Origin of the sequence: Staphylococcus sp. 11007852 (assembly GCF_011394325.1) — a bacterium.
Lineage (GTDB): Bacteria > Bacillota > Bacilli > Staphylococcales > Staphylococcaceae > Staphylococcus > Staphylococcus agnetis.
In genome coordinates this window covers 57,672-115,342 of the sequence record NZ_JAANBJ010000039.1, presented here as the reverse complement: position 1 = coordinate 115,342, position 57,671 = coordinate 57,672, and the positions used below count along the sequence as shown (strand labels likewise).

At 37.9% G+C, this 57,671-nt stretch carries 45 protein-coding genes and 2 pseudogenes (2 of these 47 cut by a window edge); 14 read left to right on the top strand and 33 right to left on the bottom strand.

Going from position 1 to position 57,671, the window contains the following annotated elements:
- The 12 genes from G8Y85_RS11510 to G8Y85_RS11455 all read right to left on the bottom strand — a co-directional run.
- Positions 1 to 1,761, bottom strand: partial view of a BglG family transcription antiterminator gene (locus G8Y85_RS11510; RefSeq protein WP_165805869.1) — the 5' portion only. Its footprint begins 192 nt before the window's first position; only the first 1,761 of its 1,953 coding nucleotides appear in the window; its start codon is at positions 1,759 to 1,761; the stop codon falls past the left edge of the window.
- Positions 1,762 to 1,908: 147 nt separating this feature from the next.
- Entirely contained in the window at positions 1,909 to 3,288 is a 1,380-nt protein-coding gene (locus tag G8Y85_RS11505) for a YjiH family protein (protein WP_037565736.1), read from the bottom strand.
- Between the two features lie 427 nt (positions 3,289 to 3,715).
- The gene (locus tag G8Y85_RS11500) at positions 3,716 to 5,719 is read right to left on the bottom strand and encodes a cation:proton antiporter (protein WP_060551975.1); all 2,004 of its coding nucleotides are present in this window, start codon (positions 5,717 to 5,719) and stop codon (positions 3,716 to 3,718) included.
- A gap of 51 nt (positions 5,720 to 5,770) precedes the next feature.
- Positions 5,771 to 6,235 carry a peptide-methionine (S)-S-oxide reductase gene (locus G8Y85_RS11495; RefSeq protein WP_165805868.1) on the bottom strand — a complete coding sequence of 155 codons (465 nt, stop codon included), beginning with the start codon at positions 6,233 to 6,235 and terminating at the stop codon, positions 5,771 to 5,773.
- 887 nt (positions 6,236 to 7,122) lie between these two features.
- Positions 7,123 to 8,037: a D-ribose ABC transporter substrate-binding protein gene (locus G8Y85_RS11490; protein WP_107401036.1), complete on the bottom strand. Its 915-nt coding sequence runs from the start codon at positions 8,035 to 8,037 to the stop codon at positions 7,123 to 7,125.
- 19 nt (positions 8,038 to 8,056) lie between these two features.
- Positions 8,057 to 8,995, bottom strand: a complete 939-nt coding sequence (locus tag G8Y85_RS11485) for an ABC transporter permease subunit (RefSeq protein ID WP_165805867.1) — start codon at positions 8,993 to 8,995, stop codon at positions 8,057 to 8,059.
- Positions 8,976 to 10,472: a sugar ABC transporter ATP-binding protein gene (locus G8Y85_RS11480; RefSeq protein ID WP_165805866.1), complete on the bottom strand. Its 1,497-nt coding sequence runs from the start codon at positions 10,470 to 10,472 to the stop codon at positions 8,976 to 8,978. The genes G8Y85_RS11485 and G8Y85_RS11480 overlap by 20 nt, the downstream gene beginning before the upstream one ends.
- 12 nt (positions 10,473 to 10,484) lie before the next feature.
- Positions 10,485 to 10,874: a D-ribose pyranase gene (gene rbsD / locus G8Y85_RS11475; RefSeq protein ID WP_165805905.1), complete on the bottom strand. Its 390-nt coding sequence runs from the start codon at positions 10,872 to 10,874 to the stop codon at positions 10,485 to 10,487.
- Positions 10,867 to 11,748 carry a ribokinase gene (gene rbsK, locus G8Y85_RS11470; protein WP_107401038.1) on the bottom strand — a complete coding sequence of 294 codons (882 nt, stop codon included), beginning with the start codon at positions 11,746 to 11,748 and terminating at the stop codon, positions 10,867 to 10,869. Before rbsK ends, rbsD begins: the two co-directional genes overlap by 8 nt.
- Positions 11,745 to 12,716, bottom strand: a complete 972-nt coding sequence (locus G8Y85_RS11465; RefSeq protein WP_165805865.1) for a LacI family DNA-binding transcriptional regulator — start codon at positions 12,714 to 12,716, stop codon at positions 11,745 to 11,747. Before G8Y85_RS11465 ends, rbsK begins: the two co-directional genes overlap by 4 nt.
- A 136-nt stretch (positions 12,717 to 12,852) precedes the next feature.
- Positions 12,853 to 14,196 (bottom strand): persulfide dioxygenase-sulfurtransferase CstB, encoded by a 1,344-nt coding sequence (cstB, locus tag G8Y85_RS11460; RefSeq protein ID WP_165805864.1) that lies wholly within the window; start codon positions 14,194 to 14,196, stop codon positions 12,853 to 12,855.
- A gap of 11 nt (positions 14,197 to 14,207) precedes the next feature.
- The gene (locus G8Y85_RS11455; protein ID WP_165805863.1) at positions 14,208 to 15,275 is read right to left on the bottom strand and encodes a DsrE/DsrF/DrsH-like family protein; all 1,068 of its coding nucleotides are present in this window, start codon (positions 15,273 to 15,275) and stop codon (positions 14,208 to 14,210) included.
- A gap of 141 nt (positions 15,276 to 15,416) precedes the next feature.
- Here G8Y85_RS11455 and cstR point away from each other — a divergent pair, with 141 nt between their 5' ends.
- Positions 15,417 to 15,677: a persulfide-sensing transcriptional repressor CstR gene (cstR, locus tag G8Y85_RS11450; RefSeq protein WP_165805862.1), complete on the top strand. Its 261-nt coding sequence runs from the start codon at positions 15,417 to 15,419 to the stop codon at positions 15,675 to 15,677.
- A gap of 14 nt (positions 15,678 to 15,691) precedes the next feature.
- The gene (locus G8Y85_RS11445; RefSeq protein ID WP_165805904.1) at positions 15,692 to 16,432 is read left to right on the top strand and encodes a sulfite exporter TauE/SafE family protein; all 741 of its coding nucleotides are present in this window, start codon (positions 15,692 to 15,694) and stop codon (positions 16,430 to 16,432) included.
- 92 nt (positions 16,433 to 16,524) lie between these two features.
- Here G8Y85_RS11445 and merA read toward each other — a convergent pair whose 3' ends face one another.
- From merA to G8Y85_RS11420, 5 genes are all read right to left on the bottom strand, one after another.
- Positions 16,525 to 17,838 (bottom strand): hypothiocyanous acid reductase MerA, encoded by a 1,314-nt coding sequence (merA, locus tag G8Y85_RS11440; RefSeq protein WP_165805861.1) that lies wholly within the window; start codon positions 17,836 to 17,838, stop codon positions 16,525 to 16,527.
- Complete coding sequence (gene hypR, locus G8Y85_RS11435; protein WP_107370641.1) at positions 17,835 to 18,263, bottom strand: redox-sensitive transcriptional regulator HypR; 429 nt, start codon at positions 18,261 to 18,263, stop codon at positions 17,835 to 17,837. The genes merA and hypR overlap by 4 nt, the downstream gene beginning before the upstream one ends.
- Positions 18,264 to 18,761: 498 nt before the next feature.
- A complete protein-coding gene (locus G8Y85_RS11430; RefSeq protein WP_165805860.1) occupies positions 18,762 to 19,220 on the bottom strand; it encodes an AAA family ATPase in 459 nt (152 codons plus the stop codon).
- Between the two features lie 10 nt (positions 19,221 to 19,230).
- Entirely contained in the window at positions 19,231 to 19,896 is a 666-nt protein-coding gene (locus G8Y85_RS11425; protein ID WP_107401045.1) for an ABC transporter ATP-binding protein, read from the bottom strand.
- An 11-nt stretch (positions 19,897 to 19,907) separates the two neighbouring features.
- A complete protein-coding gene (locus tag G8Y85_RS11420) occupies positions 19,908 to 20,957 on the bottom strand; it encodes an ABC transporter permease (protein WP_165805859.1) in 1,050 nt (349 codons plus the stop codon).
- Between the two features lie 202 nt (positions 20,958 to 21,159).
- On the opposite strand from G8Y85_RS11420, the gene fadX reads away from it, so the two are divergent.
- From fadX to G8Y85_RS11395, 5 genes are all read left to right on the top strand, one after another.
- Positions 21,160 to 22,734: a fatty acid degradation protein FadX gene (gene fadX, locus G8Y85_RS11415; RefSeq protein WP_165805858.1), complete on the top strand. Its 1,575-nt coding sequence runs from the start codon at positions 21,160 to 21,162 to the stop codon at positions 22,732 to 22,734.
- A 75-nt stretch (positions 22,735 to 22,809) separates the two neighbouring features.
- The gene (fadD, locus tag G8Y85_RS11410) at positions 22,810 to 24,315 is read left to right on the top strand and encodes a long-chain-fatty-acid--CoA ligase FadD (protein WP_107401048.1); all 1,506 of its coding nucleotides are present in this window, start codon (positions 22,810 to 22,812) and stop codon (positions 24,313 to 24,315) included.
- Positions 24,316 to 24,374: 59 nt separating this feature from the next.
- Positions 24,375 to 25,583: an acyl-CoA dehydrogenase FadE gene (gene fadE, locus G8Y85_RS11405; protein WP_107370974.1), complete on the top strand. Its 1,209-nt coding sequence runs from the start codon at positions 24,375 to 24,377 to the stop codon at positions 25,581 to 25,583.
- Between the two features lie 27 nt (positions 25,584 to 25,610).
- A complete protein-coding gene (fadB, locus tag G8Y85_RS11400; RefSeq protein ID WP_165805857.1) occupies positions 25,611 to 27,872 on the top strand; it encodes a 3-hydroxyacyl-CoA dehydrogenase/crotonase FadB in 2,262 nt (753 codons plus the stop codon).
- Between the two features lie 22 nt (positions 27,873 to 27,894).
- Positions 27,895 to 29,079 (top strand): thiolase family protein, encoded by a 1,185-nt coding sequence (locus G8Y85_RS11395; RefSeq protein ID WP_107370973.1) that lies wholly within the window; start codon positions 27,895 to 27,897, stop codon positions 29,077 to 29,079.
- A gap of 57 nt (positions 29,080 to 29,136) precedes the next feature.
- On the opposite strand, the gene G8Y85_RS11390 is transcribed toward G8Y85_RS11395, so the two are convergent.
- From G8Y85_RS11390 to G8Y85_RS12560, 9 genes and pseudogenes are all read right to left on the bottom strand, one after another.
- Entirely contained in the window at positions 29,137 to 30,027 is an 891-nt protein-coding gene (locus G8Y85_RS11390; protein WP_107370972.1) for a PhzF family phenazine biosynthesis protein, read from the bottom strand.
- 267 nt (positions 30,028 to 30,294) lie between these two features.
- Positions 30,295 to 31,635: an accessory Sec system glycosylation chaperone GtfB gene (gtfB, locus tag G8Y85_RS11385; RefSeq protein ID WP_165805856.1), complete on the bottom strand. Its 1,341-nt coding sequence runs from the start codon at positions 31,633 to 31,635 to the stop codon at positions 30,295 to 30,297.
- Positions 31,628 to 33,136 carry an accessory Sec system glycosyltransferase GtfA gene (gtfA, locus tag G8Y85_RS11380; protein WP_165805855.1) on the bottom strand — a complete coding sequence of 503 codons (1,509 nt, stop codon included), beginning with the start codon at positions 33,134 to 33,136 and terminating at the stop codon, positions 31,628 to 31,630. Before gtfA ends, gtfB begins: the two co-directional genes overlap by 8 nt.
- Before the next feature lie 15 nt (positions 33,137 to 33,151).
- Positions 33,152 to 35,542, bottom strand: a complete 2,391-nt coding sequence (gene secA2 / locus G8Y85_RS11375; protein WP_165805854.1) for an accessory Sec system translocase SecA2 — start codon at positions 35,540 to 35,542, stop codon at positions 33,152 to 33,154.
- A complete protein-coding gene (gene asp3 / locus G8Y85_RS11370; RefSeq protein ID WP_165805853.1) occupies positions 35,532 to 36,437 on the bottom strand; it encodes an accessory Sec system protein Asp3 in 906 nt (301 codons plus the stop codon). The genes secA2 and asp3 overlap by 11 nt, the downstream gene beginning before the upstream one ends.
- Positions 36,424 to 37,986 carry an accessory Sec system protein Asp2 gene (gene asp2, locus G8Y85_RS11365; RefSeq protein ID WP_165805852.1) on the bottom strand — a complete coding sequence of 521 codons (1,563 nt, stop codon included), beginning with the start codon at positions 37,984 to 37,986 and terminating at the stop codon, positions 36,424 to 36,426. Before asp2 ends, asp3 begins: the two co-directional genes overlap by 14 nt.
- On the bottom strand, positions 37,976 to 39,532 hold the full coding sequence (gene asp1 / locus G8Y85_RS11360; RefSeq protein ID WP_060552002.1) for an accessory Sec system protein Asp1: 1,557 nt from the start codon (positions 39,530 to 39,532) through the stop codon (positions 37,976 to 37,978). The genes asp2 and asp1 overlap by 11 nt, the downstream gene beginning before the upstream one ends.
- A 10-nt stretch (positions 39,533 to 39,542) precedes the next feature.
- Positions 39,543 to 40,766, bottom strand: a complete 1,224-nt coding sequence (secY2, locus tag G8Y85_RS11355; protein WP_342448002.1) for an accessory Sec system protein translocase subunit SecY2 — start codon at positions 40,764 to 40,766, stop codon at positions 39,543 to 39,545.
- Between the two features lie 112 nt (positions 40,767 to 40,878).
- A pseudogene (locus G8Y85_RS12560) lies at positions 40,879 to 43,593 on the bottom strand (LPXTG cell wall anchor domain-containing protein); the annotation flags it as partial.
- A gap of 2,017 nt (positions 43,594 to 45,610) precedes the next feature.
- On the opposite strand from G8Y85_RS12560, the gene G8Y85_RS12555 reads away from it, so the two are divergent.
- Complete coding sequence (locus G8Y85_RS12555) at positions 45,611 to 45,796, top strand: hypothetical protein (protein WP_198649098.1); 186 nt, start codon at positions 45,611 to 45,613, stop codon at positions 45,794 to 45,796.
- An 82-nt stretch (positions 45,797 to 45,878) separates the two neighbouring features.
- Here the strand turns inward: G8Y85_RS12555 and G8Y85_RS12550 are convergent, their stop codons facing one another.
- Together G8Y85_RS12550 and G8Y85_RS12545 are read right to left on the bottom strand one after the other, a co-directional pair.
- Positions 45,879 to 46,070 (bottom strand): hypothetical protein, encoded by a 192-nt coding sequence (locus tag G8Y85_RS12550; RefSeq protein ID WP_341686078.1) that lies wholly within the window; start codon positions 46,068 to 46,070, stop codon positions 45,879 to 45,881.
- 208 nt (positions 46,071 to 46,278) lie between these two features.
- Positions 46,279 to 46,413: pseudogene (locus G8Y85_RS12545) on the bottom strand (KxYKxGKxW signal peptide domain-containing protein); the annotation flags it as partial.
- 920 nt (positions 46,414 to 47,333) lie between these two features.
- Between G8Y85_RS12545 and G8Y85_RS11345 the strand changes: the two are divergent.
- Positions 47,334 to 48,926 carry an L-lactate permease gene (locus tag G8Y85_RS11345; RefSeq protein WP_107368963.1) on the top strand — a complete coding sequence of 531 codons (1,593 nt, stop codon included), beginning with the start codon at positions 47,334 to 47,336 and terminating at the stop codon, positions 48,924 to 48,926.
- A 35-nt stretch (positions 48,927 to 48,961) separates the two neighbouring features.
- Here G8Y85_RS11345 and G8Y85_RS11340 read toward each other — a convergent pair whose 3' ends face one another.
- From G8Y85_RS11340 to bioD, 4 genes are read right to left on the bottom strand one after another with little or no spacing between them, the layout of a single operon-like run.
- Positions 48,962 to 49,642 (bottom strand): 6-carboxyhexanoate--CoA ligase, encoded by a 681-nt coding sequence (locus G8Y85_RS11340; RefSeq protein WP_060552007.1) that lies wholly within the window; start codon positions 49,640 to 49,642, stop codon positions 48,962 to 48,964.
- Complete coding sequence (locus tag G8Y85_RS11335; protein ID WP_060552008.1) at positions 49,635 to 50,747, bottom strand: aminotransferase class I/II-fold pyridoxal phosphate-dependent enzyme; 1,113 nt, start codon at positions 50,745 to 50,747, stop codon at positions 49,635 to 49,637. Before G8Y85_RS11335 ends, G8Y85_RS11340 begins: the two co-directional genes overlap by 8 nt.
- Positions 50,748 to 50,749: 2 nt before the next feature.
- Positions 50,750 to 52,099, bottom strand: coding sequence for an adenosylmethionine--8-amino-7-oxononanoate transaminase (gene bioA / locus G8Y85_RS11330; RefSeq protein ID WP_165805851.1), 1,350 nt, complete (start codon positions 52,097 to 52,099; stop codon positions 50,750 to 50,752).
- Positions 52,074 to 52,766, bottom strand: coding sequence for a dethiobiotin synthase (gene bioD / locus G8Y85_RS11325; protein ID WP_165805901.1), 693 nt, complete (start codon positions 52,764 to 52,766; stop codon positions 52,074 to 52,076). The genes bioA and bioD overlap by 26 nt, the downstream gene beginning before the upstream one ends.
- Positions 52,767 to 52,979: 213 nt before the next feature.
- Between bioD and G8Y85_RS11320 the strand changes: the two genes are divergently transcribed.
- From G8Y85_RS11320 to G8Y85_RS11305, 5 genes are all read left to right on the top strand, one after another.
- A complete protein-coding gene (locus G8Y85_RS11320; protein WP_060552026.1) occupies positions 52,980 to 53,420 on the top strand; it encodes a LytTR family DNA-binding domain-containing protein in 441 nt (146 codons plus the stop codon).
- On the top strand, positions 53,417 to 53,875 hold the full coding sequence (locus G8Y85_RS11315; RefSeq protein ID WP_107371383.1) for a DUF3021 domain-containing protein: 459 nt from the start codon (positions 53,417 to 53,419) through the stop codon (positions 53,873 to 53,875). The genes G8Y85_RS11320 and G8Y85_RS11315 overlap by 4 nt, the downstream gene beginning before the upstream one ends.
- A gap of 252 nt (positions 53,876 to 54,127) precedes the next feature.
- Complete coding sequence (locus G8Y85_RS12470) at positions 54,128 to 54,556, top strand: glycoside hydrolase family 3 N-terminal domain-containing protein (RefSeq protein ID WP_342448005.1); 429 nt, start codon at positions 54,128 to 54,130, stop codon at positions 54,554 to 54,556.
- Between the two features lie 101 nt (positions 54,557 to 54,657).
- Positions 54,658 to 55,653, top strand: a complete 996-nt coding sequence (locus tag G8Y85_RS11310) for a glycoside hydrolase family 3 N-terminal domain-containing protein (protein WP_282593889.1) — start codon at positions 54,658 to 54,660, stop codon at positions 55,651 to 55,653.
- 209 nt (positions 55,654 to 55,862) lie between these two features.
- Positions 55,863 to 57,185 (top strand): Nramp family divalent metal transporter, encoded by a 1,323-nt coding sequence (locus tag G8Y85_RS11305; RefSeq protein WP_165805850.1) that lies wholly within the window; start codon positions 55,863 to 55,865, stop codon positions 57,183 to 57,185.
- An 81-nt stretch (positions 57,186 to 57,266) separates the two neighbouring features.
- Here the strand turns inward: G8Y85_RS11305 and G8Y85_RS11300 are convergent, their stop codons facing one another.
- A protein-coding gene (locus tag G8Y85_RS11300) for a hypothetical protein (protein ID WP_107368969.1) crosses the window boundary here: on the bottom strand, positions 57,267 to 57,671 show its 3' portion. 597 nt of this gene lie beyond the right edge of the window; only the last 405 of its 1,002 coding nucleotides appear in the window; its start codon lies off the right edge, out of view; it ends in the stop codon at positions 57,267 to 57,269.

Here is a 57,671-nt window from a genome sequence, read left to right as displayed (position 1 = left end):
TTTAAATGAAATGCCTTTTTCAAAATGAATCAAACTCATGCCTACCCCATGTACATGTGACGTGCTTCCATGTATTAAAGCGATATGTGGACTAATGACCATGTAAGGGCCTAACGTCTGCAGTTTATTCATAATTTCCTGTTTGTAGTCATGACTAACGACACCATCCCGTTCTAATGGACGCACACTTTCAGTAATCGCTTGTTGACATGACATAGATTGGTTAATTTTAAACACCCGTGTATGTAAAACATCTGATAAAGATAATCCACGCACTTCAGGTTGAACCAATGTTGCGGCTCGTCTCTCATTGACGATGGCATTCAAAGCATCGAGGTCCCCACGTGTTAATAATGGAGAAATAGTGACGGTTTCAATCGTTTGATACGGTGTCGGTACTGTTGAAATCACTAAATCTACATTCATATCACTTAACTCATCTTCACTGATGTCATAGATGGAATACGCATCTATAATGTCGAATTCCGGATAAACATGAGATAACTTCACATTGAGTAATTGTGATGTTCCGACACCCGATCCACATACGACGACAACTTTCAATTTGTGATGGCGTTGTGTCATCAATCGTTCAAAACTAGAGGCAAAATGTAACGTGATATAACTGATTTCATGGGCATGAAATTGCAGTTGATAGGCCTCTTCAAGAATATTGATATTTTTCACAATCACCTCATACAATTCTTGATATTCATGAATAATATTGTCATGTAACGGATTCGCTTGATAAATATGATTTTGCAGTCGATACAAAGCAGGTGACAAATGAATACTGAGCCCTTGAATGAGTTTGCCATCCGTAAAAAATGCCACTCCCATTTCAGCGCCAATATGTTCGACAAACTTTTCAATCGTCTGATGCATATAAGCTTCATTGACACGTGTTGAACTTAAAGTTGCACGCTTAGAGCTCAATAAATGGAGCACCATGACATCTCTTTCAGAATCAGGAAAAACTATGTTAAAATGTGATTCAATTTCTAATTTAATTGCTGATGCTACTGCGTAGGAAACGTCATCCTTCTTAACTACATACGTCGTAGTAGGTTCAGGTAAAGGGTTATTTTGTTTCATACGCCTTACCGCAATTAAAAGATGTAAAATCAAACCTTCAATCGCCGTTTGAACCAATGGATAGTGTTCACGTTTCAGCACCTTGATGACACTTTCACGAATTTGTTTCAAATCTGATGTCGCATTCAATTGTGCAATCATCACATCATTCATATTGTCATAATACGCATGTAACAATTGCGCATACGCTTGACGATAATGGGCTTCATTGCCTTCAACAACGTATCCTTTGTTGTTGATATACGTCAGTGTGAGATAATGATGACTGTACCATTTTGAAACAGCTTTAATATCCGATAGTATCGTGCGTCGGCTCACATTTAATTCTTCCGCTAATTGCTTTGTACTCATAGGACTTTCATGTTCTAAAAGCATTAACTTTAACAAGGTTTGCCGTTCATCTTTTGAAAAGTGAAAATGATGACCCTGCCCATCTGTTTGAATCCATTCATGAGAAGCATCAGTTTCTTTCATTGCTTTAATGCCCATGGTTTTATGCCTAACAATATGATAGCCACCTGTTTCCGCCATTGACTCGATATACTCAATATCGTATTGAATGGTTCTCTCAGAAAGGTGAAATGTTTTTGCGAGTGTGTGGATTGTCATAAATTGAGATGCTTCAAGGAGCAATGTCAAAATTTGTTGTTGTCGATTACTTAACACATCCATGCCTCCTATATTGTTATTGTAAGCGGTTTCTATCTTTAATGGATATGCAATCTATTGCTCATTAGAATCCGCAAAACTTCACATCTAAAGAATGTTAAAAAAGGCATTGAAACCCATTCGTTTCAATACCTTTCGATAAATTTAAAATGTAAATAATAAGTGACCCATGAGTGCGATGATTGGTAATGCAATGACGGTACGCATTAAGAAAATCGCAAACAGTTTCGTTAAGCTCACTGGAATTTTTGAGCCTAAGATCACGCCACCGACTTCTGATAAGTAAATCAACTGACTAACACTTAATGCACCCACAACAAAGCGTGTTAAGTCATCTTTAACACCTTCAATGAGTAATGACGGTAAAAACATATCCGCAAAACCAATGAGTACTGTTTCAGAGGCTTCTTTTGCTGATGGCACTTGCAACAACTCAAATAACGGTAAAAATGGCAATCCTAATACGCGAAATATTGGCGTATATGTAGCTAAAATTGTAGCGATAGTCCCAATCGTCATAACAACTGGTAAGACAGCAAGCCACATATCAACGACTGTTTTCGTACCATCTTTGAAAAATTGTTTTACTCCAGGTGCTTTCATACCTTGAACTGTTGCTTGTTCAAAGCCATAAGCGACCGGATTTTTATTGCCTAAATTGTCTTCTCTTAACGTTTCATGTTTCAAATTGTTTTTAAACGTATCTGGTACACGGTTCAAAGGCCAGAGACGCGGTAAAATGATGGCACAAGCCAAGCACGCTAAAATGACAGTCAGATAAAAGTAATAAAAGTGCTCAGATAAATGAATCGTTTCAGCAATGACAATGACAAATGTGATCGATACAACACTAAACATCGTCGCAATGGTCGTTGCTTCTCGACGCGTGTAATACCCTTGATTATACTGCTCACTGGCAATCATCACACCAATCGTCCCATCGCCTAAAAACGACGCTAAGTTAATAACTGTTGAGCGTCCAGGTAGCTTAAATAATGGACGCATAATAGGTCTAAAAATGGGTCCAAAAAATTCTAGCAGGCCGTAAGACATTAAAAACGGTAAAAATAATCCTGCAAAGAAGAAAATCGTTACAAGTGTTGGCAGTAAACTACTGAAAACAAGATCACCTGTGTCTGCAGAATAAATGACTTCTGAGCCAACTTTTAAATAAATGAGCCATGCGAAAACAACTGCTAATAACCGTACAATCACCCATAAAGGACCTACGCTAAATGTTTTCGCCATTTGACGTTCTGGATTCAACCTATTTTTGTATAAAGTACTACATAAAATCGTTAATATTCCTGATAATGTAATGATTCCTAAAATAATAAAAGGCATCGCATCACCAATGATTGTTTTCATTGTGCTTGCTAGCCAAGCAATCGGTAATGTAGTTTCAGACTCTCCCTTATCATTTGTGACGCCGATCGGTAATAAAAATAAAAATATACCTATTAAAGACATGATTATAAATTTCAAGCGACCACGAACGATATCTTTCTTCTGATATGTCGTCATAATGTACTCCCCTTTACATTTGAAATCCCTTTCATCAATTGTGCCATAAAATAATAGTTAAAGGGGATTTTTTTTGCACAATACTCCAAAACTATAGCATTGCACACGTTTATATTTATTTCTTTATGTGTATAAGTATCATTCACGCGCAAAGTAACTCCTAACGTTTACGTATAAATATGCATTAAAACGCTTATTTTCACTTTTCTATTTTACATGAAATAGGCCTCAAATGCACCATTTTGAATAAATTGAAAATATGTAATTTTTTACTTTCATTCAATTTGGATGATGATGCAATGTAGATAAGAGTTGATCGTTTAAATACTTCGAAACATCGATAAAAGCCTTCGATATTCATCCGTAAAATGAATATCGAAGGCTTACATTGTCCTTTTGACATTGACACATTCCAATTATTTGAGATCTATTTATCCGCTAAAATCTCATTGTAACTAATTTCTTCACGTAGTCTTACCGCAATATCATGTTCAGTAATCTCGCCGTTTAATACCATTTCATCTAATACTTCTCTTTGAGTATAGACTGCATATAATTTCATACGACGCATCTGCTCATTCGCTTGACGTTCTTTGGGTTTTAAACGTGATTGACGATGGATACGTGTAAAATATGAAGTATTAATCATTCCTATTTCAAGCATATTGTGACTATTACGTTCTTTTGATAAACGTTCTGATACGCGACGATATACTTGATCTAAAGTTTTATCAAGCGCTGGAATATCAATGTTTTTCTTTAATTTTCCTGTGCGCGCGCGATAACGTAACACCATCATTTTAATTGTCATTTTAACTTTATCAATAAAGTCTGCTTCTTTAAATTGTTGAGAATTATCGACAATAATTCGATATTGTGATAATCCTTGTTTGTCAATTTTCCCTTCATCTACAAGTGCACTTAACGTCTCTTGTTCTACTTCTCTAGCTATTTCACTTAACCTACGGAATTCACGTGCATCTTTACGATGACTTTGGTTTCTAAGTAAAAACATGTATTCACTATAGTATTCTTGAACAACGGGTCCAAATGATTTTAATGTACACGCCTCAGGTGTCATTTTCATCCGATGAATGACTTCAGCTAAAATTTTAATTTTCGCATCAATATACGTGAGCCCACGATTGGGTTCGATTACTGCTGATTGCGTAATGAATGGTAAAACGACTTGAGCAATAATTAAACTCATTAACACCATCATCGTGGCGATAAAAATAAGATCATTCCGAAAATCGAATAATTGTTGTTGGCTTAAATATACAGGTAACGTTAACGCTAGAGAAACTGAAATCGTACCATGTATACCACACATCGTCATAATAAACGCATAATGCAAACGATTCATCGGTTCGGGTTGTGTCATATTTCCAAATGAAAAACGCGTATTTTGAGGATAGTAAAATGTATTAAAAAACGCATACACCCATAGAAAACGACAGACATATATTGCAATTGCAATCATAACTGTTACGCCTAATAAAAAGAGTAATTTCTCAGGTTCATTTTGAATAATTTCGACAATCACGCTCGGAACGATATAGCCTAAAATCACAAACACAAATCCGTTTAAGGCATAGCTTACCGTGCTCCAAATTTGGCCGTAGCTCATTTGGATTTCTGGTTGCGCACGTACGAGACGTTCACGTTCAAAACCATGAATAAGTCCTGCAATCACGACTGCAATAATACCTGACGCGTGCACTAATTCAGCGACAATATACACGACAAAAGGGGTTAATAATTGTATATAAATCAGCGTGTTATTATCTTTCAGCCCTTTAGTTTGTAAAATAATACGCAACCGTACTACGAGAATTCCGATGATTAACCCTATAATTAAACCTAATAGCGTCGATACCACAAATTTTTCTATTGCTTCTACTGCTGAAAATGTATGTACGATGAGTGCCGTGATTGCGATTTTGTAAGAAATAATCCCAGCTGCGTCATTCAATAACGATTCGCCTTCTAAAATTGTCATGGCCCCTTTAGGAAGCAGCTTCCCTTTCGTCATTGCTTTAACTGCGACGGCATCGGTAGGGCACAGTATAGCAGCAATTGCGAAAGCTGCTGCCATTGGTAAATCAGGCCACACCCAGTGTAAGAAAAAGCCGGCACCAATGACTGTCACGAAAACAAGCGCCATCGCCATTAATGTAATGGGTTTAATATATTGCAGTAACTTTTCACGATGAATATTCGACCCTTCAACGAATAATAAGGGCGCGATTACTGCAAGCATAAACACCTCTGAACTAAATTCAAAATGGATAGTAATCGGCACTAAAAAGAGAAACGCACCGAAAAGAATTTGTATGAAAGCTACGGGCACTTTAGGTATCTTTACACTCACAATAGAACTTAAAATTACTGCGACAATAAAAAAGATATACGCTTCTAACAACTGCATTGTGCATCACCCCTATAAAATATTTTAAGCTGTGTTTTATGCCAACACTTTTTATGATTTGAATAAATGTTTAGGAATGTGACAGTAATCATTTGGAAAGTGATCTAGACGATCTTGATGTTCAGGTGCGCTTGGTACATAGCGCGAAAGTGCACATACTTCGACTTTAATTTTAGGCGCATCCGCTCGTTCTGCAATGAACTGACGTGCCTTTTGAAGATGTGTTTCACACGTACTATAAACTCCTGTACGATATTTCGGTCCTACGTCATCTCCTTGCCGATTGATCGCATACGGATCAATCACATCAAATAGCGCTGTCATAAGTGCTTCAACTGAAGTTCGCTTCGGGTCAAATTCGGTTTTCACACACTCGACATATCCATCATAAGGCCCTTCTAATGACTCAGTAGCACCATTTGCACGTCCTGCTTCAGTATTAATGACGCCAGGCAATGTTTTCACAAATGCTTGTACGCCCCACAAACATCCCCCAGCAAGATAAATGGTTTCCATATGCATCTCCTTTAACATGTGTTAATTTTATTATACATAACAATCCAACCCCACTACATTTCTCTAAACAAAATTATTTTATCCATATATGAATTATTTCGAATACCCAACGTTTTAACCTTTAATTTCTTCTTCACAAAACGTTCAAATTTCTCTAGAATCACCGCCATAAACCCATATAAAACAACGTTTCAAGATTATTTTTAGGTTAACCTAACTTTTTATTTTACATGCTCGAAAAATTATGTTATCTTAAAAGTGTTCAAGATGATACCCTTACATTTTGAACACATTTCCCTTCAAAAGTATGAGCTGTGTTTTTTCTGGCATTACATCCTCCAAAAATGCATCGTAATTCAGAAATTACTCACACACGCTCGTCGTCCAAATCTGAAGACCTTAGAGGTAGGTTGGGTCCCCTACATAACATCCACCTCACCCGTATAAGGTCAACCTAATAGGGTGGTTATTGCGACAAAAAGCGATACACACATATGGTTCTCCTAAAAATGCGGTATGTTACATACGGTGTAACAGCCGATACGTTCAACCTATTTTAAAACCCTCAATAATATCCCTGACGTCTGGTCACGTCAGGGATTTGTTGTGTGCATGCGTTGAGATGGGACATAACACCTCTGATAATTAAAAATAAGCCAACAAAATTCAATAATACATGAACTTTATTGGCTAATATCTATCCATATAAATAAATTTAATTTTTAGTGATGGACCATGTAATGAATTGTGATTGATCCCTTAGCCGAGACTTCTGAGGCATTATGCCGCAACCTAAAATCCATTTTGAGGTAAGACGCCTAGAAAAGCGAAGCGTTTGGGACAATCATAAATTGAAACGATTGATGTTCCCCCTCATAACGCATTGATTATTTTTGTGTTTTTAACTTTAAAGGTATTTTGATTTCTTTGTCTACTTTTTTGCCATCCATTAATTTAAGAATGGTTTGTACAGCTTCTTTACCCATGAGATGGGGTTGTTGTGCAACAGTAGCTTCTAATTTATGGTTTTGAATGGCTTTCATCGCATCTTCATTACCATCAAATCCTACAACAACTATATCCTTATCCCCAATCGCTTCAATAGCACCTAAAGCCATTTCATCATTATGTGCGAAAATCGCTTTAATATCAGGATGTGCTTGAATCATATTTTGAGTGACGTTCAAACCTTCCGCTCGATCAAATTTCGCACTTTGTTTCGACACGATATTTAATTCTTTATCAGCTATGTCATGGAATCCTTTACCACGTTCACGTGTCGCACTGGCACCAGGTACACCTTCTAATTCTGCCACTTTAGCATGTTTACCTACTTTATCCACGATGTATTGACCGCCCATTTTACCTCCTTCGACATTATCAGAGGCAATAAATGACGCGACATCGCCCTTATCTACGGAACGGTCTAATGTAATAACAGGTATGCCTTCATGATTAGCAGATTCCACTGCACTTGAAATGGCACTTGAATCTGCAGGATTGACGATTAAGTAATCCACCTGTTGTTGCACAAGGTCTTCGATATCGTTCGTTTGTTTAGCAGAGTCATCACGTGCATCTACTACTTTTACGTTCATTCCTTGTTGTTTGGCTTCTTTTTCAATATTGTCTTTTATCGTCACAAAGAATGGATTGTTTAATGTTGAAATACTCACACCAATTGTAATTTCGGATTTTTTCTTCGACGTTTTGCCACTATTATCTTTTTTTACCGGAGATTCTAATGAACATCCTGCCAATACTATCATACAAGCTACGATAAATATGACTATTTTTTTCATTTCTGACGCCCACTTTCTGTTATTTTTTACGATCGATTAATACCGCAATTAAAATGACGACACCTTTAACAACTTGTTGATAGAAGGAAGAGACACCTAGTAAATTCAAACCATTATTTAAAACGCCAATGATAAGTACACCTATCAGTGTTCCGACTATACGTCCTTTTCCACCTGTTAAAGACGTCCCCCCTAACACAACTGCTGCAATCGCATCTAATTCGTATGCAGTACCTGCAGTTGGTTGAGCTGAATTCAAACGTGAAGTTAAAATCGCACCTGCTAATGCAGACATTAATCCTGAAATACCATAAATTAAAATTTTCACTCGATTGACTTTAATACCTGAAATTTTAGAAGCAATTTCATTACCACCAATCGCATACGTATGACGTCCGAAAATTGTTTTATGTAATAAAATAAATAACACGATGAAAACGATAGTCATCGTTACAGCAGGGACAGGTACCCCGAAAAAATACCCTTTTCCAAACAATTGAAATAAATAATTATCCCCGAAATTTGTAATTGGATTACCATCCGTCACGACAAGCGTTAATCCTCTAAATATCGTCATTGTTGCCAATGTAGCAATAAACGGTGCCATATTGCCTTTTGTCACAAACAGACCGTTCACAACACCTAAAATAAAACCAATCAGTACACCAAGTATTATCGCTATAATTGGATCGACACCACTTGTTATCATCAATGCGATACACGCTGAAGAGAGCGCTAAAATAGAACCTACGGATAAATCAATGCCCCCTGTTAAAATAACAAACGTCATCCCAAATGCAATTAACCCATTTATAGAGATTTGTCTAAGTAAGTTCAGTAAATTGGATAAATCTAAAAATGCAGGATTGAGTACACTAATCATGATAATGAGTAAAATGAGTCCTAAAAAAGGAATCAATTTTTCAAGTAACGTCGTTTTAGCGGTTAACTGTTTCATCTAATTTTCCTCCTGTCGCAAGTGTCATAATGTTTTCTTCTGTAATACGTTCACCTGTTAAGTCACCTTGGATATGGCCTTCATGAACAACCATCACTCGGTCACTCATTCCGATAATTTCGGGTAATTCGGATGAAATCATAATAATAGAGACACCCCGTTCAGTGAGCTCATTCATAAGTTGATAAATTTCTCTTTTTGCACCAACGTCAATCCCACGTGTCGGTTCATCAAAGATAATGATACGTGGCGCTGTACCTATCCATTTTGCTAACACAACTTTTTGTTGATTGCCTCCTGATAACGTCGATGCTGGCCGTTGATGTGAAGTTTTAATATTTAAGCGCTTGCGCATAGAATCAACAAAATGATTCGCATCTTTATCTTTTACAAAGCCGTATTTTGAAAAGCTTTTTAAAGAAGGTAATACCATATTGTCACGAATCGAAAAATCTAAAATGAGCCCTTCATCTTTACGGTTTTCGGTAATCAGTGCAAGACCATGTTTCATCGCATCTTCTGGAGAGTGAATCTCAACACTTTTTCCCGCTATTTCTACATGGCGACTGCCTTTATCCACACCAAAAAGACTGCGCATCATTTCTGTGCGTCCTGCACCCATTAAGCCACTCACACCTAAAATTTCACCTTTCCGCAAATGGAATGAAACATCTTTAATCTGATGCTTTTCGTTAGAAAGATGTGCCACTTTTAAAATGATGTCTTCAGGTTGATACTGACGCTTTGGATATTGTTCATCTAATTCTCTACCTACCATCGCTTTCACAATATCGTTGTAAGCGGTTTCTTCAACAGGTTTAAAAAATACGGTTTTCCCGTCGCGCATTACCGTAATATCATCCGCAATTTCAAATATTTCAGCCATACGATGTGAAATATAGACAAACGCTACGCCTTGCGCTTTTAAACGGCGTATCATATTAAAAAGTTGAGAAATCTCTTTATCGGTTAATGTCGCCGTTGGTTCGTCCATCACAATGACTTTCGCATCTGTCATAAGAGCTTTAGCGATTTCGATCATTTGTTGTTCGCCTATAGAACAATGTTTAGCTACTTTATGTAAAGGGATATTGAAATGTAATTGTTCAAAAATAGCTAACGCTTGACGTGCCATGTCGGCAGTTTTGAGTACGCCAAATTTATTTTTAATTTCTTTACCGATAAACATATTTTCTAACACTGTTAATTCTGGCCAAATATTCAATTCTTGATGTATAAATGTAACCCCTTCTTGTTCCGCTTCTTTCGGATTTTTGAACGCTTTTGATTGTCCAAAAAATTGTATATCCCCTTCGTCTTTTTGATGCATACCGACTAATATTTTCATCAAGGTGGATTTACCCGCACCATTTTCACCCATCAAGGCATGCACGGTTCCTGTTTCCAATGTGAAATCGACACCTTGTAACACTTTATTTTCTCCAAATGCTTTATGGATTTGACGCATTGTAATCATGTCGCATTCCTCCTAAAATAAAACCGCACTTTGTAAAATAATATTGGCATAGGGTGTGGCTTCACCCGTACGTATAATTGCTTTAACGTGATGCGATTGTAATTTCAATTCATCATGGGACACACTATTCAGATTTGGAATGTCATCGTTCAAATCATCAAATAATATGGCATTGTGGGTTTTCATTTCTTCCGCAACGATAGCTGTTTCAATCGCCATATGTTTTGACACTTCTGTGTAAACATCCCGAAATGAAGGTTGCCCAAATGTCAATGCGAGGTCAATGCGCTTAACATCATCAGGAATCGGCAAACCACAATCTGCAATCAAAATTTGATCTGTATGCCCCAATTGGCTTAACACTATTGAAATGTCACTGTTTAAAGTTCCGGTTTTATACATTAAATTCACCTTCAATCTCCTGCCAAGTTGGCATACCTCCTTGAGCGCCCATTCCAGTTACTGAAAAGCTTGCCGCAAGATTCGCAAGTTCAATGGCTTTATCTAAAGCAAATCCTTTTTGCAACCCTACCGCGAGCGCACCGTTAAAAGTGTCTCCCGCGCCAGTAGTATCTTTAACGTCTCGCTTAAATCCTTTTACCGTCACATGGTTTTCTCCGTTAAAATAACGCGCGCCTTTATCACCAATTGTGACGATGAGTTTATTTGGATAACGTTCTAATGCTTCATCAAGATCTTCTTTAAATAAGGCAGCACTTTCCGTTTCATTAGGTGTAAGATAATCTGCATTTTCAATAACCGCCTCATCGATGTCACGATATGGCGCAGGATTTAATATAGAAATTACTCCATGTTGTTTACAATACGCGAGTACCCTTGCCACCGTGTCAGCTGGAATTTCTTGTTGAAGTAATACAATGTCACCTTCTTCAAGTTGTGCTAATTGGTCTTTAATGTTCCTAAACGTCACTTCGTTGTTTGCGGAAGGGACCACAATAATACTATTATCATTGTCTGCTAACGTAATATGTGCGGTTCCTGTAGCCATATGCGGTACGATATTCAAATGAGTCACATCCACTTGATTACGTTTGAAATTCTCAACAATCTCTTGACCAAAATCATCATCGCCGATACGCCCAATCATATGGACATTTTCGCCGAGTCGTGCTGCAGCTACAGCTTGATTGGCTCCTTTACCCCCAGTTGTTCTAAAAAACGATTCCCCGAGAACGGTTTCACCTTTTTTAGGCACCACTCTTGTTGATACGACTAAATCTATTGATACACTGCCAATGACATAAATATTTTTCATTTTTGAGACCTCCTCGTTGATTGTCTGTGAATGACTGTCACGTCTAACTTTGAAGCTAATTTTGACGTGCGCCCTTCTAATTGATCAATTAATTGTTCTGCGGCTCGTTGTCCAAGTTCATAAGCAGGTTGACGTACGGTTGTTAAACTTGGCAAAAACATCTCTGCAAAAGGAATATCATCATAACCAATGACTTGAACATCATCCGGCACTACTTTCCCGAGACTGTGCAACCATTTCATCACTTTAAACGCCATGACATCGTTACTACAAATGACACTATCAATACGGCGATCACGAATGTAGTATTCAAATTTTTCCACATCTAATACTGCTTCATCTTCCGTTTCAACATGCACATTTGCCTGTTGTAATACGTCTTGTGCTGCTGTAAAACGGGCACAAAAAGACGTAAATGTTAAATCTTGATGTAATAGTAAAACGTTAGAAGCGTGACCGCGTAATATCGTGTTCGCTTGTAAGGTGCCGCCTTTCGTGTGATCTGCCTCAATACATGTGTCACCTTCAGTCACACGATCAATGAGAATATATGGAGTTTGGAATGCCTGTAACGTTTGAAACGCCTTAGCGGTTGAAAGTTGAGAAGCAATCATGCCACTACATTGATTCATTTGAAACATCGATAAATAGTTTAATTCTTTCGTTTCATCCATAGCACCGTTACCAATCATAATGTAATAGCCCCGTTCCATCGCCTTATCCTCAACCCCTCGCGCTACGATTGTAAAAAAAGGATTGCTCATATCAGGCAACAATAACCCAAGCACTTTTGATTTTTTCATATTTAATGTGCGTGCAACTTCATTAGGTTGATAGTTCAATTTTTTGATTGCCGCATCAATTTTGTCACGTGTTTCTCGCTTAACATAACCATTGCCATTAATCGCTCGTGATACGGTCGCAACAGACACTTTCGCGTGCTGTGCGACTTCTTTAATTGTCGCCAAATGATCACCTCATCAATGTGTAAACGTTTACATATAAATTAGCACGCTTTTACATATTTATCAAATTTATATTTTTTCAATAAAAAATAAGGCCAAAACGATAGTCTTGACCTTAAATAAAAAGTACATTACATCTTTATACGTTATTTTTGATTGTTTCAGGCATGGCTTTATAACCTTCACGAACGTTGATAATGTGTTGAAAGCCTTTTTGTTCTAAAATTCCAACCGCAATGGAACTTCTGACACCAGATTGACAATGTACATAAAGCGGTGCTGATTTGTCAAAGTCTATTACGGTTTCCAACAATTGACCGTGCGGAATATGCAACGCACGTTTTAAATGTCCGGCTGCCCATTCTTTGTCATTCCGTACATCAATGACATGGGTTTCCTCACCAGACATGTCACCACTATGAATTGATGTAGTCACCATTTCAAATGTAGGCGCTTTATAACTTTTAACGCGATCAAATCCAATAAGCTGTAATGTTTGAATGGCTTGTTTAATGGTTTCATAGTCTCCAATCAGCTGAATTTCTTGATCGTAATTCAAGTACCAACCGATTTGATTAATAAAGTGTTTATTATACGGCACATTGATTGACCCTAACGTATGTCCGCCATGATATGCTTCTTTCGATCGTAAATCGAATGCTGGTGTGTTCTTATCATTTTCAAGATATACGCGATAAGGTTGAAATGCTTGTGTGCCCCATTGATTGATACGTTTCATTTCAGCAAAGTGTTTCGGCGGCGCCGGTTGATCTGTTGTCAGCGTCTCTATGAATGCTGTCTTATCTTCAGCTTGAAACGCCCAATTGTTGATTTTTTCATAGCCTAAAGTTGACATTGGAATAGCACCTAACGCTTTACCACATGGACTGCCCGCACCGTGCCCCGGCCAAATTTGAATATAATCTGGATATGCTTTAATCATTTGAATCGACTCATACATCTGATTAGCGCCTTTTTCGGTAGACCCTGCGATTTGCACGGCTTTTTCAAGTAAGTCTGGTCGCCCAACATCGCCAACAAATATAAAATCGCCACTGAAGAGACCCATAGGTACGGTTGCGCCGCCACCAAAATCTGTCAACAAGAAACTGATACTCTCTGGGGTATGTCCAGGTGTATGCAATACTTTTAATTCAATATTACCTACATGAATTGTATCTTGATGACCTACAAATACTGTCTGTTCCGGCATATTGCGATAACCAAGACTTTCTTCACCTTCCTTGGACACATAAATGATCGCGTCTAATCGATTGGCCACTTCACGAATACCAGAAGCATAATCCGCATGAATGTGTGTTTCTGCTGCTTTCGTAATTTTGAAACCTTCTTGTTCCGCAAGTGCAACATACTGTGACAAATCCCGAATCGGATCAATAATCATTGCTTCGCCAGTACGTTGACATCCTATTAGGTAAGATGCTTGAGATAAGTACTCATTGTAAAATTGCTTGAAAAACATCTTTCCGCCTCCTAAATAAATAGATTATGTCGTGCCTGTTCCGTATCGCCGATATACGCACCTACACCGCCATAAGTCACTTCTTCTCTTAATTCTTCTTTTGAAATGCCCATCACATCCATACTCATCGTACATGCGATTAATTTCACACCTTGTTCGATTGCTTGATCGATTAATGCAGGTAACGTTTCAATATTTTTCTTTTTCATGACATAGCGCATCATGACATTACCTAATCCCAACATATTCATTTTAGAAATTGGCATATACTCAGGTTGACTTGGTAACATCTTATCAAACATTTTCGCAATACCTGTTTTCTTTACCGGAGTTTGATTCACTTTTTTAAGCGCGTTGAGTCCCCAAAATGTAAAGAAAATACTAACGTCACGGCCTGCAGCTTTCGCGCCATTTGCGATAATGAGTGCTGCAAGTGCTTTGTCTAACTCACCGCTAAATAACACAATCGTTGTACCATCGCCTTCATGCGTCACGTTCATAGTTTTGTCTTTAGTTTTTTCAATCACTGCATGAATATGATCAGCTTTTTCTTCTAAAGCGATTAAGGTAAATCCTCTTTGTTTTACCCAACTTTGAATATCTTGTTTAAACCCGAGGTCTGTAACCGTCACTTCAAGTTGTGTACCTTCTGGCATTTGCATCATTTCTTTATTGATTTCAACGATAGGTCCTGGGCATTGCAGTCCACTATAATCACGCTTCACGCGCTCAGATTTTAATGCATTTTGTGGCGTCGTCACGTCTGATTTCGACGGGTCTTGTTCTGCTTCTAGTGCTAAATAGCCTCCATCTAAGTTCACGACCTCATACCCTTTAGTCGTTAATACTTCAGCTGCATTATGACTACGGCGGCCACTACGACAATAAATATAATACGTACGATCGTTTGGTAAATCGAACGTTTCGATTTGTTGTACCGGGTGCAACAACGCCCCTTGTACATGTCCGAGTTCATACTCTTCCGCTGTTCTTACATCTATAAGTTGGTGGTTTTTCGCCAATGTTTCAAGTTCATTTCGTGTCCAATCAGTAATATGTTGTGTTTTAAAGTTCGGCATTTTATTCCTCCTCCACAATACCTTTAGGGGTATGATAAAACAGAACGATACAAAAGTCAAATACCATATAGGGTATTTGACAAACTTCACTTTCCCCTTTATCCTTGAGTTATTAAAAATCAATTGGGGAGGCTAACGATTTTGATTTATGATAAAAAATTAGTCAATCGCATTAAGCGTGTACAGGGGCAATTAAATGGTGTCATTAAAATGATGGAAGAAGAAAAAGATTGTAAAGATGTCGTGACACAATTGAGCGCATCAAAAGGCTCTATTCAACGCTTAATTAGCATTATTATTAGTGAAAATTTAATTGAATGTGTTAAACAAGCTGAAGATCAAGATGAGGATGCGCAACAATTGATTCAAGAAGCTGTAGAATTGTTAGTGAAGGCGAAATAATGATGTGGACTGAAATGTTATTACTATTTGTGATCGGTATCTTTGGTGGCTTTATTTCTGGCTTAGTAGGTATTGGTGGTGCCATTATTATTTATCCTGCGTTATTACTTATTCCACCTCTTTTGGGCTATCCAGTGATGACAGCTTATGTCGCTTCTGGATTAACGTCCGCACAAGTCTTTTTTAGTACGTTAAGTGGGGCATTTTCTGCGCGTAAAAAAGATGCGTTTTCATTGCAACTTGTCCTTTATATGGGCGGTGGGATGTTGATTGGAAGTAGCTTAGGTGCGATTGTTGCACATTTAATCAATGCTGATTTTGTGACATATGTGTATATTGGTGTTGCGATACTTGCACTTGTTTTACTCTTTTTTAAAGTAACACCGCGTCATGAGACACCGAGATTTCATCGACTTTTACTCGTTTTAATCGGAGGAAGTGTGGGGATTGTGTCAGGTATTGTCGGTGCTGGTGGTGCTTTTATCATTACACCGATACTTTTAGCTGTATTTAAATTACCGATGAATACCGTTGTCGCAAATAGCATCGTCATCGCATTCATCTCATCAATAGGTACGTTCGTGACCAAAGCCTTTCAAGGCTATATTCCTCTAAATTTGGCATGTGCGATAGTACTTGGAAGTATTATTTTTGCACCTATAGGATTACATGTCGGACGCCATATCCCTAGTACTGTTCAAAAAGGTATTATAAGCTTATTGATTATACTCGCCATTACACAACTTATTTTTTAAATACAGTAAGATAACTAAACAACCTACCACAATCACTTTAAACATGAATGTGGTAGGTTGTCTATTATACGCGCATGTGATGAATATCAATTTTAAATTTTAAATAAGTCATTAAAAGATTCTGCCATGGTCGGATGCGTGTACATCATATCACGCAGTACATCATAGGTTGTCCCTTGTTTCATCGCTAAGTGAATGAGATTAATCAATTCCTCAGATTGTGCACCGTACAGCGACGCTCCTAATATGAGGTTCGTATTGGCATCAATAACCACTTTAAATAATCCTCGTGGGTCAGCATTAATTTTATGACGTGGTATTTGTTTTACCGGAAGTTGCCCTTCTTTAATCGTATAACCTTGTTTTTGTGCAGCGGTTGCAGTTAAGCCTACACGTGATAACGGCGGATCGATGAATACTGTATAAGGTATCTCACCACGATTCTCAGTTGTACGTTGTCTTGTCCCAAATACATGATCATGTACGATACGAAAATCATCTAGAGAGACGTACGTAAACTGTGGTCCGCCTTTGACATCACCCACTGCATAAATATGAGGCACAGCCGTTTGAAGGTGCGCATTCACTTTAATTTCACCTTTGTCACCAAGTGCGATGCCTACGTTTTCTAAGCCGATATCTGTATTCGGTGTTCGACCTGTTGCAAGTAATATCGCATCTGCGAGAAATGCGCCATTAGAAGTTTCAATAACCGCTTCTTGTACAGTGTCACTTATTTTTTCAACCTCTACGCTTGTCACAATACGCACACCTTTGCTTTCTAAATCTTGAGTCACTTCTTTAACGATAGCGTCATCTTCATTGCTGAGCACATGCGTATGACGCTCAAGAACAGTCACTTCTGTACCAAAACTTGCGAAAAGGGAAGCAAATTCTAAGGCAATATAACCACCACCAATGATGACTAAGCGTTGCGGTTGAGAAGAAAGTGCCAACACTCCCGTAGAATCATAAACAAATTGAGATGTCTTGAGGCCTTCAATCTCAGGTATCACAGGTGTTGCACCGGTATTAATAATTATCACGTCCCCATGTATGGTTGTTTCCGCAGTCATACCTTCGATACGTACCTCATGTTCTGATTGAAATGTTGCTTTTCCATCATACACATCGATATGAGGATCATCTGCAAGATTAAGATAATTTTTTTGATTTAACGCTTGTACCACTTCCGCTTTACGTGTCATCGCTTCTGTAAATGGCAACGTCTTACTCGCTTGGATTAAGGTTTTAGATGGGATACAGCCAATATTGATACATGTACCGCCATACATTTTAGTGGATTGTTCAATCACTGCGACTTTTTTGCCTTTACTTGCCGCCGTTTTAGCAAATGTTTTTCCAGCTTTACCAAATCCAATTACGACAAAATCATATGTTTTCATAGTGTGGACTCCTTTAATATTTTTTCTAAAATTGTTCGTATTGTTTGTCCTTCATAAACTGCCTTTGACCGTGCAAATTCCGCATCATAATAAGTAGTCATGAGGCCCCCTATTTCTCTTGAAATAAGACATGCATTTTCGGACGCTCCAGTTAATAAACGTTGATCAGTCATGTGTTGTGGGACGAACATGTCATACAAAGATGTTAATGACGCATCCGCTGTGTGTTGATTGGCTTGATAGCCACCTTGCTTTCCACGATGCGTATCAATCAGCCCTGCTTCAATTAATTGCGTTGTCACTCGGCGAATTTGTACAGGATGAATACAGACAGACTCCGACAACGCCTTACTGCTCCATCGTTCACCCTTATGTTTCACTAAAAAACACATCACATGAATGGCAATATTAAATTCAAGGTTCATCTTATCACCTCTTAATGTAACTATTACAATTACATTTAAACACATATCTATTCATTACACCACTTAAACGCTTTATAACGCTAAAAATTCGGGTTGAACATCGCATCCTTTTAACTTAAAAAGCCGACAAAATCCAATTACATGAACTTTGTCGGCTATTCTATAAATTAATAAATGGATAAACATTGTTTTGATTCATCACTACCCCATACTTCTAAGACATTATGCCCAAACGGAAAATCCATAATGCTCGGGGGATATTAAAAATGTTCACTTATGCAACATTATTGGCAGTGCGGAATAGATTACCGATACGCTATGTTATCTTTCTAAAACTTACGCTATTAACCACTTGTTCACAAACGTTCATAGATGACTTGAAAACGTAACCCATTACTTTCTTAACAACTCCATGTTCTAGAGGCGAGGGCAAGAGGCCGCTATAATGCGACGTTAAGAATGATTTAGGATGGCTATGATGTATGGTGGGTTCTCATTTTACACAATCATCCAGCGACAATGATTTTTATATTTTTCATGAATGTCATGCATGTGAGGGATACTTTTGTTAGGAAAGTCCCAAATGTGTTTAATAAAACTTGGTTCTAGTATATCAGGATTTGCGCCGGGGCCTTTCTCTCGAAATTTGTCAGTCACAAAACGGTATATCACACGCATGATACACTTCCATTTAGGCGCCCGTAACCAAATCACCAAGTCCGCCCGTTGAATGCGCATTTCAAGTGTATCTTTGTAGTTTCCGTCAATAATCCATGTGTCCTTGAAAATGACGTGATTTAAGCGTGTTCGAAGTGCTTCTTCAGACGTCGTTTGATTACCTTCCCAAAATAACGCATCCATATGATAAAGTGGTAAACCTGTATGTTGCGCAATGCGATAGGCAAGTGTCGATTTTCCTGTTCCTGGAGATCCCATAATCACAATACGTTGTACCATTTTCGTCACCTCATCTTTGTTCTGATAAAATACCGTCCTCCATATGAAAAACACGGTCACAATAGTCTGTCAGTCGTTCATCATGTGTCACAATGATACATATTTTGTCACGTTCTGTCGTGAGCTTTTGTAAGATTTGAATGACTTCTAACGCATTTTCAGTATCAAGTGCAGCCGTTGGTTCATCAGCTAATATAATGGCAGGATTCGTGTACAACGCTTTTGCGATAGCGACCCGTTGTTTTTGCCCTCCTGAAATTTCACTTGGTAATTTATTTTCAAGTTCCGTTAATCCCAGTTGATGCATAAGTGCCTGATACGCCTCTAAATGCATCACATCTTTTTTGGATTTTTTAAGTAATTGAAATTGTTGTTTGACTGTAAGAAATGGGACTAAATTCGTGGATTGTAGCACAAATCCCACTTCATTCATACGTACTTTGGATAACTGTTTTTGGTTCATATTTGTAATATTTTTATTGTTAATAAAAATTTCACCATGTGTGGGCGTTTGAAGCGCACCTGCCATCGTTAAAAAGGTACTTTTACCAGAACCTGAGGGGCCTACAATCGCAATCAATTCCCCTTTTTGAAATTGAAGCGTCGTCGATTTGACCGCTTCTATCATTTGACTGCCATCTTTAAATGATTTTGTTACGTTTTTAAATACCAACATATGTACACCTCCTATGCGATTGCCTTAAGTGGATCAATTTTTCGAATGCTTAATACCGAGAAAACACTGCCCAACAATGAGACGCCAATGAGTACTATCGCAAAAATGGCAAGCGTGATGGCGTCGAATTTCACTGGTACTGCTGTTGGTAGAAATACCCCAGTAAGCATCGTTAAACCTAATCCGATCAGTGCACCTATACTTGCTAAAATAAAGGTTTGAGCAATGACCATTTTAGCGAGATAACTATTCGTAAACCCTTGTGCTTTTAAAACACCAAATAGATGCGTTTTTTGCAAAGTCATGACATATAGGAAGATGCCTACTACAGTTGCTGAAATTGCGAATAAAAAGACAATCATAAAGTTTAAAGTCATATTTTGAGCTTGATAGCCTGGTAAATTTTCTATAAATGAATTTATTTTTATAACTTCTAACTTCGAGTCTAATTTGACTTGTTGCCAATTTGGATCTTTCACCACGATGGCATTCGTGACCTCTTTGGTTAACATTGGATTAATTTTGGCTATAGTCGCATCATTCGCAAACAATACGGGTGAAGCGTTAAATTTAGCACTTTCGCTAATACCTACCACCTTTAACGTTTCATCGGATTGTGCTAAATCAATGGTATCGCCTACTTTGAATCCTTTTTCTTTCAATGACGCATCAATTACCACCTCATTCTCTTTTTGAAACGACTTACCATCAATGATGCGTGGAATTAAAAATGATTGTGGCGCCACACCAAACAGCAAAGCATTTTCTTCCGTTCGCCCATTCGATGCGATGACAGCGGTTTGTTTTAACGTTGCTTTCTCTTTAAAATCATTGGGTACGTCTGATGTTTTAAATTTTGACTGTTGAATCGTTTGATTCGCATTGTCGTTCATAATGATGGCATCCGCATGCCATTTATCAATGCCTTCTCGGTTCATATTCATTAAACCGTTCGCAAGACCTGACAATAAAAACAACAAATAACTCACCATAATCAGTACACCCACAATAAGACTGAATTTGAGTTTATTACGTTTGATTTCATTCCAAGCTAAAAACATACCTTTCCCCCTCCACGTGTGTCTTCACAAGCATACCATTAAGCGCTATAAGTTGCACACGATACATATTCTTTATTGATGTTATATTTTAAAATTACCCAATTTATAAATGCGTGATATTTTTACAATTTTGTGACATATGTTATATTTCATGTAAGGGTTTACATGAAATGCAGTGAAACTGATTAAAAGGAGTGATGCCATGAAGCATATTGATGAATCCGAAGTAAAAACTATAGTACAAGATGGCGATGTCATTGGACTAGCTGCATTAACAGTGTCAAACCTACCTGCCGAAGTGTTACAACTTCTTTTAAATCAATATGATGATACACAGTCACCTAAAGACCTTACTTTCATATTAGCGAATGATATTAGCAGTGGTGGTTTAACGGTGGAACTTGATGATTTTGTTGAACGTGGCATGATCAAATGCGTCATGATGAGCATCATGACTGCTTCCAAAAAGACGGTCAACGCCATTAAATCAAATGCAATCGAGGCTTACTTTTTACCACAAGGCGTCATTGCGACGCATTACCGACAATCCAATTCGATAACACCAGGTGTGTTTACAAAAATTGGATTACACACAGGTGTTGATCCACTCTATCAAGGGGGTAAAGCGAACGCGCGTACCACTAAAGATATCGTTTCACGCGTCACGCTTTTTGATGAGACGTATCTACATTACAATTTCCCATCCGTTGATGTGGCGATTTTGAGAGGCACCTATGCGGATGCTAAAGGCAATATTTACATGACACACGAAGCACATCTTGGCGAAAGTTACGGTGTCGCTTTAAATGCGAAAGCACATGGTGGCAAGGTCATTGTACAAGTGAAAGCAATCGTTGATATTTGTCAACAGAACCCAAACGATGTATTTATTCCAGGAACACTCGTTGACTACGTTTATATTTCTGAAAATTCACGCAATCACCAACAATTAATTCAAACGTATTATCAACCAGAACTCTCTGGAGAACGTCGTGTACGCACTTATCCAGAGCCCACTTTACCGTTTTCGACGCGTAAACTGATTTTACGTCGTGCTGCACAACTGCTTCGTCATGGGGATACGGTCAGTATTGGTTATGGCATTAACAATGAGCTCACTAACCTCCTGCATGAGGAAGATGTGGAAGATGCCATTTTGCCTATTATGGATACTGGTATTTTTGGTGGATTTATTGGCAGTCGCAATCATTTTGGTATGAATTACAATACCGAGGCACGTATGCGGCATGATGAAACATGGGATTTTATCTATAACAGCGGCGTGTCCGTTGCCTATATGAGTTTTGCGGAAGTGGATGCGCAAGGTAACGTGAATGTGTCCTTTTTTGGGAACCGGATGAATGGATGCGGTGGCTTCATTGATATTAGTCAATCTGTGAAGCGTTTGGTATTTTGTGGCGCTTTTGTTGCCGGTGGTCAACTAAAAATCGAAAATGGTCAGCTCCATGCACATGACACGTCACCGATGCACAAATTTGTATCTAACGTCGATCATATTGATTTTAACGCTGAGTACGCAAAAACACTAGGTCAAGAAGTTCATTTTGTAACAGATCGCGCAGTATTTGAATTGCGAGACGAAGGATTAACTTTAACTGAAATTGCACCAGGACTAGATTTACAGCGAGATATTTTACAACATATGGATTTTACCCCAAAGATCGCGGAGCCATTAATTACTATTGATACAAGTATTTATCAAGAGGTATGGGGGAACTTGTCTCAAACACTTTGTAACCAATCACACACGACGTAGAAAGTTATTTCTATTACGATGATTGTGGTAAGCCCTCATCCCTTCCCAATCATCAACTAAAGGGGGTTATACGTGATGAATTTCGATTGGATTAAAACGCGCTCTGATTTTGATATTGAGAAGCCAGCTGTCATCGATCCATTAAAGGGGACACAGTGGACGTACCAGCAACTCAATATCCGCGCAGATCATATGGCACATTATCTCACTGACAAAGGAATTCAAAAAGGTGATGTCGTCGGTGTATTTGCACCCAATGATGTTGCACTTTTAGATTTATTATTTGCTTGTTTTAAAATGGGCGCAGTATTTTTACCTATTAATTGGCGACTCAATCCTAAAGAAATTGCAGCAGTTGTTAAAGATTCCGAACTCAAAATATTATTTTATGCGGAAAAACATTTAAGTTCATTAACCGATGTTGATGAAAAACTTTTGCATATGGACATCGATAGTCCTGAATACGCAACAATCGTAAACCCAGAACACCATCAACCATTTAAAGCGACTAAAGTAGAGGCAAATGATTTGGCCGCTTTAATATATACAAGTGGCACGACGGGTGAACCTAAAGGCGTAATGTTTTCGTATGACTCATTTGTAAATAATGGTACCAATATAGAATTAACTTATAAATTTAACTCCGACTATACAACCATTATTTCTACACCAATGTTTCACGTTTTAGGATTTAACGATACGGTATTACCAACATTAATGGCTGGTGGCACACTCGTTTTACAACGCTACTTTAATGGCGAAGCATTGAATGACTTAATTGCACAATATGAACCGAGTTTTATCATTATGATTCCAACGATGTATTATGCAACCATTAAGCAACCTAACTTTAATCCTGAAAACTTTAGAAAAATGAAATATGTCATTCAAGGTGGGTCACAACCTTTACCAAGTATCCAAGCAGCCTTTAAACAATATGGTGTCAATATCATTAATGGATACGGTTTAACTGAAGCGCCACTCGTTATGGTGAATACGCCTGAAAATGCACTAAAAAAACCAATGAGTATCGGAAAATCTGTCATGTTTGTTGAAAGTATCATCCTTGATGATGACAAAAATGAAGTCGGTGTCGGAGAAATCGGAGAACTTGCGATTAAAGCTAAAAATGTGACACCTGGTTATTGGAAAAAACCTGAAGAAACCGCCAAAATTTTTCATGGTCCTTACCTATTAACAGGTGATTTAGCAAAGAAAGATGAAGACGGCGATATTTTTATCATCGATCGTAAAAAAGAACTCATCATTACAGGTGGTGAAAACGTCTTACCTTCTGAAGTCGAAACCGCACTCGCTGAACATCCGCTCGTGGATCGCTGTGTAGTGGTTGGGTATGATCATCCGAAATATGGTGAATCTATTGCGGCTGCAGTCATCTTAAGGGAGAATGATCCAGATTATGAGCGTAAGCTTGATACATTTATGCGTGAAAAACTTGCGGGCTATAAAGTACCTCGCATGTATCAGCCTGTCACTTATATGCCACTTAACTCTACACAAAAACCGGATAAACGCGCAATCCGCGACATGATGAACCAAAAAGCACAAGCGCTTGAGTAACAAAATCAAAAAATTTTAAAGTTAAATGTAAGCGTTTACAACAAAGGGAGGCAATTATTATGACAAATCGAGAAGAACGATTAAAAGCACTGTATCCTGAAGATATTTTAAGCATTGCGAAAGATTTAACAGATGGTGAACTCGAACTTCTACAACAACTTAATGCGTTATTAGAAGACAAATACCGCAAAGATATTAATCGCCATTGGGTAGATGCAACTGTACCTGAAGACTTTTTTCAAGACATTGGTAACCTTAATTATTTTACAAATCCCCTATTATATAAAGATCGTGACGGGGCACAAACTCCGAGTCAATTATTCCAGTTTTTTATGGCCTACACATTGGCACGTTTTGACGTCTCTTTAGCCACTTTACTCGGTGTCCATCAAGGTTTAGGACACAATACCTTTTTATTCGGCGGTTCAAAAGAACAAGTTGCCAAATATGTGCCAAAACTTCAATCACATGAACTACGTACTTGTTTTGCGTTAACAGAACCTGACCACGGTTCAGATGTCGCTGGTGGTCTTGCTACAACAGCAGAACAAAAAGGAGACGTATGGATACTCAATGGTGAGAAAAAATGGATTGGTGGTGCACATGTTTCAGATGTCATCCCAGTATTTGCGGTGAACAAAGAGACTGGGAAACCACATTGTTTTGTCGTTACCCCTGATCAAGAAGGCGTTGAGATTGATGTCCTTCAAGATAAAATCGCCTTACGTATCGTCCCGAACGCGCATATTAAATTAAATCAAGTTCAAGTAAAAGAAGCTAATCGCTTGCAAAATATTACGTCATTTAAAGATATTGCCAAAATTTTATATTCGACACGTGCCGGTGTGGCATACATGGCTACAGGGGCATTAGCTGGAACGTTACGCGCAACGTTAGACTATGTTAAACAACGTAAGCAATTTGGTAAGTCGATTAGTCAATATCAACTCGTTCAAGAGAAACTTTCTATGATTCAAGGAAATTTAGCGCACGCCATGGCGATGTGTGCAGCACTCGCACGTAAACAAGCTAATGGTGAATATGATGAGGTTGCCACATCTACGGCCAAGATGATGAATGCCTTACGTTTACGCGAATCTGTCGCAATGGGACGCGGGGTTTGTGGTGGTAATGGCATACTTGCAGGTGATTATGATATCGCCCGTTTCTTTTCCGATGCTGAAGCCGTTTATACGTATGAAGGCACACATGAAATCAACGCACTTGTAATAGGTCGCGCATTAACAGGTACATCAGCATTTATTTAATATCGCAATTGTTAAGGAGGAATGATTATGACAATCAATAAGATTACCGTCCTAGGTGCTGGCACAATGGGCGCACAACTCGCTGCCCTCTTCGTCAATGCTGGCTTAAAAGTACAATTACTCGACATTGTCATTGATGAACAAGATCCAAATAAAATTTCAAAAAAAGCTTATGACATGATTACTGATAAAAAACGTCCGCTTTTATTTGATTTACAATACGCATCAAATTTAACATATGGAAATTTTAATGATGACTTGGCAGATTCAGATGCCGACTTATATATAGAAGCCGTTAAAGAAGATTTAGATGTGAAACATACTGTTTGGCAAAACGTTGCACGCGTAGCACCTAAAGAAGCATTATTTGCGACAAATACTTCTGGTATACCCATTGAAGCCATTACTCAGGTGTTTGAAGAAACGGATAAAGCACGCTTTTTGGGACTTCACTTCTTCAATCCCCCACGTATTATGAAATTGGTCGAAGTGATTCCTAACCGTCTTACTGACGCTACTTATATCGAAAAAGTTCAAACATTTGCGCAAGATGTCTTAGGCAAAGGTGTTGTCATCGCGAATGACGTCCCTGGCTTTGTCGCAAATCGCATCGGAACACAATCAATGAATGACATTATGTATCGTGCTGAACAACAGGGCTTTTCAATCACTGATGTAGATGCCTTAACTGGTCAGGCAATTGGTCGCCCTAAAACAGGGACATATGCCTTAACCGACTTAGTTGGACTGGACATTGCCGTTTCTGTCATTAAAGGGCTACAACAGGTTCCTGAAGAGCAACCATTTTTCAAGGATGTGGCGTTAGTTTCAACATTATTTAATAAAGGTGCACTCGGTAGAAAAACGAAACAAGGCTTTTACAAAAAAGATAAAGCCACAAAATCACGTCTCGTTTTCGATCCAGACTCCCAAGATTATGTACCTGTTGAAAAGCCTCAAATTCCTTTATTAGCACAATTTAACAAAGATTCGGCTCATAACTTAGACATCATCTTTAACGCTAATGATGAAGCAGGCCTATTTTTATGGGAAACGTTACGTAACACTTTTTACTATGCTGCGCGTAATGTACCTTATGCTGCGAAAGATTTTAAAGATGTCGATCGCGCACTGGTTTGGGGATTCAACTGGAAGCTCGGTCCATTCCAATTATGGGACTTAATGGGCTTTGAGCGTGTTAAACAGCGCATGGAAGATGAATTAGGTGATTTACCAGAATGGCTTCAATCTGTTCATCATAGCTTTTATGAAGCAGGTGAATCCATCGAGCGCGTCACACCTGTCTCTGAGTGGATTACAGATGTCGTTTGGGACCGAGATGATTCTAAATTGGCAGTAGCCAATCGCAACCAATTGTTGCTCAAACTTCAAAGTAAAAATAATGTTATTACAGACCTTTTTACAGATGATTTGGTTGAGGCTATTGATTTACTTGAAACAAAAGCCTATAGCAGTATGGTGATTTATGCAGAAGGTACCAACTTTAGTGTGGGCGCAAATCTTTATCAAATGAAACAAGCTCATGAAGATGGTGCTGTTGATGATATGGTAGGTGGTGCCGTTGAAAAGCTCCATCGTAGTTTCAATCGCCTAAAATATAGTACGAAACCGATTGTCACTGCGGTTCATGGACGTGCACTGGGTGGCGGTTGTGAACTTGTGCTTTATTCCCCATTCGTCGTTGCAGCAAGCGAGACGTATATTGGCTTAGTTGAAGCTGGTGTTGGTCTATTACCAAGTGCTGGCGGTCTTGCCGAAATGGCAAATCGTATTTTACACACTTCTCACATGAAAAATGACCACCATCACAGTATGACGAATGTACTGATGACTATCGGTTTTGCGAAAGTATCAACGAATGCGTTTGAAGCAAGACGCTATGGCTTTTTACGAGATACAGATACCATTATATTCAATACAGCAAAACGCGTAGAAATCGCATTGCGACGCGCGCAATATGAAGCAGATACCAACTATATCCCTGCACCAAAACATCAATATCTTGCGCTAGGTTCTGATTTTATCGCACTTGCAGAGGGGCAATTAGACGCACAAAAAGAAGGTCATTTCATCAGCGAGCACGATTATGATATTGCCTTACGTATCGCAACCGTGCTTGCAGGTGGAGATTTACCAAGAAATACGTATGTGAATCAACGTTATTTGCAAAAACTTGAAAAACATCACTTCCTCACATTGTTAAAAACTGAAAAGACGTATGCGCGTATTTGTCATATGTTGAAAACTGGTAAACCATTACGTAACTAACACATGAAAGGATGAAATTGATATGAGAGAAGCTTATATTGTCGCTTATGGGCGTTCAGCAGCTGCAAAAGCTAAAAACGGTGCCTTATTCCATGAAAGACCCGATGATGTTGCCGCAGCGGTCCTTAAAGGTGTTTTGGATCGCGTAGATGGTGCATTCCAACCCGATATGATTGATGATGTCATCGTTGGGAATGCCTTTCCAGAAGGGCTCCAAGGGCAAAATATTGCGCGTACGATTGCGCTACGTGCTGGACTACCTGACCATGTACCCGGTCAAACTGTAAATCGTTATTGTTCTTCAGGTCTTCAAACGATTGCATTAGCCGCAAATCAAATTCTTGCCAATCAGGGAGATATTATCGTCGCTGGTGGCGTTGAACTAATGAGCGCTGTCCCTATGGGAGGAAATGAACCGACAAACAATCCAACATTACAACAAGAAGATGTCGGCGTTTCTTACCCAATGGGGCTTACTGCAGAGAATGTTGCTTTAAAATATAACGTCTCTCGCGAAGCACAAGATGCTTACGCTGTCGAAAGTCATCAACGTGCTGCAAAAGCTCAAGACGCTGGTAAATTTGAAGATGAAATCGTCTCAATCCCTGTTAAAACGGTAACGTATACGGAAGCAGGCCCTAAAGTAGAAACAACACCATTTAATCAAGATGAATTTATTCGTCCCGATACAAATATCGATACATTGGCAACATTACCAACAGTATTTAAAGCGGATGGCACCGTAACAGCTGCGACTTCCGCACCTTTATCTGATGGTACAGGGTTTGTCGTTGTGATGTCAGGTGAAAAAGTCAAAGCGCTCGGCGTGACGCCAATCGCAAAATTTGTCGCATATGAAGCTGTAGGTGTCGACCCTAAATTGATGGGGATTGGACCTGCGTATGCGATACCTGAAGTGTTAAAACGTGCCAATTTAACGATTGAAGATATTGATTTAGTTGAACTCAACGAAGCCTTCGCCGCACAAACCATCGCATCTATGAACGAAGTCGGTTTAGATGCGTCTAAAACGAATGTAAATGGCGGGGCTATCGCACTCGGTCACCCTTTAGGGGCAACAGGCGCTATGTTAACAGGACGTCTGCTATCAGAAATGAAAAAACGTCAGAATGCCCGTTACGGCATGGTGACAATGTGTATTGGCGTCGGCATGGGTGCAGCGGCCATCTTCGAATATGTAGGTTAAACTGTCACACAAATACCCTCGCGCGTAGGTACTTCCTACGTCCGAGGGTATGTTTTGTTATAACACGACTGTAAATTGACGAGATTCAACTGCTTGTCCAGTCATTTCAACTTTGAATTGATTCGCTTTACGATAAACATGTACGTCTACGTGACCATCTTTTCCCATTTCTTGACCTTGTTCGATACTGAGTCTATAGGTTGGATGATTGGGATCAATAAAGCGTGCATAGTACGCCCCCATGACAGCTGACGCAGTACCGGTTACAGCATCCTCAACAGTGCCGGCATCAGAAGCCGAAAAGTGTCTACCATGCATAGCACACGTGTCATGATATGTTTCAAGACAAAATGGATGGACAGAGGCACCTGGCTCTTCGGTTAATATTTCAGCAAATTTTTGATTGTGTGGTTTCATTTTTCGACAAACTTCTAATGACTTCACAGGTACTAACAATGTCCATACACCTGTGTTGCCATACAAGATGGGTAAATGTTCGTCAATTTCTCGCTCATGGATACCGAGCACTTGTGATAGTTGTGGGATAGATCCTTCAAACGCTTTAAATTGCGGTGGATTTTGTACCATCGTTACTGACCAATGCCCCACTTTACGCTCTAAAGCGATATTCAATCGTCCTGCTTTCGTTTCCACTTGTATGTCTGTTTGTCCATTTGGAATGAGTTGCTTTGATTTGGCGGCAACAACGGTAGCGATCGTTGCATGACCACACACATCCACCTCTTTTTGCGGTGTGAAAAAGCGAATTTGAAAATCGGCGTGTGTTGAGGCCATTAAAAATGCTGTTTCATTGAAACCCGCTTCATAAGCAATCGCTTGCATTTCATCTGTTGTCAACATATCACCGTTAAGTACAACACCAGCAGGATTCCCCTTAGAGGGTTCAGTTGTAAACGCATCGTATTGGTATACTTTAACTGTTTTCATAGTGGCATTCCTCTTCAATAGAATTAAGTATGCTTTAATGTAACACGTTTTTGAATACGTTTCGATGGTTACACACTTTATTACAACATTTCATTCTGAAGTCCGACACTTTATAACAATCATTTAATAATGGATTACAAAAACACTACGTTTTGTAATCTGTCCGTCATACAGCACCACTTATTTATCTACTTCAATTCATAAAAACCCTCAAAATGTGAGATATCAACTCATTTTAAGGGTGAATACTTAGCCATAACATACACTTTAACGACTAAATTGAGACATTAACGTTTTAAATGCTTTTACGTCTATCTCATGCACATGCTGTTTTTGATAATTGTGACGTACTTTAAAGAAGCGTTTTTTCTGCTGTATATCTTTCAGCGCCGTTTTTAAATTGAATGCCCCATCTGTTTTGGTAAAACGGTTTTCAGGGGCTGGCACACTTAAGTTATGCGCAACATCTTGATAAGCAAAGATTAACATATCATAATCAAACGCCATGCGCACCGCATTAATAATTTCGCCACCTTCATTGATATCTAAATAGACATCACATGCTTGATAAAGTTTATTCACTGTTTCACGTTCAATCGTCGGATAAAGTTTCACGTTCGCATAGGCATCAAATGCCATTAAATTTGACGACATTTCTGTAACGGCTCCGATATGAAATGTCGCAAATGGACAAGCTTCAACAATGGAGGCCAAGTGGTGAATTTGATCAGAATTTGTCATTACTAAGATATTCATTGAATAACCATTGGTCTTTTCATAATCATAAATATATCCTGCTTGATGAACATGTTGACGTTCTGAGACAGACATGTGTTGGGTTAATATCTCATATTCATGTGCATCAGGGACGACAACGTCAAATTGACGCATAAGGTCCCCGCGCAACATGAGCGTCATATTTCCTGGGACATGTCCTTGGCATTGTTCTTGCCAAAATAAAATATCATGACCCGGTGTATCTAATTCATAGAGTACCGCAAATGGGGTACCTAAAGAATTAATGACAAATTGTGATAAATCGATATTTAATGCACGGATGAAAAACAACATAAACTTCACTTTATTGTTGAAGTGATAAGATTGCCCTTCCCAATGTAAAATGATTGATTGGACGACAAAATTTTCATAGATCACTTCTCGTCCTTGTTGATCCATATATTTACGTATAATCAATTTACCAGTTGTGTCATGGACAGATTGTGCGAAATGCACACCATGCTGCGTATAATGGTCTACAAACTGTAAACGCCCTTCACCATCATACCAATCTACATGACTGACAATACGTGGTTTCAAATTAGGACAGTAATTAATTTTGGCACGTTTAACACCCATATCTTTAACCCATGCGACATCATTATTCCCTTCAATTTCCCAAAAGCGCGGTACGTCCACTTCATTGAAATAACGAGGTTTTGCATCTTTCGGAACTCGATAGTTTGAGAAAAATTGGTAAGGCGTCACAATATGTTCAGGCAAAAACCCATCATCTTCCATAACAATCGTTGTCGCGTAGTAATCAGAAAGGCGTAATGTATCATATAATGTGCGCGCGTTAAGGTCAAAACGTTCAAATAAATTAATCATGAGCCACCTCTTCTAAACATTGTTTCCATTTAAGCTGAATCTCTGAAGTAAGGAATGGACGCGCAACATTATAAGATACTTTATGTGCTGCTTTAGGGCCGTCATTAAAGAATTTAACAATAGACGCTGCATAACGTTTTACGATAGTTTCTGAGGATTCTTCTTTCGCATTTACTGGTAATAAATAACCATTTTTACCATCACGAATAAACGTTGGATTTCCATAATTCACATCAAATCCAATCATTCCTAAACCAGACCCTACAGCTTCTAACAATGTTAGACCAAAGCCTTCGCTCGTCGATGCGGAGACAAATAATTTATAACGTTGGTAAACATCCTCTAAATGGACGTGCCCTTTTAAATGTATATAATCTTCTGCGTGGTTCTCACGAATTAATGTCGCAAGTTGTCCTTTTGCACCGCCTTCACCATAAATATCAAATTGGAGCGCGGGTACCTCCTTTTTAGCAAGTATCGCAGCACGTACGAGCCAATCAATATGTTTTTCATTAGCTAGACGTGATGCACTTATCATCGTATACGGTTGACGTTTTCTTTTAGGCTTTTTAAGTTCATGAATACTTCCCACTGGAATGGTATACACTTTTGGCGATTGTTGATGATATTTTTCAAATTGTGCTGTCAAAATATCGTTTTGTAACTGTGTAGCAGTAATATAAAAATCAATTTCATTTGCTTGCATAAATTGATACTCATAATAATTATTCCATAATACATGTTGGTCGTCCGTCGCATGTTGACTAAAGTGTTCTGCATGTACGACAACCCCCATTTTACTTTGTCCTTTATGTTGTACAAGTGCCTGGCCTACCTCACTTGCACGATCTAAAAGGACAATGTCTTCAGAAGATAAATTCAAACATTCCGTAAAGTAGGCGATAAATGCTTGGCGACTGTACAGTACCTTATTTTTAAAACGATAGACATTCGTTTGACCATCAATATATTCGTTATATGCAATCGAGCCGTCTTCATTATAAAATTGACGCATATAAATTTTAGCCATATTGTCATGCGGTGCATAATATTCAGAGAAGATGCGGACATAACTGTAAAAATCTTTACGTACCAATTTACCGTCAATGACAAATTCCGCGCGGTCGACGATGTCTTCATCGGGATTCTTTAAATAACACGTGATAAACGTTTGATTATCATTGAGAAATAAACGATGAATTTTCCCTTCTGTTTCTTCGCGTACAATCGGTTCATAGACTTCTGCTTTAAGTTGCTCTAAGGTATAACTTGAGGGCGCGATAGGGATATCCGTAAAATATTGATAAATCCAAATCACTTCATCATCTTTAAAACCAATATTTTCCGTTAATGTTTGAATATTTTCTGCATTAATAAAATCTAAAAATACGTATTTTTGAGGATAATTCAAGCCCCTCAATAATTTGGCACGGTACATTTGTGCATATTCCACACCACTACTTGCCCAACCGATACCAAAATTGATATTGTATAATGTCACGATACGTCCACCTCTTTAATTTGGAAAATGTACGACAAGTTTTCCTTCTTTATCAAAAGTTGTTACACTTTGACAAAGGTTTTGAATAATATGTTTTTTAATATCTGTACTCATCGCTTCAAAGGATTCTAATGCTACTCTATGATATTCAAAAATCGCGTTACGTTGCCCGTTTTGACGGTTTTGAACACTACTCTTCAATTGTTGTAAATGATCCACTTGTTGAATCCAATTGCTATCTATTGCTTTTAAAATAGCTTTTTGTACGAAGCGAGTATAAAAATAATCATCATTTAAAACATTTTTTTGTGCACGAAGCGTCAGTTCAAAACGTTCCACTAAAAAGGCAACCACTGCTTGTTCTTGATGCAACGCAAGTCCCGTTAAATCTTCTGCAAATTGAAAACTGATGTTTTTATAAATATAATCAGTAATGCTTTTTTTAGAATGTAATTGACGTTGACGATACGCTTGTTGAAACACATCTTTTGCTACTTTTGATAAATCTAGCGCCCCCATATCCCATAATTCAAGGACACGGTCACGCTCTTTATAAATGAGTTCACGTTGAATACTTATACTTTTTTCATATTCATTCGCCATTTCACGTTGAACCACACCGTGTTCCTCTGATACACGTTGTGCTCGTGCTACAATCTTTTGAACACGTTTTTGAAATAGGCGACTTTTTTCTAACGTAGCGCCATCCACTTGATTCAGCTTCTCATTGTTGACCATATTCCCTTTACCCCAGCGTTCAACGAGGTAGTCTTCTAAGGAAATATAAATTTGTGACGTACCAGGATCACCTTGACGTCCCGAACGACCACGTAATTGACGGTCTACACGACTATTTTCCATATGTTCACTAATGATTACGGCAAGGCCACCAAGTTCTTTGACACCTTCTTCTAATTTTATGTCTGTTCCGCGCCCAGCCATACTTGTCGCAACTGTCACGGCACCGAGTTGACCTGCTTCGGAAATCATTTGTGCTTCTTTCGCTACGTTTTGAGCAATTAATAAGTTATTTGGAATATTTAATTCGAAGAGCGCCATAGAAAAATATTCCGCTACTTCTGCAGTTCGCGTGATCAGTAGCACAGGACGCTTTTTTTGATGTAGCGTTTGAATGCGCGCTAATATTGCCGCATTTTTATCGTCCGCATTTTTGAAAACACGATCTTCATAGTCTATACGTTCAATTGGTTTATCTGTAGGAATTTGAACAACGATTTTCGAATATAAATCGAAAAATTCTTTTTCGCCTAACTTACTCGTCGCTGACATGCCAGAAAATGCATCAAATTGACGAAATAAGTTTTGAAATGTAATGGTTGCCATTACACTCATGTCACGTGATAATTCCACATTTTCCTTTGACTCAATTGCTTGATGAAGGCCTGCTTGTAACTTTGTCCCTGGCAACATCCGTCCCGTAATACGATCTATGAGTACCACTTCACCATCATAAACAAAATAATCTAAGTTAGATTCAAACAAGTGACGCGCACGTAACGCTAAATTAATATTTCGCACGAGATCAAAATAAGGTTGATCAAAAATATTTGTCACACCAAAGTATGCATTCGCTGCTGAAATCCCTGCATTCGTTAACCATATTTCTTTTTTAGTTTTTTTCATTTCAAAGTGTTCATCTTCACGTAACGTCTCTACAAACGCTTTAACAATATGAAATAAATTAGATTGCACACGTGGTGCCCCTGAAATCACGAGTGGTGTTTGTGCGGAATCTAATATAATTGAATCAGCTTCATCAATAATGCCAAAGTTTAAGTCGGGCAAGAATTTTCCTTCTTTACTATCAGCTAAGTTGTCAATTAAATAATCAAACCCGAGCCGTCCATTGGTTGTATAAATAATGTCATGACTATAAATACGTTGTTTTTCACCCGGGGCATACTCATAATCAGGAATGTCCACAAAACCTAACGCAATCGTAAGACCTAACCATTCAAATAATGGTTTCATTTCTTCATAATCACGACGCGCTAAGTAATCATTTGTCGTAATGAGATAAGCCCCTTTACCAGTTAACGCATTTAAATATAACGGCAATGTTGCGGTAAGTGTTTTTCCTTCACCGGTCTGCATTTCCGCAATATTACCTTCATGAAGCACAATACCGCCAAGCACTTGAACATCTTTAGGAAACATGCCCAATACACGTTGACTTGCCTCACGTAACACCGCGTATGCTTCAGGTAATAACTCCGTTAAAGATACACCTTCGTCAATGGCCTGTTTGAATTCTTGTGTTTTTGCTTGTAATGCCGCATCAGGCAATTTTGAAAACGTCTCGCGATACTGATTAACCTTTTTTAATATTTTATGAAGGCGTCTAAGTCGCATATTGTTAATGAGTTGTGAAATTTTAGTATCCATTTTGACGCCCTCCATTAAATACATCTAAATCGATATGGTTTAAGTACCGACTCGGGTTCAGCATCTCTTGCACAATAACTGGATGCGCATGTAAATCATGTTCCTCGTGTGTATAACATATTATAGGTGCCGCTTGGTCTCGTTCAACATCACCCACGGTATTCAAATGATGTGTGACAAAAGCAGTCCCATTTAACATTGTGGCCATGCGATAGGCGATGGCGCTTGATTGTTCATGATATCCAATAAAGTGTAACGTCCCTTTATTTTTAAGGTGCATCAATTTGTCGCGCAAAGTTTCAATATCATAGTGTTGCCAATGTTCAACTTTGATGACATTTTCAAATTCACGTAACGCATCGGATGATAAAGGCTGTGTTTCCGCAAATAGAATATTCAATACAGGCAACGATGGATTTTCATTGATGATGTCCGATATGCGAAGCACTTTTGAATCCGTATTCTCATCCTGATGTTGGATTTTAATACTTCGAAAACATACTGACGTCGCAGCAGCATTAATCATTTGAAGTTCATATGAAAAAGCTTCATTTGGATAGGTCATAGCTACCTCGCGTTGTTGAATGATACGCGTATCGAAAATCGTACCGTTACGACGTTTAAAAATGATTTTAAAATAAATACCCGTACTTGGCTCCACATCATAATCAAAAGAAAAATGATAGGTTGCACCTCTTTTTAAAATCGGTAATGTCGGTATCGTTTTTTCTTCAGCGTAGTTCGTCATCATTTTCCACTCGTGAATGACAATTCCAGATGGCATCAGACGATTTTTGAATATTGTCTCATGATGGTTGAAATGAAGACGTGAGCCATACATAAATGTATTAGGAATGATTTGCGTCCACCGAATGGTGTAATTATGATTTTGCACGTGACGTCACTCTCCCAAATCGACTTTCCAAAATAATATTGTAAAAATTAACGAACCAACTTGTAATTGTAGGCGAATCATCATTATGTCTACCTGGCACGCCACGACTCATGACACGCGCATGTTGTCTTGTCATTACTGGCAACAACATCTCAAACGCATGCATGTCGTAATCATCTTGTTCCATATACGCAATCGCAAACGTTGTTTTAGAAAAATCTGCGGTTTCAATTTTATCCCAAAATTTATGGTTAAGATGGTCAATATCAGATGGTTCTAATCCACCTTCGTTCTTTAAAAGGACATCTAGCGCTGTCCCGAAATCTTCTGGACGCTGTAACGGCATATTATGTGCTACAGTTCCGACATTGATTAACGGTTTCCCTACGACGATTCCTGCAGGATTTAATTGCGCGCCGTAATACAAAGCACCAAAAGAACCCATTGATAATCCCGATAATATTAATTCATTTTGCTTGAACCCAAGATGATCAAGCCCTTCTTGTATCACATTTTTAATCGCCTGCTCATACGTATCCGAACCTAGATAGAATGCGCCCCCTTCAATACGTGGGTCTCCAATTAAGATGAAAGGCGCTTTAAATCGATTCATCATAAAATAACCTTCAAAGCCTTCTGCCGGACGGTATCCACTAAAATATACATTAAGTGGCGGTTTCATATCTCCAGGGTTGAAGTAGTAAATAAATTCATCATGATTGTTATCCGTAAAACGTTTACCGCCTAATATAAATTGCCCCATGTCTAATCGCGACCATCGTTTATGAACAGCCCCCATATGAAACGTACCTTGACCTTTAGCACGTGCACTTATAATGATATAGGCATCATGTGTACGCCTTGGAATTTCTAGAGGTACATGTAATTCATGATGTTGGCGAACGAATTCCTCAACGACAGTATCTGACGTCCCTTTCGTAATCAAGCGGAATTTAAATTCTACTTCTACATTTCCTGTCACAGTAAATTCTGGCCATATTTGAATGACTTTACCTTCGTCATAAAACAAATGTTTCTGCCAAGATAAAATAGGTGTCATATCATTGCCGAAATCACCTGAAAGTGCCAAAGCCTTATTCCCTAAGTAAAGTGCCTCTCCTTTAAACGCCGGATTCACGACACAATATTTTGGAGAAACTTTATCCCCATATTGCCCTGGAAATGTTACAGATTTTAAAATTTCATATAAATCATTCGGCGAATCATAATTAAGTGGACGTATCATGCGATGTTGAACTAAATCATGATGCTCAAAATTATCATTCCAATACTGTTGATCTACATAAGTCGAATACGGTTGACTGACCATTTCGAGCGTTTCCATTAAACCTTCCGAAAAAGGTGTTTGAACAAAAATAAAATCAAACTTTCCGTGAACCTCTATTGTTGTCTTCACGGCATGTATATAATCACTAAAATTTTCAAAAACATCAGGGTTCAAGTAATCCCAATCTGTATATTTACTATCTGTGAAATGTGGACCGTAATCGTTCCCACCAATTTGTAAAACTCTGAACTTACGCGCCACTATACTCACCTTCAATCAATTGGTCTAATTGTTCTATAATTTTTTCAGATGCATAGGTTTTAGAAAGTTTTTGCGCATACGCATATGAATAATTCCAATGTTTTAGATGCGCCAAAAAGTAATCTAATGCGCCAATCAATGATTCGTCCGTAGTAATGACAAGGCCATTCGCACCATGTTGTACATAATCGGTTTGCCTTTGATTGATTTGAGGAAGTCCTGCACCTAAACAACATATTTGTAAAAATAAATCCGGTTCCTCTGATAAATCGACCATGATACGCAGTGTAGAAATAGCTTCTACAATATCAATTTCAAAAGGAACGATTTTGAGTTCAACATAATCAATGGTTTCATCCTCTTTCATCAATTCAGCAATCTCCTCTGAAACATCTGACTTACCATTAAATTGGTCATTAATGACATTGATTTCATTCAATAGCCATTGCGAAATGTGATGACGCTCCATTTTTGACATTAATACGATACGCATCGATTCGTGATCTTTCATATATTGAACGCATTGCGACATCAATGCCTTTAATTTGGCTTCACTTAACCCGTCAATCCATAATCCGATATATGTCTCATGTAATTGACTACTAATATTGGACATCGTCTGTGCATCAAAAGGCGTAATGCGCATTAGACGATTCGACAAGCGTTGCTTTGTTTTATATGCGTTCAGTTTTTGCTCATTTTCAAGCGTATCTACAAGCCAATTTTGTCCTATTGTCATAGAAGCTAATGCCTTTTCATTTAGATCTTGATTACGCTGCTTAAAAACGGAATAACATAAACGATGGTGATTAAAACTTTGTGCGATGAGGGTATTATGTCGGACATCCGAGGCAACAAAAATAATATCGTCTTGCTCAGTAGACGTTGCGCAATAATCATGTAGATATTCTTGAATCACTGTAACCATTGATGAATATTGATGATATTTAAAACGATGATAGTATTTCTTATGAACATCAACCGTGCCATTTTTAACATTTTCCTCTAAGATCCAGTCACCATCGCACGTCATATATCGGATAAAATCCGGTTTACCTTCGCAATCGTAATAAATCATGCTAGATAAATTACCACGATCATCAAACACATAACGCCGACACAATACTTTGTCTTCATAATCTTCAATCCAAATCAAATACCCATCTTGACTAAAATATATATTTGAATAGCAATGTTCATTCATGATTGCCTGAATAAGATAAGGTGTGTAAATAAATTCCGTACCGGTTGGCCATTTGAGTTCACGATAATCTACAGATTGTGGTGTTTGATGATTAAAACCTTGAATCTCATCAAATACAGACCAATAAGACGCTTCGAATAAATCATGGCGATGTAAAAATGTACGTAGACCCGGATTATAATTTAAAACAATGATTTCAAATTGAACGTTATTTTTATAATGCATCGACATTAAACTAATCATATCGTCAAATTCTGTAATCGCACGTTTACGATAAAAAGGATGTGCCTGACTCTCCCACCATTGATTTTGGCTATACCAAGCCGGTATAAAACGTTTCATAAAACTCTCCTTACCAATATTTAGTCAAAAATTGTTGATATTTATCAAAATACAAATATGTTCGAATGGTTTCAGCAATATTGATACTGATGTACACAAGAATTATTAATTGAATCGCAAAGTAAATTTGTTGTGAAAGTTGAGGGACAAATAACGTGCAATACAATGGAATGCCTATAATAATGCCAACAATGATAGAACCCATCCAACATACAATACGTGCTTTATGATCGAGGAAAACATCTGTATCCACTCCAGGATATACACCTTCAAAGTAGTTACCATTTTTAAGAAAATCTTTTGCCTTTTGTTTCGTATTAATGAGTAACCGTGACAATAAATACCCTAGAATAATTTGCATGAAGATATAAATCGTAATGCCTTCCACATTATCAAAACTTAAAAAACGCACATCTGAGGATTTACCTGTAATTGATGCAACTATAAGATTAATGAGACTGTTTAAAAGAATGAATACCGATAAGCTAATCATGATGGAAATACTCCCAGCTGGATTAAGTTTCCAAGCAAGGTAAGACTTAGTACGTGTTTGCGTAACATGCATAATATCTTGATACGCTAAACGATATTCAACCAATTCAATCAAAAGTAAAATAATTAAAGCAATAACGATTAATGTGACAATAGTAATTAAAATGACATGATGGACATGAAGTTCAGGCAGCCTTTGATTAAAAATAGAACGTACGATACTTAGAAGTACAATTGGCATAGGCCCCGCAATACCGTACCTAACATTTTGATCCGCTAACCAAACAAGCATCATCGCACCTGTCACAATCACTAATAATAAAAGCAATAAATTAACATCTTTGATATGATCTTTAATCACAGACTGATGAATCACAAAATACCCTTGAATCACGCATAAAGCTAACGTTAACAATTTTTCTTGATAATGCTTTTCTTTACGCGTTTGGCGCATAGATTTCTCTATATTGCGATAACGTAATAACATTAGAAAGATCATAGCTGTTAACCAAGGTCCGAGACCAAGAGAAAAGATATGGAGTGTATGAATGTCCCCACCCATATTTGAGACAGCCAACCTATAAAATGAACCTTGTTGAGCATTGATATGGTCTTGACTGACTAAGGAAACATGACTTCCAAATATGTATATCAATAAAATGAACAATGTATATATAATACGTTTATGTAAAATCTTATATTCGTATTGACCTAAAATACGAAAAAACAAATTATTCTTCACATTAACCCTCTTTTATAACATGTTGCCAAAGAGGCTAGAAGCACTTGTCTTTGGCAATGAATCATATCCATTGAACTTGTGCCTAGCCTCTTTAACCCATGTTGTTTACTTATTATTTATTAGATTTTCTTACTTTCTTTTGATCTTTTTTTGATCTTTTGAGTAAGCCTAATCCTGCAAGCATTGCAGCAACTGCTCCAATTAATCCACCATTTTGAGTTGCTTGACCTGTATCAGGTAAAGCATCTGTCTTAGTCACTTTGTTGTCGTTAGAAGTCACTTTATTAACATCATTGTTGATAGCAGTACTATCTAATTGTGGCGTTTGAGATTCTGATGTTGTGAGTGACATACTTGTCGACTCAGAAGTTACTAATGAATCACTCATAGAGTTTGACAGACTTGTTGATGCTGACGTACTTACACTTGTTGAGATTGATTCTGAAGTACTTAGTGATGTACTTAATGATTCAGACACTGACGTACTTGTTGATTCTGACGCACTTACTGACGTTGATGTGCTTTCTGACTCTGATACTGACGTACTTGTTGATTCTGACGCACTTACTGAAGTACTTACTGATTCAGACTCACTTACTGACGTTGATGTACTTTCAGACACTGATGTGCTTGTTGACTCTGATTCACTCAATGATGTTGACGTGCTTTCTGACTCAGAGATTGATGTGCTTGTTGATTCAGACTCGCTCACCGATGTTGACGTACTTTCTGATTCTGATACAGAAGTACTTGTTGACTCAGATGCACTCAATGATGTCGACGTACTTTCTGACTCTGACACTGACGTACTTGTTGATTCAGATTCGCTCAACGATGTTGATGTACTCTCTGATTCAGACACTGACGTGCTTGTCGATTCAGATGCACTTACTGATGTCGACGTACTTTCTGATTCAGAGATTGACGTACTTGTTGATTCTGATGCACTCAATGATGTTGATGTGCTTTCTGACTCGCTCACTGATGTCGATGTGCTCACTGACTCTGACTCGCTTACTGATGTCGATGTACTTACTGACTCTGACTCGCTTACTGAAGTCGATGTACTTGCTGATTCAGACTCACTCACTGAAGTCGATGTGCTTGTTGACTCTGACTCGCTCACTGATGTTGAAGTACTTGTTGATTCTGATTCACTTACCGAAGTTGAAGCACTTTCTGATTCTGATACAGACGTGCTCGTTGACTCAGATGCACTCACTGATGTTGATGTGCTTTCTGACTCTGATACTGACTCAGATTCACTTACTGATGTTGATGTGCTTTCTGACTCTGATACAGACGTGCTTGTTGACTCTGACGCGCTCAATGACGTTGATGTACTTTCTGACTCAGACATTGAAGTACTTGTCGATTCTGAAGCACTCACTGATGTTGATGTACTTTCTGATTGTGATACTGACGTACTTGTTGACTCAGATTCACTTACTGAAGTTGAAGCACTTTCTGATTCTGAAATTGACGTACTTGTCGATTCTGACTCACTCACTGATGTTGAAGCACTTTCTGACTCTGATACTGACGTACTTGTTGATTCTGAAGCACTCACTGATGTTGATGTACTTTCTGATTGTGATACTGACGTACTTGTTGACTCAGATTCACTTACTGAAGTTGAAGCACTTTCTGACTCTGATACTGACGTACTTGTTGATTCTGATTCACTCAACGAAGTTGACGTGCTTTCTGATTCACTTACTGAAGTTGAAGTACTTTCTGATGTCGATGTGCTTACTGACTCTGACTCACTCACTGATGTTGATGTGCTTTCTGATTCTGATACTGACGTACTTGTTGACTCAGACTCACTTACTGATTCTGATTCGCTCACTGATGTTGATGTGCTTGCTGATTCTGATTCAGACACAGATGTTGAAGTACTTGTTGACTCTGATTCACTCACTGATGTCGATGTACTTACTGATTCTGACTCAGACACTGAAGTCGATGTGCTTGCTGATTCAGACTCGCTCACTGATGTCGATGTGCTTACTGACTCTGACTCACTCACTGAAGTCGATGTGCTCGCTGATTCTGATTCAGACACTGAAGTCGACGTACTTACTGATTCTGATTCGCTCACTGATGTCGACGTGCTTGTTGACTCAGACTCGCTTACTGATGTCGACGTGCTTTCTGATTCTGATACTGATGTCGATGTGCTCTCAGATGCACTTACTGAAGTTGACGTACTTTCTGACTCAGACACTGACGTGCTTTCTGATTCTGACGCACTTACTGATGTTGATGTGCTCTCAGATTCTGAAATTGAAGTACTTGTTGATTCAGATTCACTTACTGATGTTGACGTGCTTTCAGAAACTGATGTGCTCTCAGATTCTGAAATTGAAGTACTTGTTGATTCAGATTCACTTACTGATGTTGACGTGCTTTCAGAAACTGATGTGCTCGTTGACTCAGATTCACTCAACGAAGTTGACGTGCTTTCTGACTCTGAAACTGATGTACTTGTTGACTCTGATTCACTTACTGATGTCGACGTACTTTCTGATTCTGATACTGATGTACTTGTTGATTCTGATTCACTCACTGATGTTGATGTGCTTTCTGACTCTGATACTGACGTGCTTGTTGATTCTGATTCACTCAACGATGTTGATGTGCTTTCTGATTCTGAAACTGATGTACTTGTTGATTCAGACTCGCTCAACGATGTTGACGTGCTCTCTGATTCAGAGATTGATGTACTTGTTGATTCAGATTCACTTACTGATGTTGACGTGCTCTCTGATTCTGATACAGAAGTACTTGTTGATTCTGACGCACTCAATGATGTCGATGTGCTTTCTGACACTGACGTACTTGTCGATTCTGACGCGCTCACTGACGTTGAAGTACTTGCTGATTCAGACTCGCTTACTGATGTTGACGTACTTACTGATTCTGATTCGCTCACTGATGTCGACGTACTTACTGATTCTGACTCACTGATCGAAGTTGAAGTACTTTCTGATTCTGACACTGATGTACTTGTTGACTCAGACTCACTTACTGAAGTTGATGTGCTTTCTGATTCTGACACTGACGTACTTGTCGATTCTGACGCACTTACAGAAGTAGAAGCACTTTCTGACTCTGACACTGACGTACTTGTCGATTCTGATTCACTTACAGAAGTAGAAGTGCTCTCTGATTCTGACGCTGACGTACTTGTTGATTCAGATTCGCTTACAGAAGTTGACGTGCTTTCTGATTCTGAAATTGAAGTGCTTGTCGATTCTGATTCACTTACTGAAGTCGATGTACTCACTGACTCTGATTCGCTTACTGATGTTGATGTGCTCTCTGATTCTGACACTGATGTACTTGTTGACTCAGATTCGCTCACTGATGTCGATGTGCTTTCTGATGCTGATACTGACGTGCTTGTTGACTCAGACTCACTTACAGAAGTTGAAGCACTTTCTGATTCTGAAATTGACGTACTTGTCGACTCAGACTCACTCACTGAAGTCGATGTGCTTTCTGATGCTGATACTGACGTGCTTGTTGATTCTGACTCGCTCACCGATGTTGATGTGCTTTCTGACTCAGAGATTGATGTACTCGTTGATTCAGATGCACTTACTGATGTTGACGTGCTTTCTGATTCTGATACTGATGTGCTCGTTGACTCAGATTCACTTACTGATGTCGATGTGCTTTCTGACTCTGATACTGACCTGCTTGTCGATTCTGACGCACTCACTGATGTTGAAGCACTTTCTGATTGTGATACTGACGTACTTGTCGATTCTGATTCACTTAACGAAGTTGATGTACTTTCAGACACTGATGTGCTTGTTGATGCTGATGCGCTTACTGATGTTGATGTGCTCACCGATTGTGATACTGATGTACTTGTCGACTCTGACGCGCTCACTGATTGTGAAACTGATGTGCTTGTTGACTCACTTAATGATTGACTCGTTGATGCGCTTTGTGATGCGCTAACCGATGCACTTGTTGACTCACTTAACGATTGGCTCGTTGATGCACTTTGGGATGCGCTAACCGATGCACTTGTTGACTCACTTAATGATTGACTTGTTGATGTACTTTGGGATGCGCTAACTGATGCACTTGTTGACTCACTTAACGATTGGCTCGTTGATGTGCTTTGGGATGCGCTAATCGATGCACTTTGGGATGCACTTATTGATTGACTCGTTGATGCGCTTTGAGATGCGCTAATCGATGCACTTTGGGATGCACTTATTGATTGACTCGTTGATGCGCTTTGAGATGCGCTAATCGATGCACTTTGGGATGCACTTATTGATTGACTCGTTGATGCACTTTGGGATGCACTTGTAGAATTACTAATCGATGTACTTGTTACCGGATCTGTACCTGTAACTGTCGTATTAAAGTAGTTAGGTTGTGTCGATCCTGTTTGACTCGCATATGGCTTAAATGTCCATGTTAAGTCACCTGATGGATTTGTAATTGGTACAGTAAATGTTGACATTAAAGCGTCACCATCTTTACCGTAGAAACCATTCATTGTTGGTTGGCCTTGCCACCAGTACTCATTACCAATAGATTGGATTGGTGTAGTTACTGCATTAACGGCACTTTCACGAGTAGTTGTATAACCCGGTTCAGTAAGCGTTGTTGTGACAGACGAAGGTTGACCATAACCATTACCTAAAACGAGCATTGAATGTAAACTATCATTAGTCGATTTAATATTAGATGAAAGTGGTAAATTTGTTGGCGCTTCAATAGTAGCTGTGTTTGGATTGTCATATGAAACATAGTATGTAAATTTCATATTTGATCCATCACTTGTTACAATCAACTTATAATAAATAGGTCGGTTGTATACTCTATCAGTTCCTGTACCTGTATATGTTTGTGTTACTGGAGCTGTTGCAGCTACTGTCGCAAAAGAAGTCGTCGCTGCTCTTAAACTTACTGAGCGTAATGAAGTATTTGTATTCGTACTTGTACTATTTAAAGTAGATAAAGAAGTAGAAGCTGCATTTTCAGACGTTGATGTTTGACTAGTCGTTGATTGACTTGTTGACGTCGCTTCTTGAGATGTTACTTCACGCTTACTATCACTTTTTAAAGTACTTTCTGAAGCTACACTTTCACTCGTAGTAGACTTGTCGTTTGTGCTCGTACTTTCTTTTGTAGATGTGCTCTGACTATCTGCAGATGTACTTTGACTGTTTTCTGATGTGTTACTTTCACTTGCTGTTGACGTCGCCGTTTCGCTAGTTGTTGATGTTGCGCTTTGACTATCAGTCGACGATTGCGATTGTTCGATGACAACAGAAGTTTGATCACCAACAGTTTGACTTTGTGTAGTCAATTCTGATGTGACAGGTGCTTCAGAAGCAGCGAAAGCATTTTGATCATGCAACATATTAACGGTAAACATACCACCTGTTAAGGCAGTTGTTTTCAGAGCATTTCGTTTAATAAATCCACCGATAGTTTGAGGACCTTCTACATCCTTTTCAACTTTTTCAGTTAAAAATGGTAAACCCATTAAACGAAGTAATTGAATTTCCTTAATTCCTGCTTTAACCCAGTTTTTACCAGATTTGTACAATTTCACTCTTGCTTTTTCTTGACCAAAACTTCTTTTGAATTCCTTAAATTTCCTTGTCATTGCAAAACTCCCGTTAAATTATTCGGGAAAAACTTTTAACCTTCTATATCTTTCCGAAAAATTCTCCCATTACTTCAAAACATTGAATATACCTTAATATAATAAACCCCTTATTTCTATTGTGCAAGTCTAAATTTAATTATATATGTTTATCTGTAGAGTTTTATTTTCAGATAAAATCAGAATAAGTTTAGAAACTTAATTTTCAACCACTTAAAATTAAACACTTTTATTTTCTACACACTTTAAATGTGACATAAAAAGCTACAATAACAATGGTTCCAAGGTTTTCCGTTAACATTCCAGTCCTTCTTATTTGATTTACTTTCTAGAAATGCAAAATCGCTTTTCTTAATTTATTTATTTTTCCATGTTCAGTAACTAATATTAAAAATTATGTTGTTTGTGACTTTGCCCAATCTATGCCTTTTACTTATTAATGTGTCTATAAATAGAGGGATTTGATAAACCCATAAGAGTGAATGCCATATACGTTCATTTCATACGAAACCACCAAAAGTTTTTTATTATAATAATTTATATTTTTAAAGTTTGACCTAGAAAAGAAGTTAAAATTTGATTCGTATAAAAAACGAAATTATGCTTATATACATATTTTAGTTAACATAGCAGTGTGCTAGTTGACTGAGATTTGTCATATCATTTCAACCTGCTATGTCGCTATTGCCATTTGTGCAATTCCAGATACGCTCTCAAAAATCACCCTACTTTTTGGTTTGAAAACTCCCTATTTTGTTTAAAATAAGTATTTTTTATGAATTCGTTTCATTTAATTACAAAATCCTTTCACCTAAGGTTGAATAAATTTAGAAAAACGCTTACAATTTGCATATCAATGTCATCTGGTCATCAGATGTCCATTATAAAAATATAAATTATGGGAATTTGAGGTGGAAACCATGTTAATGCTCGTTGCATTAAGTGCAGTTATTGTTCCATTTATTTGTTTAGTTCTATTACGAATGTCAGCATTAGTTGGGATGACCATTAGTGCGGTTGTAGTAACTATTCTAGGAATGGTTGCATGGGGCATAGAAGGTGGCGTTATTGCTGCATCATTTTTACAGGGGATACATAAAACTTTAACTATAATATTAATTCTTTTTGGGGCACTCACTTTATTAAATACATTACGAGAAACGTCTGCAGTTGAGCGAATTAATGCAGGCTTTCAAAATGTATCGGGAGATATGCGTGTCCAAGTCATCATCGTAGCGTTTTTATTCGGCTCATTAATCGAAGGGGCTTCTGGATTCGGAACGCCAGCTATGGTGACAGCACCTTTAATGGTTGCATTAGGCTTTAAACCATTAACAAGTGTTGCAACAGCACTCATCGCTGATAGTGTTGCTGTATCTTTCGGGGCTGTAGGTACACCTGTTATTGTAGGTTTAAGTACTTTAAAAGATGCAGATGCTACACTTTTTTCAGAAACAGCCATTCGCATCACAATGTTAGATTTATTAAGTGGTATTTTAATTCCAATGATTATTGTTGTAACTATGATTGTCTTCTTTGGAAAAGAGAACAAACTTAAATCCATTTTAGAAATTTTACCTTGGACATTCTTAATAGGTGCAACATATGTGATTTCTGCATTAGTTTATGCATTATTAACAGGTCCTGAATTTGTATCTATTTTAGGTTCTTTAACAACAATTATTGTTGCAGTATTTACTGCTAAAAAAGGTTGGTTGATTCCTAAAAACGAATGGAAAGATGTTTTATCTGAAGTATATGAATCAAAACCACAGGGCGCGCACTCTATGAGTTTACTTTCAGCATGGTCGCCATACTTAATTGTGGTTGCGTTATTGTTACTAACACGTGTTGTGAAACCTGTTAAAGACTTTACAACTTCTGTGTTCAACTTATCGTGGAACAATATTTTAGGATACGAATCTATTTCATCAAGTTGGGAAGTATTATACTCACCAGGCACAATTTTAGTCGTTGCTGCATTATTTGCAGTCATAATTCAAAGAAAGTCGATTAAAAACTTTACAAAAGCGTGTACGGATTCTATTAAAACCATTCGTATCACTGGTATTACATTAATCGCTACACTTGCAATGGTTCATGTGTTCAGTAACTCTGGCATTAACACGAAAGACTTAATCAGTATGCCTGAGTACATTGCGAACGGTATGGCTGCGACATTTGGCCAAATGTGGTTGTTCGTTGCACCATTCTTAGGCGCTTTAGGCTCATTTATTACAGGTAGTGCAACTGTATCAACACTCACATTCGCACCGGTTCAAGCTAATATTGCAGCTGCAATTGAAGGTAATACTACAACTGTATTAGCTGCTCAAATCATCGGAGCTGCTGCCGGTAACATGATTTGTGTACACAATGTTGTTGCAGTTTGTGCAGTAGTAAATATGGCTGGTAAAGAAGGTAGCGTTATCCGTAAAACTTTAGGACCTGCACTTCTGTACTGTTTACTTGCAGGTATCAGCGCATATATCTTTACAGTTTTCTTTTTATAATATGAAAAGCTCATGCATCGCAGCATGAGCTTTTTTTAATATATGACGCATTTGGGTTGTTGTTGACAAAAATATGTAAACGCGTCGATATGAAATTGTTGATTTACAAAAAGCACGCGTCCGCCTTCTCGTGATCCTTTTAATTTCAAGTCATATAAACGATGATATCCTTGATGATTTGCAAAATAACCCGTTGTATAATTCAAATCATCAGAGACACAAAGTTCTCCTACGACCCCCTCATTCGATTGGAAAATCGTCGCAATCGCGAGTGCATCTTTGATACGTTCATTGTGTATTTTATCTTCTCTTTGCTGTTTAAAACAAAAATGTGTTGCACGACAACCGCGTTCACCAAACTCATCTATACGTTCACCAGAATATGCATCTAAAATAATGGCACCTCGATAACATGTGTCATTTCTAATATAACGCCAAGCTACTTCAATGGCGCGTTGTGAAATATGTGAGGATGCTGCGAGTTGTGATAATTTTAATTGTGAATGATCAATGATAGGTAAGGCTTTGATTTGAACGATAGGTAAGTTTACTTTTTCAATTTTAAGATTTAAAAAATCAGGTTCCCCATTTTCATGTTGAAATCCTTTTTGAAAGTATGTCGCAATCATCCGTTCAATATCACTTGCTTCACATATCGTTTCTGCACCACTAATGTGACCTTCATTTTGCGAAGCACGCATTTTAATACTATACAACGCCAACACCCCTATCATGCAACACCGACATTAGATGATGGATATCAGACTTTTCATGACACGAAGACAGTGACATTCTCAACGTGGGTTGTGCAACAGTTGGATATCGAAAAAAGCTCACCCAAATGCCCGCTTCCATTAATTCATAATATATTGCATTCGCTTTATGAACATCATCAATAGCAAATGTTTGAATAGCCGTTGATGTACCCTGATTATCATGAGCATATGCGTTAAAGTACGCAATGTTATCATGCAATAAACGTCGAGCGTCATCTGCTTGTAGCAATGCATCAAATTGACTTTCAATCAAATGTAAATGCATGGTCGGCATACAGTTTGAATAAATGAAAGGTCGCGCAGTATTCACAATCATTTCTTTAACAATCGATGAACATAATATTAGACCACCATGTGCACCTAAACCTTTAGATAAGCTCGTCGATACAATATCGATGTCTTGGTAGTGGATGTCATAACCTAAACCAAATCCATGAGAATCATCTATGATAAGCATTGTATTCCCGATGGCTTCCTTGAGTTGTCTTAAACGATTTAAATTTGCGGTATGACCATTTGTTGAAAAAACAGAATCCGTAACAATCACTTTATAATGTTGCGGATATTGTTTCATTTCATGTTCTAGAACATCATAATTTAAATGTGGAAAAATCACTTTTTGAACTTGAGACAACCGAATGCCATCAATAATGCTCGCATGATTCAAAGCATCTGAAAATACAACCACGTTTTCTTGTTTAAAGATTTGAAATATCGCTAAATTCGCATCGTAACCACTCGTCATTAGTAATGCTTCATCAAATTGATAGTAATCACGAATACGCGCTTCTAAATCAGCGTAGTATTTGGAATGACCACTGACGAGTCTGGAACTCGCAAGATGCGCCCCAAACTGGTCAAGACGTTCCTGTAATTGCATCACATTAATGTGACGTTGCCCTAAACCTAAGTAATCATTTGAGGTGAAGTTAACCCAAGTCTTCCCATCCCTAGAAATCCTTTGTTTATGCGCCGTTGCGACTTCCCTCAATTGACGATATTGTCCTTGTGATTGCAAATCATTTAAATAAGATTCAAATATCATGATTAGGACCCCAAAACATCCGTTAAAACTTGTTTAAAAATGGATGTCATTTTTTTAATTTCACGCTTAGACATGCTCAATACAGGCACGAACGTAATCACGTTTTCTAAATTACGAATCATCAATCCTCGATTTTTACATTCTGCAATGATGTGTTCAACAGTCGGTATAGGCAGTGGCGCGTGCTTTTCACAATCTGACACCAATTCAACACCGTACATTAACCCTCTACCACGTATATGTCCTACATGTGGATGCCCTTCTAATTGACGCAAATGTTGATCGAGTACTTTTGATGTTTTTTGAATGTGTGGTATTAATTTACGTTCTTTCATCAATTGAATATTTTCCAAAGCCAATGCACATACAACTTGATTTCCTGTATACGTATGACCATGGAAAAATGTTTTTAAACCATGTTGGTCACTTAAAAACGCATCATAAATACGTTGAGACGTTAGTGTAGCCGCAAGTGGCATATAACCACCTGTAATCGCTTTTCCTAAACACATGATATCGGGTTCAACATCTTCGTGATGACACGCGAACCATTCACCCGTACGTCCAAACCCTGTCGCAACTTCATCTACAATAAGTAAGACATTGTATTGACGGCACAATTGTTCAACCCCTTTTAGAAACCCTTGAGGATGCACAAATAACCCTGTCGCGCCTTGGATTAATGGTTCCATTACAACACCTACAATTTCATCACCACGTGTTTGTAATAAATGTTCAATTTGATCGAGTAGCGCCTCTCGCAGTTCTTGGTCTGATTCGTATTGACTGTGATAAAACGAAGGACAACCCACTTGAATATTTTCAAAAATCAAATCATGGAATATATGATGGAAGGTATCGATACCACCAACGCTCACAGCGCCAATAGTGTCACCATGATATCCATTTTTGAACGTAATAAATTTATTCTTCTTTTTGTACTTCACAGGATCAATATTTTTCCAATATTGATAAGCCATTTTAATCGCAATTTCTACAGCTGCACTACCTGTATCTGAATAAAACACTTTACGTAATGACGTAGGTGTAATATCCACTAATTTTTCAGCCAATAAAATGGAAGGTATGTTAGACGAACCAAGTAAAGTTGAATGTGCGATAGACGATAATTGTTTTTCAACCGCCTTATTTAAACGCTTCTCACCATGTCCATGTACATTGACCCACAAAGATGCATAACCATCTAGATAACGACGCCCTTTCGTATCATAAAGATAACTGCCTTTTCCTTTTTTAATAATGATGGGATCATGTTGACGATAGACGCCCATTTGAGTAAATGGATGCCACACAAATTCTAAATTTTTATCTACAAGCGTTTGATGTTTCATTTAAAATCGCCTCCCTAAAAATTTTCAAAATATGACCTGGGAAATCTTCAGCACAACCTTGTTCAGGAAAGGTCAATATCCTCTTATTCAAATATTTTTGAAGTGTTTCTAAGTTATCTCGCTCAATGATAGTATCCGTATAACGATTCATTACAATGAAATTCGGTGGACATTGATGTTGTTCAAGGTACGCTTGATGCACAATCGTTTCACTTATTGCCCCAAGTTGCGCTGGTACAACACTTAAAACGGCGTCAGCTGTCTCACGAATTAAATCCGTTGTCATAAAATATGACCCTTTTTCAATGTGAATCGGCACTGCAATGCCGCCCGCACCTTCAATTAAAATGACGTCATAATGTGCTTCTAAAGCTGACAATTTAGCCGTGACGTTTGATAAATCAAACTGCTGTTCAGGCTCTTGTTTAAATGCTAAATGTGGTGAAACAGGCGCATGAAATTTATAAAGTCCTGTGGTCTGATAATCTAAACCACATTCTGTTTTATAAGCTTCTAAATCAGGATAAACACCTTCTGCAATTTCTTCTGTTTGAAAGGGTTTAAAAATCACGGTGGAAATACCTAATTGTGTTAAACGTTGCCATAATCTGGTAATCACATACGTTTTACCTATGTCTGTATTCGTACCAGTTACAAATATTTTCATCATTATCACCTATATGTATAAAATGCGTACACCTAAACATCTTAAATCGTAATACCTCAATTGTAAACCTATTTAAATTATAAGTTTACAATTAGCGTATACACTTATGATAAACGATTTCTAACCAGTGAGTATTAAAAAACGACCGTTTAGTCACTTTTTAATTTTTTTAATTCAAAATATGGTTTAATCAAAGTGAAAGGAGCACAAACGATGAAATTGAACCTTATCATTAATGACAAATTCCAAGTACCCAAAATAACAATCGAAGCCCCTAAATTGAACGACAAAATCAAAACGGTTGTGCAGTGTATTGAAGACCTTGATCATGTTGAACAACTCACTGGCTATCATGATGACACCATATCTTTTATTCAAGTCAAAAATATTTTGAGTATCAAAACTGAAAACAAGGCCGTCGTGGCGATTACTCCTGATGGGCAATATGTCCTTAAATCCAGACTCTATGCGCTTGAAAACACACTTCCTTCACAATTTATACGTATTTCTAAATCAGAAATTATTAATATCAACCAACTCAAAAAATTAGCGATCGAACCAAATGGGTTAATTAGAATGTGTCTTCATCATGACTATACAACATACTCATCTCGACGTTATTTAAAAACGATAAAGGAGCGATTGACATTATGAAAAGAATTAAACATAGCTTTGCAGTGGGCGTATTATTTGGCTTAAGCATTTCGATCTTTTTTAGCCTTATCAGTGGTGATGGTCACTATTTTCCATTATCCCCTGAGTCAACGATGGGAGAGTGGTATTTGTCACATTTTAATGAGACTATCACCATGTTGATTTCCGTCATCATTTGGGGTTGTATTGGTATTTTATTCGGACAGGTGAATCGTATTTTTGAAGAAACGGATTGGAGCATTACACGTATGACGGTCATACATTTTGTAGTGAGTTATGTTGGTTTTGTGCCTTTAGCGATATTAGCTGGGTGGTTCGCACTCCAATTAGGGGCATTTTTCACGTTTACATTTATATTCATTTTAATTTATATCGTTATTTGGGTGTATCACTATAAACAAAGCCAAAAAATAGTAGATGAGATTAATCAAAGTATTACTCATCAAGCGGACTAACTATTTCATTTCACTTCTCTATCTTTTTTAGCACTTATTTAATATTTTAAAACTAAAAAATCGCCTTCAAAATACATTTTCAGGTATTTTGAAGACGATACTATATTGATAAGCACAGGCCTTTATTATTTGTAATTAAATTCAGGTATCTCATGGCAACGGTGGCTTGCGTGCTAATATCCGCTTCAAACGGTAAAAATCCTCCTGTATGTTCGACGACATTTTTACCATCTACATACACTTCCGCGTGATGTGTCGCCGAGCCAAATCTTAAAAGGAGGGAATAAAGATGAAGTTCAAACCCTTTTAAATGATTTATCATCACATAGTAAAATCCCTTTACTCATTGCCGCAAACTGTGATGCTGGTGGGAATGGCGCATGTAATGATGGTACCTATATCGCGTCTGTGGCAAAATGTGAAGCTACACAACAAACACAAGTAGCATTTAATGCGGGCTTTGTTTCTGGTAAAGAAGCCAAAGCGTTAGGCGTTAATGTGAACTTTGATCCTTGCGTCGACATTGTAGAAATCTGGCGTAATACCATTGTGAACACACGAAGTTATGGTACCAATGCTGAAACAGTGATACGTTATTCCAATGCCTATATAGACGGTTATCGTCAAAATGATGATATGATCACATGCGTGAAACATTTCCCGGGTGATGGCACAGAATAACGTGTTCAACATTTGGTGTTAGGTGTCAATGAACAAACTGTAGCACAGACTCTTTTAGAAAAGTATACGAAAACCATATTGAACGTGGTGTTGAAATGATTATGGCAGACCATATCGCTCAACCAGCCTACTCAAAATTGTTGAATCCTAAATTAACAGATGCTGATATTTTACCAACTTCATTATCACAAGAGGTAATAACCGATTTATTAAAAACCGACATCAAATTCAATGGTCTAGTCATTACAGACGCAAGCCATATGTTAGGCATGACCGCTTCAATTCGCCGAGAAGAATACGTGCCCCTTTCTATTGCTGCGGGATGTGACATGTTTTTATTTTTCAATGATATTGAAAAAGATTTTAACTTCATGCTTAACGGTTATCGTAAGGGCATCATTACTGAAGCGCGCTTACACGATGCCTTACGCCGTATTCTTGGATTAAAAGCAAAACTCTACCTTCCAGAAAAGCAACAGCAACACTCACTTACACACGCACCTTCTGAATTAGATGTCATAGGTGCAACAGCCCACCTAGAAATGCAACAAGAAGCTGCTGATTTAGGCATTACATTAGTTAAAAATACGTTGAACGAATTGCCAATCAAACCAGACACGCATCCAAATATTCGCCTATACATGATTGAAGGTGAAAAAGATGGTATTTATAAAGCAGACCAGTCTGTAACCCAAAATATTATTGATATTTTAGAACGACGTGGCTTTAACGTCACGCTTAATGACGGCTCTACGCGCATTAAAGGTAAAACATTGGAATATCGACAACATGTGGATGCTGCACTCGTTTTCGCAAACATCATTGGCTATGCAGCAGAAAATAATTATCGGATTCGATGGTCCACAGCTATGAGTAACGAAATTCCATGGTACGTGCACGAAGTGCCAACTGTTTTTGTGTCACTTAACTTTACAACGCATCTTCATGATGCCACGATGGTCAAAACTTATATTAACGCCTACCATTCAAACAAAACGAACCTTGAAGCAGTCATCGATAAAATTACTGGTGTAAGTGATTTTAAAGGCCAAGCCAACGACAACGTATGGACTGAAAAATGGGAAGCCAAACGTTAATCAATTACTATGATACAAAACAAAACACCATCCCCTTGAATCTAATGGAAGGCGGATGGTTGTTTCTTTTTTTGCACTATTTATATTGTTCCATCAACTATTTAATATATTTTCTAATTTCAATAAGACTTTCAACTTTACACCTTTATGAATTATTGTATAATAACTTTGTTAGGTTAACCTAAAATTATTGTATGGAGGTGCTTAAGATGAGTAAAAGTCTGGAAGAAATCAACAATACAGTCAGTTTTAAAGAACAGGGTTCTTATTTTTCAAGATTATCTAAATTTATAGGCCCTGGATTGTTAGTGGCTGTCGGTTACATGGACCCGGGCAATTGGATTACCTCCATGGGTGGTGGCGCAAGCTATGGCTATATCTTATTATTTGTTATCTTAATTTCTAGCTTAAGTGCTATGTTTTTACAATCTATGAGCGCACGCTTAGGAATTGCGAGCGACATGGATTTAGCGCAGGTTACCCGGAATATGATTTCGAAAAAATACGCGATAATCGCATGGATCATCGCGGAACTCGCCATCATCGCTACAGACATCGCTGAAGTAATTGGCAGTACAATCGCGATGAATTTATTATTTCATATTCCACTTATTATAGGCGCTACGATTACCATTGTGGATGTATTCCTATTATTACTAATTATGAAATTTGGTTTCCGAAAAATTGAGGCTATCGTCGGCGTACTCATATTTACGATTTTCATTATTTTCTTATTTGAAGTGTATATGGCAAAGCCCGGTACCGCAGCATTATTACAAGGGTTTATTCCTCACCAAGATATTGTTACTAACAACGGAATACTCTACATGTCATTAGGGATTATTGGCGCAACGATAATGCCACACAATTTGTATTTGCACTCCTCTATTGTGCAATCAAGAACATACGATAGACAAAATGATGCCTCTAAAAAAGCAGCGATTCATTTTGCACAAATAGACTCCAATATTCAATTGTCTGTGGCCTTTGTGGTGAATTGTTTATTGTTAATATTAGGTGCAGCATTATTTTATGGTACGAGCCAGGAGCTTGGGCGTTTTTATGAATTATATGATGCCTTAAAAACATCACATGTTGCGAATGCCATTGGTGGCGGTGTGACAAGTACATTATTTGCGGTGGCTTTACTTGCGGCAGGACAAAACGCTACCATCACTGGCACATTGTCAGGTCAAATTGTCATGGAAGGCTTTATCCATTTGAAAATGAAACCTTGGGTACGTAGAGTCATTACACGGTTAGTTGCCATTTTACCAGTTTTTGTATGCTTGCTGATTTATGGCGCTGACACCCAACGTATAGAAGATTTACTTATATTTACACAAGTATTTTTAAGCATTGCTTTACCTCTCAGCATCATCCCACTCATCGTAGCAACGAACAACAAGGGCATCATGGGAGCGCCTTTCGTTAATACAAAATTAGTCAACATCATTGGATGGATTTTAACGATTATCTTATGCTTATTAAACATTTATTTAATTATTAGTACCCTCACGGAGATTGTATAACAATAGATTTAAACATTATAAAGCGCCATCAAAATCCACTTTTAAATGAACTTTGATGGCGCTTCATACCATTTACTAAATCTAACTTTTTTCAAAACTTTTAACATATTTCTGTAAAGGCATATTTAATAAATCATATTTAATGTCTAATTCAAAACACTGACCGATATGATTCAAATAAGTAATACCCACATATAAATCAATAGGTTCAAAAAGCATAATATCGCCTAATTTATAATTGGTAACAGTTGGCAGTAATTCTAATTTTTCTTGATACAAGTGTATAAACTGATTCAAACTTTGTTTTATGTCAGTCTCATTGAAATTTAAAGGTGCATCCCAACATAGCTGATTAATAAAACTAGATGTTAACATCTGTTCCCCATTTCTTAAATAGTTATTATGTTCTAATTCATTACTTAAAAAATGCATTGAACCAGTTAAAACTATTATAGGAACCGCTAAATTTTCCAAACATTTGCGAAA

What these genes read in the sequence shown, in the direction of transcription:
- hypR (WP_107370641.1), bottom strand. Translation starts at nt 18,263, where the DNA reads ATGAACCTTGAATTTAATATTGCCATTCATGTGATGTGTTTTTTAGTG.
- G8Y85_RS11495 (WP_165805868.1), bottom strand. Translation starts at nt 6,235, where the DNA reads ATGGAAACCATTTATCTTGCTGGGGGATGTTTGTGGGGCGTACAAGCA.
- G8Y85_RS11390 (WP_107370972.1), bottom strand. Translation starts at nt 30,027, where the DNA reads ATGAAAACAGTTAAAGTATACCAATACGATGCGTTTACAACTGAACCC.
- fadD (WP_107401048.1), top strand. Translation starts at nt 22,810, where the DNA reads ATGAATTTCGATTGGATTAAAACGCGCTCTGATTTTGATATTGAGAAG.
- G8Y85_RS11490 (WP_107401036.1), bottom strand. Translation starts at nt 8,037, where the DNA reads ATGAAAAAAATAGTCATATTTATCGTAGCTTGTATGATAGTATTGGCA.
- bioA (WP_165805851.1), bottom strand. Translation starts at nt 52,099, where the DNA reads ATGAAACATCAAACGCTTGTAGATAAAAATTTAGAATTTGTGTGGCAT.
- G8Y85_RS11455 (WP_165805863.1), bottom strand. Translation starts at nt 15,275, where the DNA reads ATGCCGAACTTTAAAACACAACATATTACTGATTGGACACGAAATGAA.
- G8Y85_RS11430 (WP_165805860.1), bottom strand. Translation starts at nt 19,220, where the DNA reads ATGGTACAACGTATTGTGATTATGGGATCTCCAGGAACAGGAAAATCG.
- G8Y85_RS11500 (WP_060551975.1), bottom strand. Translation starts at nt 5,719, where the DNA reads ATGCAGTTGTTAGAAGCGTATATCTTTTTTATTGTCGCAGTAATTTTA.
- G8Y85_RS11320 (WP_060552026.1), top strand. Translation starts at nt 52,980, where the DNA reads ATGAAATTGAACCTTATCATTAATGACAAATTCCAAGTACCCAAAATA.
- G8Y85_RS11425 (WP_107401045.1), bottom strand. Translation starts at nt 19,896, where the DNA reads ATGTTGGTATTTAAAAACGTAACAAAATCATTTAAAGATGGCAGTCAA.
- G8Y85_RS11345 (WP_107368963.1), top strand. Translation starts at nt 47,334, where the DNA reads ATGTTAATGCTCGTTGCATTAAGTGCAGTTATTGTTCCATTTATTTGT.
- G8Y85_RS11335 (WP_060552008.1), bottom strand. Translation starts at nt 50,747, where the DNA reads ATGATATTTGAATCTTATTTAAATGATTTGCAATCACAAGGACAATAT.
- rbsK (WP_107401038.1), bottom strand. Translation starts at nt 11,748, where the DNA reads ATGAAAAATATTTATGTCATTGGCAGTGTATCAATAGATTTAGTCGTA.
- G8Y85_RS11445 (WP_165805904.1), top strand. Translation starts at nt 15,692, where the DNA reads ATGTTATTACTATTTGTGATCGGTATCTTTGGTGGCTTTATTTCTGGC.
- fadB (WP_165805857.1), top strand. Translation starts at nt 25,611, where the DNA reads ATGACAATCAATAAGATTACCGTCCTAGGTGCTGGCACAATGGGCGCA.
- merA (WP_165805861.1), bottom strand. Translation starts at nt 17,838, where the DNA reads ATGAAAACATATGATTTTGTCGTAATTGGATTTGGTAAAGCTGGAAAA.
- cstB (WP_165805864.1), bottom strand. Translation starts at nt 14,196, where the DNA reads ATGTTTTTCAAGCAATTTTACAATGAGTACTTATCTCAAGCATCTTAC.
- G8Y85_RS11420 (WP_165805859.1), bottom strand. Translation starts at nt 20,957, where the DNA reads ATGTTTTTAGCTTGGAATGAAATCAAACGTAATAAACTCAAATTCAGT.
- G8Y85_RS11505 (WP_037565736.1), bottom strand. Translation starts at nt 3,288, where the DNA reads ATGACGACATATCAGAAGAAAGATATCGTTCGTGGTCGCTTGAAATTT.
- G8Y85_RS11480 (WP_165805866.1), bottom strand. Translation starts at nt 10,472, where the DNA reads ATGATTACAATGCGTCAAATCCATAAAGCATTTGGAGAAAATAAAGTG.
- fadX (WP_165805858.1), top strand. Translation starts at nt 21,160, where the DNA reads ATGAAGCATATTGATGAATCCGAAGTAAAAACTATAGTACAAGATGGC.
- secA2 (WP_165805854.1), bottom strand. Translation starts at nt 35,542, where the DNA reads ATGGATACTAAAATTTCACAACTCATTAACAATATGCGACTTAGACGC.
- fadE (WP_107370974.1), top strand. Translation starts at nt 24,375, where the DNA reads ATGACAAATCGAGAAGAACGATTAAAAGCACTGTATCCTGAAGATATT.
- G8Y85_RS11305 (WP_165805850.1), top strand. Translation starts at nt 55,863, where the DNA reads ATGAGTAAAAGTCTGGAAGAAATCAACAATACAGTCAGTTTTAAAGAA.
- G8Y85_RS11485 (WP_165805867.1), bottom strand. Translation starts at nt 8,995, where the DNA reads ATGAAACAGTTAACCGCTAAAACGACGTTACTTGAAAAATTGATTCCT.
- asp1 (WP_060552002.1), bottom strand. Translation starts at nt 39,532, where the DNA reads ATGAAACGTTTTATACCGGCTTGGTATAGCCAAAATCAATGGTGGGAG.
- G8Y85_RS11315 (WP_107371383.1), top strand. Translation starts at nt 53,417, where the DNA reads ATGAAAAGAATTAAACATAGCTTTGCAGTGGGCGTATTATTTGGCTTA.
- rbsD (WP_165805905.1), bottom strand. Translation starts at nt 10,874, where the DNA reads ATGTATAAAACCGGAACTTTAAACAGTGACATTTCAATAGTGTTAAGC.
- G8Y85_RS11395 (WP_107370973.1), top strand. Translation starts at nt 27,895, where the DNA reads ATGAGAGAAGCTTATATTGTCGCTTATGGGCGTTCAGCAGCTGCAAAA.
- gtfB (WP_165805856.1), bottom strand. Translation starts at nt 31,635, where the DNA reads ATGATTAATTTATTTGAACGTTTTGACCTTAACGCGCGCACATTATAT.
- G8Y85_RS11310 (WP_282593889.1), top strand. Translation starts at nt 54,658, where the DNA reads ATGGCAGACCATATCGCTCAACCAGCCTACTCAAAATTGTTGAATCCT.
- bioD (WP_165805901.1), bottom strand. Translation starts at nt 52,766, where the DNA reads ATGAAAATATTTGTAACTGGTACGAATACAGACATAGGTAAAACGTAT.